General features: G+C 61.8%; 42 protein-coding genes (1 of these 42 running past the window's edge). 27 read left to right on the forward strand and 15 right to left on the reverse strand.

Going from position 1 to position 57,671, the window contains the following annotated elements:
- Window positions 1–948 precede the first annotated feature (948 nt).
- Both AACU78_RS10615 and AACU78_RS10620 read right to left on the reverse strand, forming a co-directional pair.
- A complete protein-coding gene (locus tag AACU78_RS10615; RefSeq protein WP_106580464.1) occupies window positions 949–2,226 on the reverse strand; it encodes an ATP-binding protein in 1,278 nt (425 codons plus the stop codon).
- Window positions 2,227–2,934 carry a winged helix-turn-helix domain-containing protein gene (locus tag AACU78_RS10620; protein ID WP_106580465.1) on the reverse strand — a complete coding sequence of 236 codons (708 nt, stop codon included), beginning with the start codon at window positions 2,932–2,934 and terminating at the stop codon, window positions 2,227–2,229. It abuts the gene before it with no gap.
- A 157-nt stretch (window positions 2,935–3,091) separates the two neighbouring features.
- Here AACU78_RS10620 and AACU78_RS10625 point away from each other — a divergent pair, with 157 nt between their 5' ends.
- On the forward strand, window positions 3,092–4,291 hold the full coding sequence (locus AACU78_RS10625; protein ID WP_106580466.1) for an MFS transporter: 1,200 nt from the start codon (window positions 3,092–3,094) through the stop codon (window positions 4,289–4,291).
- On the opposite strand, the gene AACU78_RS10630 is transcribed toward AACU78_RS10625, so the two are convergent.
- Complete coding sequence (locus AACU78_RS10630) at window positions 4,247–4,849, reverse strand: tRNA-(ms[2]io[6]A)-hydroxylase (protein ID WP_106580467.1); 603 nt, start codon at window positions 4,847–4,849, stop codon at window positions 4,247–4,249. The two genes, AACU78_RS10625 and AACU78_RS10630, sit on opposite strands and share 45 nt — an antisense overlap.
- Window positions 4,850–5,006: 157 nt before the next feature.
- Here AACU78_RS10630 and AACU78_RS10635 point away from each other — a divergent pair, with 157 nt between their 5' ends.
- Window positions 5,007–5,870, forward strand: a complete 864-nt coding sequence (locus tag AACU78_RS10635) for a universal stress protein (protein WP_106580468.1) — start codon at window positions 5,007–5,009, stop codon at window positions 5,868–5,870.
- A gap of 122 nt (window positions 5,871–5,992) precedes the next feature.
- On the opposite strand, the gene AACU78_RS10640 is transcribed toward AACU78_RS10635, so the two are convergent.
- On the reverse strand, window positions 5,993–6,463 hold the full coding sequence (locus AACU78_RS10640) for a DUF1289 domain-containing protein (RefSeq protein WP_106580469.1): 471 nt from the start codon (window positions 6,461–6,463) through the stop codon (window positions 5,993–5,995).
- Window positions 6,464–6,859: 396 nt separating this feature from the next.
- Here AACU78_RS10640 and acnB point away from each other — a divergent pair, with 396 nt between their 5' ends.
- Entirely contained in the window at window positions 6,860–9,469 is a 2,610-nt protein-coding gene (acnB, locus tag AACU78_RS10645; protein WP_106580470.1) for a bifunctional aconitate hydratase 2/2-methylisocitrate dehydratase, read from the forward strand.
- Between the two features lie 140 nt (window positions 9,470–9,609).
- Here the strand turns inward: acnB and AACU78_RS10650 are convergent, their stop codons facing one another.
- From AACU78_RS10650 to AACU78_RS10660, 3 genes are all read right to left on the reverse strand, one after another.
- Window positions 9,610–11,256, reverse strand: a complete 1,647-nt coding sequence (locus AACU78_RS10650) for a SulP family inorganic anion transporter (RefSeq protein WP_106580471.1) — start codon at window positions 11,254–11,256, stop codon at window positions 9,610–9,612.
- The gene (locus tag AACU78_RS10655) at window positions 11,246–11,863 is read right to left on the reverse strand and encodes a ParB-like protein (protein WP_106580472.1); all 618 of its coding nucleotides are present in this window, start codon (window positions 11,861–11,863) and stop codon (window positions 11,246–11,248) included. The genes AACU78_RS10650 and AACU78_RS10655 overlap by 11 nt, the downstream gene beginning before the upstream one ends.
- 141 nt (window positions 11,864–12,004) lie before the next feature.
- The gene (locus AACU78_RS10660; RefSeq protein WP_106580473.1) at window positions 12,005–13,282 is read right to left on the reverse strand and encodes a serine/threonine transporter; all 1,278 of its coding nucleotides are present in this window, start codon (window positions 13,280–13,282) and stop codon (window positions 12,005–12,007) included.
- Between the two features lie 283 nt (window positions 13,283–13,565).
- On the opposite strand from AACU78_RS10660, the gene AACU78_RS10665 reads away from it, so the two are divergent.
- From AACU78_RS10665 to AACU78_RS10690, 6 genes are all read left to right on the forward strand, one after another.
- Window positions 13,566–14,180, forward strand: a complete 615-nt coding sequence (locus AACU78_RS10665; RefSeq protein ID WP_106580474.1) for a TetR/AcrR family transcriptional regulator — start codon at window positions 13,566–13,568, stop codon at window positions 14,178–14,180.
- A gap of 181 nt (window positions 14,181–14,361) precedes the next feature.
- Window positions 14,362–14,886, forward strand: a complete 525-nt coding sequence (locus AACU78_RS10670; protein WP_106580475.1) for a cysteine hydrolase family protein — start codon at window positions 14,362–14,364, stop codon at window positions 14,884–14,886.
- A 94-nt stretch (window positions 14,887–14,980) separates the two neighbouring features.
- On the forward strand, window positions 14,981–15,931 hold the full coding sequence (locus tag AACU78_RS10675; RefSeq protein ID WP_106580476.1) for a 2-hydroxyacid dehydrogenase: 951 nt from the start codon (window positions 14,981–14,983) through the stop codon (window positions 15,929–15,931).
- 91 nt (window positions 15,932–16,022) lie between these two features.
- The gene (locus AACU78_RS10680) at window positions 16,023–17,915 is read left to right on the forward strand and encodes a pilus assembly protein TadG-related protein (protein ID WP_106580477.1); all 1,893 of its coding nucleotides are present in this window, start codon (window positions 16,023–16,025) and stop codon (window positions 17,913–17,915) included.
- 130 nt (window positions 17,916–18,045) lie between these two features.
- Window positions 18,046–19,113: a phosphotransferase family protein gene (locus tag AACU78_RS10685; RefSeq protein ID WP_106580478.1), complete on the forward strand. Its 1,068-nt coding sequence runs from the start codon at window positions 18,046–18,048 to the stop codon at window positions 19,111–19,113.
- A gap of 22 nt (window positions 19,114–19,135) precedes the next feature.
- Window positions 19,136–19,903 (forward strand): SDR family oxidoreductase, encoded by a 768-nt coding sequence (locus AACU78_RS10690; protein WP_056860254.1) that lies wholly within the window; start codon window positions 19,136–19,138, stop codon window positions 19,901–19,903.
- On the opposite strand, the gene AACU78_RS10695 is transcribed toward AACU78_RS10690, so the two are convergent.
- Complete coding sequence (locus AACU78_RS10695; protein ID WP_106580479.1) at window positions 19,904–20,347, reverse strand: carboxymuconolactone decarboxylase family protein; 444 nt, start codon at window positions 20,345–20,347, stop codon at window positions 19,904–19,906. It lies immediately after the preceding gene.
- 153 nt (window positions 20,348–20,500) lie between these two features.
- Between AACU78_RS10695 and pdxR the strand changes: the two genes are divergently transcribed.
- Window positions 20,501–21,934 carry a MocR-like pyridoxine biosynthesis transcription factor PdxR gene (gene pdxR / locus AACU78_RS10700; protein ID WP_106580480.1) on the forward strand — a complete coding sequence of 478 codons (1,434 nt, stop codon included), beginning with the start codon at window positions 20,501–20,503 and terminating at the stop codon, window positions 21,932–21,934.
- Between the two features lie 84 nt (window positions 21,935–22,018).
- Window positions 22,019–22,420: a cupin domain-containing protein gene (locus AACU78_RS10705; protein WP_106580481.1), complete on the forward strand. Its 402-nt coding sequence runs from the start codon at window positions 22,019–22,021 to the stop codon at window positions 22,418–22,420.
- 138 nt (window positions 22,421–22,558) lie between these two features.
- On the opposite strand, the gene AACU78_RS10710 is transcribed toward AACU78_RS10705, so the two are convergent.
- Window positions 22,559–23,188, reverse strand: a complete 630-nt coding sequence (locus AACU78_RS10710; protein WP_106580482.1) for a DNA-3-methyladenine glycosylase I — start codon at window positions 23,186–23,188, stop codon at window positions 22,559–22,561.
- A 217-nt stretch (window positions 23,189–23,405) separates the two neighbouring features.
- Here AACU78_RS10710 and AACU78_RS10715 point away from each other — a divergent pair, with 217 nt between their 5' ends.
- From AACU78_RS10715 to AACU78_RS10725, 3 genes are all read left to right on the forward strand, one after another.
- A complete protein-coding gene (locus AACU78_RS10715; protein ID WP_177410144.1) occupies window positions 23,406–24,731 on the forward strand; it encodes a C4-dicarboxylate transporter DctA in 1,326 nt (441 codons plus the stop codon).
- A gap of 171 nt (window positions 24,732–24,902) precedes the next feature.
- Window positions 24,903–25,604, forward strand: a complete 702-nt coding sequence (locus tag AACU78_RS10720; RefSeq protein ID WP_106580484.1) for a FadR/GntR family transcriptional regulator — start codon at window positions 24,903–24,905, stop codon at window positions 25,602–25,604.
- A gap of 17 nt (window positions 25,605–25,621) precedes the next feature.
- Window positions 25,622–26,308, forward strand: coding sequence for a GntR family transcriptional regulator (locus AACU78_RS10725; RefSeq protein ID WP_106580485.1), 687 nt, complete (start codon window positions 25,622–25,624; stop codon window positions 26,306–26,308).
- 30 nt (window positions 26,309–26,338) lie between these two features.
- On the opposite strand, the gene AACU78_RS10730 is transcribed toward AACU78_RS10725, so the two are convergent.
- Entirely contained in the window at window positions 26,339–26,917 is a 579-nt protein-coding gene (locus tag AACU78_RS10730; RefSeq protein ID WP_106580486.1) for an LOG family protein, read from the reverse strand.
- A 301-nt stretch (window positions 26,918–27,218) separates the two neighbouring features.
- Complete coding sequence (locus AACU78_RS10735; RefSeq protein ID WP_106580487.1) at window positions 27,219–32,087, reverse strand: NAD-glutamate dehydrogenase; 4,869 nt, start codon at window positions 32,085–32,087, stop codon at window positions 27,219–27,221.
- A gap of 480 nt (window positions 32,088–32,567) precedes the next feature.
- On the opposite strand from AACU78_RS10735, the gene AACU78_RS10740 reads away from it, so the two are divergent.
- The 12 genes from AACU78_RS10740 (at window position 32,568) to AACU78_RS10795 (ending at window position 50,096) form a co-directional block, all read left to right on the forward strand.
- Window positions 32,568–32,921, forward strand: a complete 354-nt coding sequence (locus AACU78_RS10740) for a hypothetical protein (RefSeq protein WP_106580488.1) — start codon at window positions 32,568–32,570, stop codon at window positions 32,919–32,921.
- A gap of 258 nt (window positions 32,922–33,179) precedes the next feature.
- Window positions 33,180–34,139 carry an AAA family ATPase gene (locus AACU78_RS10745; protein WP_003174327.1) on the forward strand — a complete coding sequence of 320 codons (960 nt, stop codon included), beginning with the start codon at window positions 33,180–33,182 and terminating at the stop codon, window positions 34,137–34,139.
- Between the two features lie 5 nt (window positions 34,140–34,144).
- Entirely contained in the window at window positions 34,145–35,077 is a 933-nt protein-coding gene (locus AACU78_RS10750) for a DUF58 domain-containing protein (RefSeq protein WP_106580489.1), read from the forward strand.
- Window positions 35,074–35,568 (forward strand): DUF4381 domain-containing protein, encoded by a 495-nt coding sequence (locus tag AACU78_RS10755; protein ID WP_106580490.1) that lies wholly within the window; start codon window positions 35,074–35,076, stop codon window positions 35,566–35,568. The genes AACU78_RS10750 and AACU78_RS10755 overlap by 4 nt, the downstream gene beginning before the upstream one ends.
- The gene (locus AACU78_RS10760) at window positions 35,561–36,649 is read left to right on the forward strand and encodes a vWA domain-containing protein (protein WP_106580491.1); all 1,089 of its coding nucleotides are present in this window, start codon (window positions 35,561–35,563) and stop codon (window positions 36,647–36,649) included. Before AACU78_RS10755 ends, AACU78_RS10760 begins: the two co-directional genes overlap by 8 nt.
- Window positions 36,646–38,385 (forward strand): tetratricopeptide repeat protein, encoded by a 1,740-nt coding sequence (locus AACU78_RS10765; protein WP_106580492.1) that lies wholly within the window; start codon window positions 36,646–36,648, stop codon window positions 38,383–38,385. The genes AACU78_RS10760 and AACU78_RS10765 overlap by 4 nt, the downstream gene beginning before the upstream one ends.
- A complete protein-coding gene (locus AACU78_RS10770) occupies window positions 38,382–40,022 on the forward strand; it encodes a BatD family protein (RefSeq protein WP_106580493.1) in 1,641 nt (546 codons plus the stop codon). The genes AACU78_RS10765 and AACU78_RS10770 overlap by 4 nt, the downstream gene beginning before the upstream one ends.
- Window positions 40,023–40,186: 164 nt before the next feature.
- The gene (locus AACU78_RS10775; RefSeq protein WP_106580494.1) at window positions 40,187–42,610 is read left to right on the forward strand and encodes a YncE family protein; all 2,424 of its coding nucleotides are present in this window, start codon (window positions 40,187–40,189) and stop codon (window positions 42,608–42,610) included.
- Window positions 42,611–44,171: 1,561 nt separating this feature from the next.
- Window positions 44,172–44,456 (forward strand): DUF6124 family protein, encoded by a 285-nt coding sequence (locus tag AACU78_RS10780; protein ID WP_177410143.1) that lies wholly within the window; start codon window positions 44,172–44,174, stop codon window positions 44,454–44,456.
- 173 nt (window positions 44,457–44,629) lie between these two features.
- On the forward strand, window positions 44,630–45,871 hold the full coding sequence (locus AACU78_RS10785; RefSeq protein ID WP_106580495.1) for an exonuclease SbcCD subunit D C-terminal domain-containing protein: 1,242 nt from the start codon (window positions 44,630–44,632) through the stop codon (window positions 45,869–45,871).
- Complete coding sequence (locus AACU78_RS10790) at window positions 45,868–49,506, forward strand: AAA family ATPase (protein ID WP_106580496.1); 3,639 nt, start codon at window positions 45,868–45,870, stop codon at window positions 49,504–49,506. The genes AACU78_RS10785 and AACU78_RS10790 overlap by 4 nt, the downstream gene beginning before the upstream one ends.
- Entirely contained in the window at window positions 49,503–50,096 is a 594-nt protein-coding gene (locus tag AACU78_RS10795) for a glutathione S-transferase (RefSeq protein ID WP_106580497.1), read from the forward strand. The genes AACU78_RS10790 and AACU78_RS10795 overlap by 4 nt, the downstream gene beginning before the upstream one ends.
- A gap of 126 nt (window positions 50,097–50,222) precedes the next feature.
- Here the strand turns inward: AACU78_RS10795 and AACU78_RS10800 are convergent, their stop codons facing one another.
- The 3 genes from AACU78_RS10800 to AACU78_RS10810 form a co-directional block, all read right to left on the reverse strand.
- On the reverse strand, window positions 50,223–50,402 hold the full coding sequence (locus tag AACU78_RS10800; protein ID WP_106580498.1) for a hypothetical protein: 180 nt from the start codon (window positions 50,400–50,402) through the stop codon (window positions 50,223–50,225).
- 156 nt (window positions 50,403–50,558) lie between these two features.
- Window positions 50,559–51,734, reverse strand: a complete 1,176-nt coding sequence (locus AACU78_RS10805) for a lactonase family protein (RefSeq protein WP_106580499.1) — start codon at window positions 51,732–51,734, stop codon at window positions 50,559–50,561.
- Window positions 51,721–52,008, reverse strand: coding sequence for a DUF5629 family protein (locus AACU78_RS10810; RefSeq protein ID WP_106580500.1), 288 nt, complete (start codon window positions 52,006–52,008; stop codon window positions 51,721–51,723). The genes AACU78_RS10805 and AACU78_RS10810 overlap by 14 nt, the downstream gene beginning before the upstream one ends.
- A 141-nt stretch (window positions 52,009–52,149) precedes the next feature.
- Between AACU78_RS10810 and AACU78_RS10815 the strand changes: the two genes are divergently transcribed.
- Window positions 52,150–57,060, forward strand: coding sequence for a hypothetical protein (locus AACU78_RS10815; RefSeq protein ID WP_106580501.1), 4,911 nt, complete (start codon window positions 52,150–52,152; stop codon window positions 57,058–57,060).
- A gap of 102 nt (window positions 57,061–57,162) precedes the next feature.
- On the opposite strand, the gene AACU78_RS10820 is transcribed toward AACU78_RS10815, so the two are convergent.
- On the reverse strand, window positions 57,163–57,671 hold the 3' portion of the coding sequence (locus tag AACU78_RS10820) for an efflux RND transporter permease subunit (RefSeq protein WP_106580502.1). It continues 1,867 nt past the right edge of the window; 509 of the gene's 2,376 nt are visible here — the last part of the coding sequence; its start codon lies off the right edge, out of view; its stop codon occupies window positions 57,163–57,165.

The following is a 57,671-nucleotide window of genomic DNA, read 5'->3' on the forward strand; positions in this document are numbered from 1 at the left end:
TTCAAGCCTGCGTTCGGCCAGCGTGGTTTAACGGGGCGCCTGAGATCAAAATCAAAAGCAAAGCACGGCGGCCTAGTAGCCGACCTGAGTGGTAGAAGCAAAAGCACAGCCGAGGCGGCCTGACAGCCGACCTGACCTTGAAGGCTGAACTCAATCAAAGGTGGGAGCTGGCTTGCCTGCGATGGCATCAACTGTGTGTCACTGATACACCGAGGTGCCTGCATCGCAGGCAAGCCAGCTCCCACAGAAAAGCAAGGCACTGCGGTGCTGGCAGCTGAACGCGGTCAACTTGTGGGAGCGGGCTTGCTCGCGAAGCGGTGTGTGAGTGACACATGAGCTGACTGAACCACCGCCTTCGCGAGCAAGCCCGCTCCCACAGTTGGATCGCAGTGCATCAGGTAGATGGGTGTCGTTTGTACTCGATCAAAGGTGGGAGCTGGCTTGCCTGCGATAGCATCAACCCGGTGTACCTGACACACCGAGGTGCCTGCATCACAGGCAAGCCAGCGCCCACAGAAAAGCCAAGCAGTGCGGTGCTGGCAGCTGAACGCGGTCAACTTGTGGGAGCGGGCTTGCTCGCGAAGGCGGTGTGTCAGCGACACATGAGCTGACTGAACCACCGCCTTCGCGAGCAAGCCCGCTCCCACAGTTGGATCGCAGTGCATCCGGTAGATGGGTGCTGCTCGTTTGTACTCGGTCAAAGGTGAGAGCTGGCTTGCCTGCGATAGCATCAACCTGGTGTACCTGACAGACCGAGGTGCCTGCATCACAGGCAAGCCAGCTCCCACAGAAAAGCCAAGCAGTGCGGTGCTGGCAGTTGAACGCGGTCAACTTGTGGGAGCGGGCTTGCTCGCGAAAGCGGTGTGTCAGCGACACATGAGCTGCTGAACCACCGCCTCCGCCAGCAAGCCAGCTCCCACCTGTGCATCGCTGATTCCACGCCAAGTCTTACTCGGCATACGCCCAGGTCATTCGAAACGACGCACCGCCCCACTCCGAATCCAGCACTTCCACTTGTCCGCCATGCCACTGGCTGACCCGTTTTACCAATGCCAGGCCCAGGCCGAAACCGCCGGTGCGGCGGTCGCGGCTGGCGTCGAGGCGCAGGAAGGGTTCGAAGATCTTTGCCCTCCCGTCCATCGGCACACCAGGGCCGTCGTCATTGACGCGCACTTCGTAACCGCTGCCAAAGCTGATCAACGACACTTCAACACGGCGCTCGGCGTAGCGAATGGCGTTGCGCAGCAGATTGATCACGGCACGCGCCATAAAGCGTGGTTCGATTTGGATAAAGTCGACCTCACAGGTACGCAATGACAGCTGCACACCCGCCGCCTCAGCCTCCAGGGCCACGCTGCCGATCACGCTGTCGAGCCAACTGTGGGCCTCGATGTTTTCGCGGGTGACCTGGGTGGCGCCACGTTCCAGGCTGGCGTAGGTCAACAGTTCGGAAACCATTTCCTCCAGTTCGCCCAGGTCGGCGTACATGTCGGCGATCAACTCACGGCTCTGTCGCGGGTCGGCCTGCTGCCTGAGTTGATCAAGCTCGAACGACAAGCGCGCAATCGGTGTGCGCAGTTCGTGGGAAACGGCGTTGGTCAGTTCGCGCTGGTTGGCGATCAGGCTTTCGATGCGCTCGGCCATCTGGTTGAAGTGCCCCGCCAGCTCGCGCACGGTGGAACGGCGCGGCAGCAGGATGCGCGACGCCAGGTCGTTGTCGCCAAAGCGTTGCGCGGCCAACCGGATATGCTCCAGGTCGCGCCAGTGCGGGCGTACCCAGAAATACAGGACGATGGCCAGACACAAGCCGAGAAAACCATAGGCCCACAGGTACAGCCACTTGGGCTCTTCCGGCAGTTTGATCTCCAGCAGTTGCGGCCCGCCGTCGATATTGGTCAGGAATTCCATGAAATCCCCGCGCACCACCAGCAAGCCGTCGGCCAGCAACTGCTGTTCGCGCTCGGTCAGCGCCTGGGTGTCACTCTGCACCAGCTTGAGGCGCAAACCATAATGGGGCTGCAGTTCGTCCAGGCGCGCCTGCCGGGCCTCGCCGTGCAAGGGTCGCAACTGCTCCACCAGGCCATAGGCCGGACCGCGCAGCGCCTCACGGTTATAGGTTTCGTTGGCCTCGGGCAGTAACTCGTCGAAGGTGTAGTTGACCAGCCAGATCGCGCCCGCCAACCCCAGCGCCAGGATCACGTACAGGCGCAGAAACAGCCGCAGCATCTAAACCTCCCACGCAAATGGATTGAACAGATAGCCCTTGCCCCAGATGGTCTTGATGCACACCGGCTCACGCGGGTTGTCATTGAGTTTGCTGCGCAGTTTGCTGATGTACACGTCGACGCTGCGGTTCAGGCCATCGAAGGCAATGCCGCGCATGCGGTTGAGAATGTCATCGCGCGAGAGGATCTTGCCCGCGCTGCTGGCCAGCAGCCAGAGCAGTTCAAATTCCATGGTGGTGAGGTCGATCTTGTCACCGCCCAGGCTGACCACCCGGCAACTGCGGTCAATCGCCAGCCGGCCAAACTCCAGCGAGCCGCGCACGGTGGGTTCGGGCACCTGGCGACGTTGCAGCGCACGCAATCGCGCCAGCAGCACCGGAGGTTTTATGGGTTTGATGACGTAGTCGTCGGCGCCGGACTCAAGGCCGAGGATATGGTCCAGGTCGTCTTCCTTGGCGGTCAGGATCACGATGGGCGTGTCGGACAGGTTACGAATCCCGCGACACACGTGCAGGCCGCTCTGGCCGGGCAGCATCAGGTCGAGCACGACGATTTTCGGCTTGAAGTCGAGAAATGCGGCCAGGGCTTCGTCACCGCGGTGCACCACCCGCACCTCGAAACCGTGTTGCGACAGAAAGTGCGCGATCAGCCCTGCCAGCTTTTCATCGTCCTCAACGAGCAGGACCTTGCCCAGACCCAGGTTTTCCATAAATTCTCAGTGTGGCTGCGCGGATTGAAGTGCAGGCATTATAGGTGGCAAGCTGCTCAACAGAAGCCGCTGGCCATCAGTGACCGACCAAGCTTCATGCTTTTAAGAGTTTTTAACAAATAGCCTGCAATCTTTAACGCCATTAACAGGGAGTTGTATGCGCAAGGATTACCTGGCGTTCTTTGTTTCGCTGTTTCTGTCGCGGCTGGCGGACCAGATTCTGCTGTTTATCGTGCCTCTGATCGTGTTCCAGACCACTCGGAGTGTGTCCTGGGCGGGCCTGGCGTTTTTTGTCGAGTCACTGCCGCGTTACCTGGCCTTCCCGGTGTGCGGCGCGGTGTGCGACAAACTCTCGCCGGTGCGCATCCTGCATATCAGCCAGATTTACCGGGCGCTGGCCTGCGTGGTGGCCGTGGCCTTGTACGGCGTGTTCGACGGCATTTACTGGATCGTCATGCTCTCGGCGCTGTGCGGCGTGCTGACCACCCAGGGCATCATGGCGCGCGAAGTGTTGATGCCGCATATTTTCAAGCAGTACACCTACGCCAAGACCCTTTCCTATTCACAAATCGCCGACCAGAGTGGCCTGGTGCTCGGCCCGCTGCTGGCGGCGCTGATGCTTGAAGTCTGGGCCTGGCATTGGGTGGTGCTGGGGGTTGCCGGGCTGTTTGTGCTGGCGGACCTGGCCATGCTGCTGTGGCAGCGCACCAGCGCGGTGAGCCTGCCAACCTTTGAGCAGCACCGGGACATCTGGCTGCAACCGCTGCGCATTGCCTTCGGGCATATCCGCACGCTCGCCGAATTGAAACGGATCATCACCCTGGCGGTGGGCGTGAATCTGATTATTGGTGTGACGCTGGCCACGTCGGCGGCGATGGTCACCGGCCACTATGGCGCCGGCAAGGACACCTACGCCCTGCTGCAAGCCGCGGGCGCCGTGGTGACGATCGGGATTCTGTTTTACCTGGCGCGCGCAACCTTGCCGTTGAAGGTACTGGGCGGCCTGTCGTATTCGATGATCGGCGTGGGCGCGCTGATCACGGCCATCAGCCCCGGCGTGTGGGCCTATACCCTCGGGTTCCTGCTGATCACCGGCTTCGACAAGATGTTTAACGTGTACCTGCGCAGCACCCGTCAGCGCGTGATTCCGGTACAGGATTTTGGCAAAACCGTGGGCGTGATCACGCTGCTCAACAACCTGTCGCAGCCATTGGCGGGTTTGCTGATTGGCGTGCTGGCGGCGCCGCTGGGCACACAAACGGTGATCCTGCTGCTGACCGGGATCACCGCACTGCTGGGCGTGGCCGTCGCCTCAGGCTGGCACGCCACTGTGAAAGCGGAACTCGATGTCGGGTGATTCGATCAGTTCCTGCTCGGTCGCCCTGACCCGCTCGATCACCTGGGCGATGTCTTTGGCGTCGCCGTACTGGTAGGCCAGTTTCAAGTAACCCTGGAAGTGCCGCGCCTCGCTTTTGAGCAGACCGAAATAGAACTTGCCGAGTTCTTCGTCCAAATGCGGCACCAGCGCTTCGAAACGCTCGCAACTGCGCGCTTCAATGAAGGCGCCGACCACCAGGGTGTCCACCAGTTTGACCGGCTCATGGCTGCGCACCACTTTGCGCAAACCCGAGGCATAACGGCCAGCGTGCAGTTGGCGCAGCTCGACTTTGCGCTTTTTGATCAGGCGCATGACTTGCTCGTGGTGCACCAACTCTTCGCGCGCCAGGCGCGACATCATGTTGATCAGGTCAACATGCGCGTGGTACTTGGCAATCAGGCTCAAGGCGGTGCTGGCGGCTTTGAATTCGCAGTTCTTGTGGTCGATCAGCAGGGTTGCCTGATCGGCCAAGGCAGCCTGGACCCAGGCGTCGGGGGTGCGGCAGCCGAGGAATTCGTGGATTTCGGGCAGGTTCATCGGGCTCACGGGCAAATAGATCACAAAAGGGCGCCGATTATACCGACCCCGCCGCAGACCACCAGCCACTGGCTTTGATGTGCATCAACATGACGTCTGGCGGGCAGCAACTATAGTTGTGCAAGGCCCCTTTTATTGCGTCTCTGGAGATCCGTTCATGCAAGCTATCCGCAGCATCCTGGTGGTCATCGAGCCCGAGCACTCGGAAAGCCTGGCGCTCAAGCGCGCCAAGCTGATCGCCGGGGTCACCGGCGCTCACCTGCATTTGCTGGTCTGCGACAAAAAACACGAGCATTCGGCGCTGCTGAGCCTGCTCAAGTCCGGCCTGCATGAAGACGGCTACAGCGTGACCACCGAGCAGGCGTGGAATGAGAGCCTGCATGAAACCATCATTGATGTGCAGCAAGCCGAGGGCTGTGGGTTGGTGATCAAGCAGCATTTCGCCGATAGCCCCCTGAAAAAGGCCTTGTTGACGCCGGCCGACTGGAAGCTGCTGCGTTATTGCCCAACGCCTGTGCTGCTGGTGAAAACCTCGACGCCCTGGGCCGACAAGGTGGTGCTGGCGGCAATCGATGTGGGCAACAACGACAGTGAACATCAGGCGCTGCACAACACCATCATTGATCACGGCTTCGAAATTGCGAGCCTGGCCAAGGCGCAATTGCACGTGATCAGCGCCCATCCCTCGCCCATGTTGTCGGCCAGTGACCCGACGTTTCAGCTCAAGGAAACCATCGAGGCGCGCTATCGCGAGCAGTGCAAGACGTTCCAGGCCGAGTTCGATATCGACGACACCCATTTGCACATCGAAGAAGGCCCGGCAGATGTATTGATTCCCCATGCGGCGCATAAGTGGCAGGCGGCGGTGACGATTATCGGCACCGTGGCGCGCACCGGCATTTCCGGAGCATTGATCGGGAATACGGCGGAGGTGGTGCTCGACGAGGTGCAGAGCGATGTGCTGGTGCTCAAGCCGCAGGAACTGATGGATCATCTGGAAGCGCTGGCGACCAAGGCGTGACCCACTGAAAATCCCTTGTGGGAGCGGGCTTGCTCGCGAAAGCGGCGGATCAGTCAATTAATTGATTGGCTGACACTCCCTCTTCGCGAGCAAGCCCGCTCCCACATTTTTGCTGTGCGGTGTCAGCCAGCAAATGCATCGTTGAGGAACCCCGGGGCGATGTAGCGCTGGTAGTGCGCCTCCGAGAGGATAAAAAACTCCCGATCAATCGCATCGCGCAGCTCCGGCAGCGCCCAGTCGCGAAACTCTGGCAGCAGCACCATGCCATAGGCTTCCAGGTTGGAAATCACCCGTGCGCCCCGGGCGATCAATTGGTAGGCCCAGCAATACTCGGACTGGTGCGGCACAAAGCGAATCTTGCGCTGCTCCAACTGACCGCGCAGCCTCTTGGGGTCGAACACTTCGAGTTTACCGGCCATCACCTGCACCAGCAGTTGCTCGAGCCGCAGCCATACCGCGCGCTTTTCTTCCTCGTTATAGCCATTCCACAGGATCACTTCGTGGTGGAAGCGCTTGCAGCCACGGCACACGAGATCGCCGTAAACCGTGGAGCACAGGCCGACGCAGGGGGTCTTGATGGTTTGGTTGGGCATAGGCAACGACACACAAATCCGCGAAACAATGCCGCATGTTAGCCCTTTGTCTAAGGTTGATCACCCAGCAAACTTGGTTAGGCAACTTACCTTTAGATTTTTTTTGCCGTAGAATCATCCGGCCTTGTAAGGCGCCAATAATCCGCTGGAAGCTGTTTTCAAAGCGTCACGAGCACAGTCGTTCCTTCAGAACGGTGTTGGCGATGGTTATTACCCGGTAGGTAATTGCCAGCGCCAACCCTCATCAGCTCCGTTCTGCAGGCGTAAAACTTTGAAAGCAGCTTCTGTGAGGAATGCCGGCAGCGCTGGCTTTGCGGCCCAAAAAGCCCCCGAGCGCATGCGTGCCGTTCATTTCTGGATGAGCGTCCCGTGGGACCACTGATGAGGGTAATAACTGTGCTTGAAGCCTACCGCAAACATATCGAAGAGCGTGCAGCACTGGGTATCGTTCCCCAGCCGCTTAACGCCGAACAAACCGCAGGCCTGGTCGAGCTGCTGAAAAATCCCCCGGCTGGCGAAGAAGAATTCCTCGTTGACCTGATCACCAACCGCATTCCACCAGGCGTTGACGAAGCTGCCTACGTCAAGGCCGGTTTCCTGTCTGCCCTGGCCAAGGGCGAAGCCACTTCCCCCCTGATCGACAAAAAACGCGCTGTTGAACTGCTTGGCACCATGCAAGGCGGCTACAACATCGTGACGTTGGTCGAGCTGCTGGACGACGCCGAGTTGGCGCCTGTCGCTGCCGCCCAACTCAAGCACACCCTGCTGATGTTCGATGCGTTCCACGACGTGGCTGAAAAAGCCAAGAACGGCAACGAGCACGCCAAAGCCGTGCTGCAATCCTGGGCTGATGGCGAGTGGTTCAAGAACCGCCCTACCCTGGCCGACAAGATCAGCCTGCGCGTGTTCAAGGTCACCGGCGAAACCAACACCGACGACCTGTCCCCTGCCCCGGACGCCTGGTCCCGCCCTGACATCCCGCTGCACGCCCTGGCCATGCTGAAAATGGCTCGCGAAGGCATCGTGCCGGACGAGCAAGGCAAGACCGGCCCGATGAAGCAGATCGAAGAGATGCGTGGCCAAGGCTTCCCGATCGCCTACGTCGGTGACGTGGTCGGTACCGGTTCGTCGCGTAAATCGGCGACCAACTCCGTACTGTGGTTCTTCGGCGACGACGTTCCCTACGTGCCGAACAAGCGCGCTGGCGGCTTCTGCTTCGGCAGCAAGATCGCACCCATCTTCTACAACACCATGGAAGATGCCGGCGCACTGCCAATCGAATTCGACGTCACCAACATGAACATGGGCGACGTGATCGACCTGTACCCGCATGCTGGCAAAGTCTGCAAACACGGCACCGATGAAGTCCTGACCACCTTCGAAATGAAGACCCCGGTGCTGTTGGACGAAGTTCGCGCTGGCGGCCGTATCCCGTTGATCATCGGCCGTGGCCTGACCGAGAAGGCACGTGCCGAGCTCGGCCTGCCGCCTTCGACGCTGTTCAAGCTGCCGGAAGCACCGGCTGAAAGTGACAAGGGCTTCACCCTGGCGCAAAAAATGGTGGGTCGCGCCTGCGGTCTGGCAGAAGGCAAAGGCGTTCGTCCTGGCACCTACTGCGAACCGAAGATGACCACCGTGGGCTCCCAGGACACCACCGGTCCGATGACCCGTGACGAACTCAAAGACCTGGCGTGCCTGGGCTTCTCGACCGATTTGGTGATGCAGTCGTTCTGCCACACCGCGGCTTACCCTAAGCCGATCGACGTGACCACCCACCACACCCTGCCTGACTTCATCATGACCCGTGGCGGTGTATCGCTGCGTCCAGGCGACGGCATCATCCACAGCTGGCTGAACCGCATGCTGCTGCCGGACACCGTCGGCACCGGTGGCGACTCCCACACCCGTTTCCCGATGGGCATCTCGTTCCCGGCCGGTTCCGGTCTGGTCGCGTTCGCCGCAGCCACTGGCGTCATGCCACTGGACATGCCGGAATCGATCCTGGTGCGCTTTAAAGGCAAAATGCAACCGGGCATCACCCTGCGTGACCTGGTTCACGCCATTCCTTACTACGCGATCCAGGCTGGCCTGCTGACCGTAGAGAAGAAAGGCAAGAAGAACGCCTTCTCCGGTCGCATCCTGGAGATCGAAGGCCTGAACGACCTGACGCTGGAACAGGCTTTCGAGCTGTCCGACGCCTCGGCCGAACGTTCGGCTGCCGGTTGCACCATCAAGCTGTCGAAAGACTCGGTCACCGAGTACCTGAACTCCAACATCACCCTGCTGCGCTGGATGATCGGCGAAGGCTACGGCGATGCACGTACCCTGGAACGTCGTGCTCAAGCGATGGAAGCCTGGGTTGCCAACCCTGAGTTGATGGAAGCCGATGCCGACGCGGAATACGCCGAAATCATCGAAATCGACCTGGCTGAAATCAACGAGCCGATCCTCTGCGCACCTAACGACCCGGACGATGCCCGTCTGTTGTCCAGCGTTGCCGGCGAGAAGATCGACGAAGTGTTCATCGGTTCGTGCATGACCAACATCGGTCACTTCCGCGCTGCCGGTAAGTTGCTGGAACAGGTCAAGGGTCAGCTGCCAACCCGTCTGTGGCTGTCGCCGCCGACCAAGATGGACGCTCACCAACTGACCGAAGAAGGCTACTACGGCATCTACGGCAAGGCTGGCGCGCGCATGGAAATGCCGGGCTGCTCGCTGTGCATGGGTAACCAGGCACGCGTAGAACCGAATTCGACCGTTGTGTCGACCTCGACCCGTAACTTCCCGAACCGTCTGGGTGATGGTGCCAACGTCTACCTGGCCTCGGCTGAGCTGGCGGCAGTGGCTTCCACGCTGGGTCGCCTGCCGACCGTCGAAGAGTACATGGGCTACGCGGCCAAACTGGACACCATGGCCAGTGACGTCTACCGCTACCTGAACTTCGACCAGATCGCCGAGTTCCGCAAAATCGCAGCAAGCGCCAACATCCCGGTGATTCAAGCCTAAGGTGTGTTGATGTAGCTACACCGGGTAAATCAGCGCCGCGTATCGCAAGGTACGCGGCGTTTTTTATGCCGGGCATACAGCCTTCACAAAACACCTGTGGGAGCTGGCTTGCCGGCTCCCACACTTGACGCTTTGCACACTCAGGACGGGTGCCGCAGCGCCAATTGCACAGCGCCATCAACGCTCAAGCCACTGAGCAACACCTGTGGCGCAAGCGCCTCCGGCAAGGCTTGCAGCACTTGCAACGCCTCATGCCGCACGCGCGCCAGCACCAAACGCTTGCCCTCCCCGCGCACCTGCGCGAAAAACGCCGCCAGCGCTTCGATACTGGTGCCATCCAAATCCGGAGATTCTTCCAGGCTCAGCACCACCGCCTCCACCGGCGACTGGCGCATCAGGCGCAATGCCGCACCCAGGATGCGCTCGGCATTCGCGAAAAACAGCGCCTCGCTGGGCCGTACGATCAGCAGACCTGGCACTTGCACGGCATCGGCGTGGTGCTCACGATCGACAAAGTCATGACTGTCACCCAAGCGCCCCAGCACCTGGATATCAGCCGCCGACATCTGCCGCAGCATCAGCACCACGCTGATCGCTACCGACACCAGCAAGCCATCCAGCACGCCCAACACCAGCACCGCCGCCACGGCACAGATCACCAGCAGACGATCGCGCCGCCAGAGGAAATAACGCCCCAGCGGCTGCAGGCTCAAACCACGGCCCAGCGCGTAGATGACGATGGCGGCAAGCACCGGCTCCGGGGTCAGCGCGACATAAGGCAGCACCGTCAACACAATCACCAGCACCACCAGCGCGGCGACGATTCCGGCCAGGCGTGAACCGGCACTGGCGGCCTCATTGGCCGAAGTCGCGGAATAGCCGGCACCGGCCGGCATGCCGTGAAACAACCCAGAGATCAGGTTGGCCGCACCCAGCGCGAGCAAGTCGCGGTTGGATGACACGCGATCGCCGTGTTTAAGCGCGAACGAGCTGATAGAGCCGTAGGACTCCGCATACAGGATCATCACCAAAGCAAACGCCAACTCCCCCAGGCGCAGCCAGTCGGCAAACGGCAGCACCGGCAAATGCCCCAACTCAAGACGCAGGTCGATCAGGCCGATCAGCGCCACGCCATGGGCCTGCAAATCCAGGTACTGCCCGGCGACGATTCCCAGAATCACCACCAGCAGCCCACCCGGCAGACGCGGAATACGCGCGCACAACCACAACACCATCAACGCAACCGCCGCGACCATCGCTGCCGGCCAGTTCCATCCAGGCAGTTGCTCTATCAGTTGCGGCAGGAAGCGGATCAGGTTGTTATCGGTCAGGTGCACGCCGACGACGCTGGCCAACTGCTTGAGAATGATGGTCAGCGCCAGGCCGAAGGCAAACCCGCGCAACACCGGCTTAGCGATAAACGAAGTCACGCCACCGAGCTTGAACAGCCCGGCCAACAGGAACAGCACGCCAGTGATCAACACCAGCCCGAATGCCAGGGCCAGCCTCAGCGCCGGATCACCACCCGCCAGACTGGCGGTGGCGGCCGCGAGTACGGCTGCCGAGGACGATGTGGCCGAGACAATCGCAAACCGGCTGGTGCCGAACAGGCCGTAGCACACCAGCCCGGCAAACAGCGCAATCACCCCTGCCTGGGGCGGCAGCGCGGCGATACTGGAATAGGCCACGGCCTCCGGCAGCAGCAAACCGGCAATGGATAACCCGGCGAGCAGGTCCTGGGTGCGATTGGGTGGCGTGGCAACGGGGTCAGCTGTTTCAGTTTTCAATCGGCCCGACCCATCCCGGCAAATAACGTGCTTCCTGGCTGCGCGCCAGGCCCATGGCCTTGCTCAACAGCTTGGCGTTCGGCTGGCTGACCACGTCGCTGCCGATGCGGCTGCGAAAGAAGTCGGCCCACAGAAACTCGCTGAACGGCGTCGCGTCCTTGGCGTAGCCACCCGCCATGCGCAACAGGCCCGCCAGGCTGCGGTAGGGATCGTCCTGCAGGTCGGTAATCTTGCGCGGAATGGCTTCGTAGGTTCGACGCAAGCCACGCGCGTCGTAGGGATGCACCCACTGATTGAACGCCATGACATTCCAGAAAGTGCTGCGCTCCACAAACGACAAGTCCTTGAGCATCAGCAACGAAACACTCTTGACCTCTTCCAGCAGCAGGGCGAGGCCGAAATGGTGATGATCGGTGATGTAATAACGCTCGTCCGGCCCCAGCACGCAAGGAAACCAGTGCTTGTCGAGCGCGGCGGCACGTTCCTTGCGCTTGAGCCTGGTCCAGGCTTCGCGCTTGGTAGCGACTTCAGCCATGCCGACGGTCAATTGCGTCGGATGCAGTTTTTCCAGTTTGCAGGTAATCAGTTGCGGGCGCGGCCGTGCCATGAATCTCTCCACAGGAAATGACTATGCCGACAGCTTAGCCCTCATTGCCTGCCCGGGGTCGAGACTCGACAGGTTTTCCAAGGCCAAAAAAAGACCGATTCGCGGAGTGCGCGAATCGGCCTTGGGCAGCGCAGCTCGGTGTCAGGACAGCAGCGAGTAGACCAGCGCGGTAATCGCGACCAGACCAACAGCAGTGACAAACACATTGGACGCCTGCCCGCGGTACTTGGCCATGGCGGGCACTTTGCGGATCGCATACATCGGCATCAGGAACAGGATCGACGCAATGATCGGCCCGCCCAGCGTCTCGATCATGCCGAGGATGCTCGGGTTCAGCGTGGCGACGATCCAGCACACCACCAGCATGAAGGCGGCGGTCATGCGGTCCAGGGACTTGGCCGCCGGGCGGCGACCGGTCTTGAGCACCAGGCCCTTGAGGCCTTCACTGGCGCCGATGTAGTGGCCCAGGAACGACTTGGCAATCGCCACGAACGCAATCAACGGCGCGGCGAAGGCGATGGTCGGGTTGTCGAAGTGGTTGGCCAGGTACGACAGGATCGACAGGTTCTGTGCTTTCGCTTCGGCCAGTTGCGCCGGCGTCAGGGTCAGTACACAGCTGAACACGAAGAACAGCACCATCACCACCATCAACAGGTGTGCGCGGCACAGGATCTGCGAGCTGCGCTCATCCGCGTTGGCACCGTACTGGCGCTTCTGGTCCACCGCAAAGGCCGAGATGATCGGCGAATGGTTGAACGAGAACACCATCACCGGAATCGCCAGCCACAGTGTGTTGAGTAACGCCGACGGCGCCGGTACTTCACTGGCGGTGCTGAGAATGCCGCCGGTCCAGTGCGGGATCAGGTACACGGCCAGAAACAGCAACGCGACGATAAACGGATACACCATCAGGCTCATGGCCTTGACGATCACTTGCTCGCCGCACCGCACCACGGCCAACAGGCCAAGGATCAGCACAAACGCCAGGATCGCGCGCGGCGGCGGCATGATGTGCAGCTGGTGTTCCATGAAGCTGCTGACAGTGTTGGTCAGGGCCACGCTGTAGATCAGCAGGATCGGGAAGATCGCGAAGAAGTACAGCAAGGTGATCAGTGCGCCGGCCTTGAGACCGAAATGCTCTTCGACCACGTCGGTAATGTCCGAACCTTCACGGCCGGACAGGACGAAACGGGTCAGGCCACGGTGGGCAAAGAACGTCATCGGGAATGCCAGCAATGCCAGGATCACCAGCGGCCAGAAGCCCCCGAGGCCCGCGTTGATAGGCAAAAACAAAGTACCGGCGCCGATGGCGGTGCCGAACAGGCCAAGCATCCAGGTGGTGTCCTGGCGGCTCCAGCGCGTGAGGGTTGCAGGTGTCGTTGCATAGCGTTCGTCGACGCTATTGGCCTGATCATTCATCCGGTCGGATCTCCGCATTTCCACAGCCGGGACGAGTCAGAAAAACCTGACAGGCAGCGCACCGACCATAACAAGCGCGCGATTGTCCGGGATTCTCCTGAATAAGCAAAGACTTAGCTGAGGAACGGTGGCCTTTGGCAGATCAGTCGGGGTCGCTGCAAGCAGCGGTTCCAGAGGGCTGCAGCGCCGTCGAGATAATACATGCCCAAACAAATCTATTTTAGAATCGCGGGCTTTGCTGTACTTTTCAGGCAACGCCCGCCTTTATTCTGAGAGCCCTGTCATGCCTCGCGTGTCCCGCAAACAAGCCGAACTCAACCGTGAAATCATCGTGGAGGCCGCCACGCACCTGTTTCGCGAGCGCGGCCTGCACGGCATCAGCCTGGCGGACGTGATGGCCGCCGCCGGGCTGACCCACGGTGGTTTCTACGGGCATTTCGCGTCCAAGGAAGCCTTGGCCAACGAAGCCTGCCAGAAGGCCTTTGAGCATTCGAACCAGGGCTGGCAGGACAAGGTCGAGCGCAGTGAAGACCCGCAATCGGCATGCGAGGCCATCTTGCGCCACTATTTTTCGGCCACCCACCGCGACAATCCCGGTGATGGCTGCCCGATATCGGCCTTTACCCCGGACATGTGCCATGAGCCCGCCAACACGCAACTACAGCGCACCTTCATTGCCGGTGTTGAACGGTCGCTGGAGATCTTTGCGCAGTTTCAGGCCCAAGACCGCCAGGCCATGCTGGCCAACTACGCGATGATGATCGGCGCCGTCACGCTCGCTCGTGCGACACGCGGCAGTAGCTTGTCAGACGAATTCCTGGAGGCAGCACGAAATACGCTGCTACCCGAGGCGAAATCGACCGCGTCCGTTGACAGCCCTGCGCCCGTCCCAGCATGATCGGGCCATGAAGCCTATTGAGCTGCACCTCACCTGCACCACCACCACGACCGCTTATGGCGGGTCGTGCGGTTGCTGTGGGTGCTTGAACTAAAACACCCGGATTCAACCCAAGGCCCCGCCAGCAATGGACGGGGCCTTTTTATTGCCCCGCCCTCTGGCCACTGCAAGGAGCAAGACCATGGCAAACGCCCTGCTGATCATCGATATGCAAACCGGCTTATACGATGGCCCGGACAAACCGTTCCAGCGCGAACGGGTACTGGAGAACATCAACCAGCTGATTCAGCGCGCCCGCGCAGTCAACGCGCCGATCTTCGTCGCCCGCCACACCGGCCCGGCGGGCTCGCCGATTGAAGCCGGCAGCCCGCCCTGGCAGCTGTGGCCCGGCCTGGCTGTCGACGAAGCCCGCGACCATCTGTTCAATAAAACCCGCCCCAGCTGCTTTTTGGGCACTGACCTCGCCCGGCAACTGGCGGCGGCGCAGGTAAATGAACTGGTGATCGTGGGGATGAAAACCCAGTTCTGCATCGACACCACCTGCCGAGTCGCCGTGGAACTCGGGTTTTCGGTGATCTTGCCGGAAGACAGCCACACCTGCATGGACACCCCGGCGTTGTCGGCCGAGGCGATCATCGCGCATCACAATGCGACCCTGGCCGGGGCGTTTGTGAAACGGGTGGAAGCGCACAGCATCGCGTTCTAACGGCGTCTATGTGGGATTTTTCTGGCCGAACAAAACGTTCTGTCTTACAAATCCCGCATACTCACCTCTCAAACCCTTCAGGAAGAGCCTTCCGATGTCCACCACTGTTCTGGTCCTGGTTGAAACCATCAACGAATACCTGCAAATCATCGAGAGCAACGACTTTCACGTGATTCTGGCGCCGACGCCGGCCGAACGCGCCCAGGCGATCAAGGCGCATGGCGGGCAGATCAAGGCCGTTCTGACCCGTGGCCCGCTGGGGCTGTATGCCGAGGAAATCGCCGCATTGCCCTTGCTCGAGGTCATCTGCGTGATCGGTGCCGGTTACGAGCATGTGGACCTGCAGGCGGCCAGCAACCGCGGGATCGTCGTCACTAACGGCGCCGGGGTGAATGCGCCGTCGGTGGCCGACCACGCCATGGCATTGCTGCTGTCGCTGGTGCGCGGCGTCCCCCAGACCGACGCGGCAGTGCGTCGCGGCGAATGGCCGAAGGTGATGCGCCCGTCCCTGGGCGGCAAGCAATTGGGCATCCTCGGGCTCGGCGCAGTGGGCATGGAAATCGCCAAGCGCGCGGCACTCGGCTTCGGCATGGAGGTGAGCTATCACAACCGCCAGCCCCGTGATGACGTGGACTACACCTATTGCGCCACCGCCGTGGAACTGGCGCGCACCTCGGACTTCCTGATCCTGGCCACCCCCGGCGGTGCAAGCACCCGTCACCTGATTGATCGCCACGCCCTGGATGCGCTGGGGCCGAACGGCTACCTGGTGAACATCGGGCGCGGCAGCGTGGTAGTCACGGCGGACCTGGTGGCGGCCCTCGAGCAACGGCGAATCGGCGGCGCAGCACTGGATGTGTTCGACGACGAACCCAAAGTGCCGGACGCCCTCAAGCGCCTGAGCAATACCGTACTCACCTCCCACGTGGCCGGCCTGTCTCCCGAAGCCGCCCACGATACGGTGCAGCGCGTGGCCGATAACCTGGTGGAGTACTTTGCCGGCCGCCCGGTGCTTACCCCGGTGACGCTGCCGCCGCGCAACTAGTAGCGAATAGCCAGCGCCGATGTGAAACCTGACTACACTGCTTTGCGGGGATGCTCAGGACGTCGGTGCATGACCGGCGAAGGATCGCAGAATGTTTGGCCACGGACTCGGCCCGGCCCGCCAGCGCGGCGCCATCGGTTTGATCGGCGCGGTGACCCTTGGGGTTGCGCTGTTGTTTCTATTGCTGGTGGTCAACAGCGGTCGCTTGTACCTGGAGAAGCGCAAGTTACAGCGTGTAGTCGACACAGCAGCGCTCGAAGCGGTCAGCCGCAGCGGCACGTGCGCGGCGCCCAGTAACAATGCGGCCCTGTTTGCGACTCAAAGCGCCGCGCGCAACCACTTCAACATTGACGACAATCGCACCCTGGCAGTTGCCTGCGGCACCCTGGCCACGGGCGCTGACTTCATGCGCACCTTCAGCGCCGACCCGGCCAAAACCGATGCTATCCGGGTCATCGCCACCCACCGTGTGCACACCAGCCTCGCCCATGGCTTACTCACGCTGTTCTCGGCTCAACCCCTCACCATGATGACGCTCTTGAGCGCCACGGCGGTCGCTGCCGCGCCAGCTCCGACAGTGGCGTCACTCACCGTGCGCAGCACCTTGTTGACCGTCGACAGCACCAAATCCGTGGCCCTCAACGCCTTGATCGGCGGCTTGCTGGGCGGCAAATTGCAGCTCGACGCGGTGGGCTGGAACGGTTTGATCAACACCAATATCAGTCTGCTCAAGTACCTGGATGCCTTGGCCATCCGCCTGAACGTCAGCGCCGGCAATTACGATCAGTTGCTCAAGACCGACGCCACCGTCGGCCAACTGATCCAGGCCGCCATCGACGTGCTCAAGCTCGGTGGAGATGCGGTCACCCTCGTCATCAACAGCCTCGAAGCCATCAAGCTGATTGCGCCGGGTACGCAAATCCTGCACTTGGGCGACCTGATCAATATCCAGAACGGCACGGACAAAAGTGCGCTGGATGTGAACCTGCAACTGTTCAACCTGATCCAGGGCTTTGTGCAGTTGTCGAACAAGGCCAGCGCCGTTGCCGTTGAGCTGCCGGTGGATGTGCTGGGGCTGCTGGGCGTCACTGTCTCGACCAAAGTGATCGAGCCTGGGCAACTCTCAAGCATCGGCGACCCGAAGAACATCGCCACACAGCCTATTTATGTGCGAACCGCGCAAGTGCGCACATTGATTTCGGTCAGGCTGCCGATCGTCACGCTGGTCAATAACGCGCTGGGGGGCGTGGTGCAGGCGTTGAATGAGGTACTGAGCGGCTTGTTGGGGCTGCTTGACCCCAATTGTTGCCTGGTCACCAGCCTTGAGATCGGCGACACACTCGACATTGCCCTGGAGGCCGCCGGTGGCAGCGCCAAGGTCACGGATTACAGGTGCGACAGTGGCAAAAAATCATTGTCGGTGCTCGGCGAAACCTCGGCCCTGCACGTGATGATTGGCCAGGTTGATCCGAAAAACCTGTTTTCATCCACCCAAACGCTGCACGTCGACGAGTACCCGCTGGTGGATATCGGTACCAAGACCTGCAAGCGCGGCACCGGCGTCTGTGGCGACCGGCAAGCCTTCGCGGCAGGCGGGCTGGGCGTGCGCGTCGACAGCGATGTGGCCCGGACCGAACGCGCGCACACCTACACCAACCCGCCGGCGGTCAATCTGCCCCCGACGTATTATCAATTCGCTGCCTCGAACGTCGTCAGCAGCCTCAAAGAAACGCTCACCGGCATCCAACTGATCAACCATCCACCGAAAATCGCCAGCCTGTTGGGCGCCGTGCTGGGCCTGGTCACGGGCCTGCTCAATGGCTTGCTGTCAATGCTTGGGGGCGTGATTGGCGGGGTACTCGGCCCGCTTCTCGACCCCATCGTCAATAACCTGCTCGCCGGCCTGGGCATTGACCTGGCAAAAGTCGAAATCGGTGCCAACCTGTCCTGCAACCCCGCTGGCCGGGCGATGCTGGTGATTTGAGCGCATCAGGCCCGCTGATCATCATCCAACACGCTAACCTATTAAGCCGCCCCGACCTTGTCGCTGGACGGCGGTGCGCATTAGATTAGCCAATAGTCCAAGGCCTTTAGAATAAGCAGAAGGGATAAGCATGGCGCTTAACGACCAATCGACCCAGATTCGCCCAGGCGAAGAACTTGATGCCAGCCTCATCGATCCCTACCTCAAGGCGCATATTGCGGGCCTGCACGGCGCGGTCAAGATCAGCCAGTTCCCCGGTGGCGCGTCCAACCTGACTTACTTGCTGGAGTACCCGGACCGGGAATTCGTGCTACGCCGCCCGCCCTTTGGCCACAAGGCCAAGTCCGCCCACGACATGGGCCGCGAATACCGCATTCTCAACCAGTTGAAAGATGGCTTCCCGTATTGCCCCAAGGCCTACGTGCATTGCACCGATGAGTCGGTGATCGGCGCGGAGTTCTACGTGATGGAGCGCGTCAACGGCATCATCCTGCGCTCCGACTTGCCCGCCGAACTGGGCCTGGACGCTACCAAGACCGAGGCGCTGTGCAAAAGCTTTATCGACAAGTTCGTCGAACTGCACAAGGTGGATTACGCCGCCTGCGGCCTGGCCGACCTGGGCAAGCCCGAAGGGTATGTAGCGCGTCAGATTCGCGGCTGGAGTGATCGCTACGAGAAAGCCCTGACCCCAGATGCCCCAAGCTGGGAGAAAGTGCGCGCCTGGCTCAACGACAAGATGCCGGCCGACCATCCAACCTCCAGCATCGTGCACAACGACTACCGCTTCGACAACGTGATCCTCGACCCGCAAAACCCGATGCAGATCATTGGTGTGCTGGACTGGGAACTCACTACGTTGGGCGACCCGCTGATGGACTTGGGCAACACCCTCGCCTACTGGATCGAAGCCGCCGACCCGGCACCGGTGCAACTGATGCGTCGCCAGCCAAGCAACGCCCCCGGCATGCTGACCCGCCGCCAGTTCGTCGATTATTACGCCGAGCGCTCGGGCATTCAGATCGACAATTTCGACTTCTACTACACCTATGGCCTGTTCCGCCTGGCCGGCATCGTGCAACAGATCTACTACCGCTTCTTCCACGGCCAGACCCAGGACAAACGCTTTGCGCAGTTCATCCACATGAACAAGCTGCTGGAGCAAATGAGCCTGAACGTCATCGCCAAATCAGCCCTCTGACTGCAAGAACAAGGAACCCTTCATGTCCAAGACCCACCTGTTCGACCTCGACGGCAAGATTGCTTTTGTGTCCGGCGCCAGCCGCGGTATCGGTGAAGCCATCGCCAAGCTGCTGGCCCAGCAAGGCGCCCATGTGATCGTCTCCAGCCGCAAGCTGGAAGGCTGCCAGCACGTGGCGGATGCAATCATCGCCGCCGGCGGCAAGGCCACGGCCGTGGCCTGCCACATCGGTGAAATGGAGCAGATCACCCAAGTGTTTGCCGGTATCCGTGAACAGTTCGGCCGCCTGGATATCCTCGTCAACAACGCCGCCACCAACCCGCAGTTCTGCAACGTGCTGGACACCGACCTCGGCGCCTTCCAGAAGACTGTGGACGTGAACATTCGCGGCTACTTCTTCATGTCGGTGGAAGCCGGCAAGCTGATGCGCGACAACGGTGGCGGCAGCATCATCAACGTGGCGTCGATCAACGGCATTTCCCCTGGCGTGTTCCAGGGCATCTACTCGGTGACCAAGGCCGCCGTGATCAACATGACCAAGGTATTCGCCAAGGAATGCGCAGCGTTCGGCATTCGTTGCAACGCCCTGCTGCCGGGCCTGACCGACACCAAGTTCGCCTCGGCGCTGGTGAAGAACGACTCGATCCTGAAAATGGCGCTGGCGCAGATCCCGCTCAAGCGCGTGGCCGACCCGAGCGAAATGGCCGGCGCGGTGCTGTTTCTGGCCAGCGACGCCTCCAGCTACACCACCGGCGTGTCGCTGAATGTGGACGGCGGCTTCCTGTCCTGATCATGCATTCGGCGGTTGCTGGCGAAAGCTCACCGCCAGGCGGTTCCAGCCACTGATGCTGGACACCGCCATGGTCAGGTCCACCAATTCCTGTTCGCTGAACTCCACGCGCACTGCCGTGTAGAGTTCATCCGAGACACTTGATGTCGGCAGTGTCGCCACCGACTCGCTCCAGGCCAACGCGGCCTTCTCCCGCGCGCTGAAAAACGGCGAATCACGCCATACGCACAGTGCAAACAGGCGTCGCTCGCTCTCGCCACGCTGGCGCGCTGCCATCGAATGCATGTCGGTGCAAAACCCGCAGTGGTTGAGCTGCGAGACGCGGACCTTGATCAACTCCAGCAGCGGCTTTTCGATGGACAGCTCAAAGGTCGCCGCCTCCAGCATCAACATGCCTTTAAGCGCTTGCGGTGAGGCGGTGTAGTAATCCAGACGGCGTTCCATGGGCGGCTCTCGGGCGGGCAAGTCAGTGTGCGCTAGCCTAGAGCCCGCGCCCCATAAGCCCTATAGCCAATCGAGCGGTTTATGCGCAGACCATTTTGAGCGCGCTGCGCGAGCGAGTAGTCTTGGCCCAGAGTGACTGCCTTGGGATGAAACATGGAACTGCACGTGGTGATCAACGGCCGCAAAGACCTGGCCGAACAGCTGTACCGGCAGTTGCGTGAAGCCATTGCGTCCGGACGCCTGGCTGTCGGCGCGCAACTGCCGCCCAGCCGCTTGTTGGCCGAGCAAATCGGCGTGTCGCGCAAGACCGTGTCTGACACCTATGCCACCCTGACGTACGAAGGCCTGCTGGTGGGCAAGACCGGCCGCGGTACTTTCGTCAATGCCCATCCAGTGCAGACTGAGCGCGTGCAAACCGCCGCCGACCTGGCCTGTGCCGCCAACCTGGGCAAATGGGCGGCGCTGCCCTCGCCCATGCGCCATCCCACGCGCGACAGCACGCTGCGCTATGAATTTATCGGAGGCGCCACCACCCGCAATCAGTTCCCCCAGGATGAATGGCGGCGCTGTACCCAGGATGCGTTGCGGCGTATCGCCCGGGACAGCGGCTTTTACAGTCAACCCGAAGGTTTGCCCGCGCTGCGCGAGGCCATCGCCGGGCACGTCGCATTTTCACGCGGGGTGAAATGCCGCGCCGACGACATCGTGGTGACCAATGGCGCGCAGCAGGCACTGGACCTGATCGCCCGCGTGGTGCTCGAACCGGGCACCACGGTCGCCATGGAAGACCCCGGCTACAGCCCTGCGCGCCAGCTGTTCATGGCCATGGGCGCCCAGGTTGCCGGCGTGCCGGTCGACGCGCAAGGCATTCAGGTCGACCTGATCCCGGACGGCACACGGCTGATCTACGTGACCCCGTCCCACCAGTTTCCCCTGGGCATGCCCATGAGCCTGGCGCGCCGCGAAGCTTTGCTGACGCGCGCGTTCGAGCTGGGCGCGATCATCATTGAGGATGACTACGACAGCGAATTTCGCTACGAAGGCCGCCCCACCGATTCCCTGCAAAGCATGGACAGCCGTGGCGTGGTCACGTACGTCGGGACCTTCTCGAAAACCCTGCTGCCGGAGTTACGCCTGGGCTATGCGGTGCTGCCGCCGGCCATTTACGGCGCGGTGCTCAAGGCCAAGCAACTGACCGATCAGCACAGTTCCACCCTGCCGCAATGGGCACTGGCCAAGTTCATCAGCGAAGGCTACTTGCTCAAGCACATTCGCCGCTGCCACACGGTGTACGCCGGGCGCCGCGAACGCATCCTGCAGCGCCTGGCAGGTGACTTGGCCCCCTGGTTTGAAGCGGTGCCCAGCGTGGCGGGGTTTCACATGGCGGCGCTGTGCAAGGTGCCGGTGAATATCCCGTTGCTGATGGAACTGGCGCGGCGCGTGGAAGTGGGCGTGTACCCGGTGGATGTGTTCTTCCATGACACCCCCGTGCGCCAAGGTTTGATCATCGGCTTCGGCGCCATCGAGCTGCTCGACATCGACCCGGCGCTGGACCGGCTGCGCGATATTCTGCAGCAGATTGGCTAGCGGGTTTTCCCGCGCATTGGTCATTGGTCCGGTGCGCTCGGCGGCGTAGGGTGAAGATGTCTCGAACTTCTCGGAAACCTCATCATGAAACGACTGCTCGCTGCCACCCTGATGCTCGCCTCGCTCAGCGCCCTCGCCCACGAGCCGGTTTACAACCAGGAATCCATCAAGGTGCTGCAGGAACACGCCTTGACCAATGTGCCCGGCAAGAAAACCATCATGCTCACCGTCGATTACGCCCCCGGCCAGGCCACCGTGCCGCACAGCCACACCGGCACTGCCGTGGCGTATGTGCTGGAGGGTGAGATCACCTCGCGGGTCAACGATGAAAAGGCGATTACCTACAAGGTCGGTGAGTCGTTCTATGAAGCGGCCGGCTCGCGGCACTTTGAATCAAGCAATGCCAGCCAGACCCAGCCGGCCAAGCTGCTGGTGGTGATGGTGCTGGATGACAAGGCCGAGGTGCTGACGCCGCTGCCACAGTAACCAGCCACACCACAAAACTGAATTGTGGGAGCTGGCTTGCCTGCGATAGCGGTACATCAGAAACAGATGTGTTGGCTGACTCACCGCCATCGCAGGCAAGCCAGCTCCCACAGTTTGAAAGGTGTTTGATCCGAGGATTCAGGGGCGTTTGAATTGTCGGCGAAGGTCTTCGATCTGCGCTCGGCAGGCACAGCCTTCCAAGTGATCATTGACCATGCCCATCGCCTGCATCAACGCATACATCGTGGTCGGGCCGACAAAGGTCCAGCCGCGTTTTTTCAAGGCTTTGGATAAGCGCACCGAAGCCGGTGACGTTGGGTTGCCGGTCCAGTAAGCCATGTCCACCACGGCCGGGCGCTCCGCCTCGGCTGGCTCGAACGCCCATATCCAATGGGCCAGCGAGCCGGTTTCCTCCACCAGTTCGCACGCCCTGCGCGCGTTGTTGATGGTGGAGACGATCTTGGCCCGATTGCGCACGATGCCGGGGTCATTCATCAGGCGGGCGATATCCGCCTCGCCATACTGAGCGACGCGGCTAAAATCAAAGCCCTCGAAGGCAGCCCGAAACTGCTCGCGCTTGCGCAGGATGGTGATCCACGCCATGCCGGCCTGAAAGCCTTCCAGGCAAATCTTCTCGTACAGTTGAATATCATCCGCCACCGGCACGCCCCACTCGTGGTCGTGATAGCGCGGGTACTCCGGCGCCGCCGTGCGCCAGGTGCAGTGGGTCTGCCCTGTGGCGTCCGTGGTCAGTCCTGATGCATCCATCAATCACCTCGCGATTCAAGCCGCGGATGATAAGCGAATTTTTTTCCAGCCCGCCAACCGCTCAAGCGCCACGCTTGCCGACCAACTGGTCAGACCGGGACCTGTCAACCGCCGATTATTTACTTGTGATTTCAAAAAAGCCCGGCGTAGACTGGCCACGCACTGGACTTACCGGTAAGACCACAACAATTAAGCCCTGGAACCACCAGGGCACCGAATAGAGATCCCTCCCATGCTCAGATGGTGCTCGCGTTCGATTTTCCTGCAAGTCGTGATAGGCCTGATGCTGGGCATTATCTGCGGCCTGGCCCTTCCCGAATTCTCCTCGCAACTCAAACCCCTGGGTGACGGCTTTATCAAGCTGATCAAAATGCTGATTGGCCTGATCGTATTCTGCGTGGTGGTCAGCGGTATTTCCGGCGCCGGCGACTTGAAGAAAGTCGGGCGCATCGGCCTCAAGTCAGTGATCTACTTTGAAGTGCTGACCACCGTCGCACTGGTGATCGGCCTGATCATGGCGTTCAGCACCGGTATCGGCCAAGGCGCGAATATTCATCTGGAACAGCTTTCGTCCGCCGGGTTGAATGAACTGGCCGACAAAGGCCAACACATCCGCGGCACCAGCCAGTTCCTGATGGACCTGATCCCCAACTCGGTGATCGGCGCCTTCGCCGACAACAACGTGCTGCAAGTGTTGCTGTTCTCGGTGCTGTTCGGCAGCGCGCTGAACCTGGTGGGCGAAGCCGCCTCGGGCATTTCGCGGTTGATCAACGAGCTGAGCCACGTGATATTCCGCATCATGGGCATGATCGTGCGCCTGGCGCCGATCGGCGTGTTCGGCGCCATTGCGTTTACCACCAGCACCTATGGCCTGGATTCGCTGCAACACCTGGGCAGCCTGGTGGGTTTGTTCTACCTGACCTGCTTTGTCTTTGTCGCGGTGGTGCTTGGCCTGGTGATGCGCGTGTCCGGCCTGCGCATGCTGCCGCTGCTCAAGTACCTGCGCGAAGAACTGCTGATCGTGATGGGCACCGCCTCCTCCGATGCGGTACTGCCACAGATCATGCGCAAACTCGAGCACCTGGGCATTGGCAGCTCGACCGTAGGCCTGGTGATTCCGACGGGCTACTCGTTCAACCTCGACGGCTTTTCGATTTACCTGACCCTGGCCATCGTGTTTATTGCCAATGCCACCGGCACGCCGCTGTCGATGACCGACTTGCTGACCATCCTGCTGGTGTCGTTGATTACCTCCAAGGGCGCCCATGGGATTCCCGGCTCGGCACTGGTGATTCTGGCGGCGACACTCACCGCTATCCCGGCGATTCCCGTCGTAGGGCTGGTGCTGGTGTTGGCGGTCGACTGGTTCATGGGTATTGGGCGCGCATTGACTAACCTGATCGGCAACTGCGTCGCCACGGTGGCCATTGCTCGCTGGGAAAAAGACATCGATATCCAACGCGCCAACAAGGTGCTCAACGGCCAGCAAGGCTATGCCTTCCAGGCCAAGAAGCCGGTGCTGCCGGCGCATCAGGAGTTCTGACCCATTCTATGAGCGACACAGGTCAGCTGTGGGAGCGGGCTGGCTCGCGAAGGTGCAGGTTCAGCTTGCACATGGGGTGACTGACATCGCGCATTCGCGAGCAAGCCCGCTCCCACCTTTTGACCGTCGCCAGTTTGGCCATTGTATTCGCACCATCAAGGAGACGTAGACGTGATCAGCACCTCAACCGTCGTCAATTCAGTCGTAGAAAAACTGCGCGCAGCACTCAAGCGTGGCCAGTGGCGGCGTGGCGAAATGCTGCCCGGCCAGCGTGAACTGGCCGAGCAGATGGGCATCAGCCGCCCGAGCCTGCGCGAAGCGGTAATCGTGCTGGAAACCCTTGGCCTGGTGCGCTCGATGCCCGGCAAGGGCGTGGTGGTATTGGAAACCAGCGTCAGCGAGCCGCACGCCAGCGACGCCGTGGCCGACGCCAGCCTCGAAGACATCCTGCAACTGCGCTACACCCTCGAGCCCTTCATCGTCGGCCTGGTCGCCCAGTCCATCAGCAGCAAAGAAGTCGGGCAACTGCGGCTCACCTTGATGGACATGCGTGAAGCCCTGGATGCCGGCGATGCCGAAGCGGGCATGAATGCCTACATCGGCTTTCACGAAGAACTGTTCGCCCTCACCTCCAACCCGATCTTTCAAAACGTGGTGCAACAGACCAGCAACGCCCTCAAGCAAAGTGCCCAGGTGCTGCGCAACTCGCCTGAACATTTGGCCGAACGCCTGCAGGAAAACGAAGCCGTGGTGCGCGCCATCCGCAACAAGAACAGTGCACTGGCCAGTGCCGAGATGCGTCGGCACATCCTCCAGGAAGGCCTGCGCATGGGCATTCGCTTGAACATCCCGGACGACCATCTGGGCAGCTGATTTTTTGGAGACCGGCCATGACCGCCCACGCGCTGCAACGCGATCCCATTCTCCCGGCCCTGCGCCTTGTGGCCGGTAAAAAGCCCTCGGTGGACGACATCTACCCGCGCTTGTTTGATGCCATCCTCGAACAGCGCATCGCCCCCGCCAGCCGGTTTACCGAAGAAGGCCTGGGCGAAACCTTTGGTGTGAGCCGCAGCGTGATTCGGCGCGTACTGGCCAAGCTGTCCCATCAGCAAGTGATCATCCTGCGACCCAACCAGCGCGCCCAAGTGGCCGCGCCGGACGCCCAGCAGACGCGGCAGATTCTGGAAGCGCGGCGAATGACGGAAGTGACCGTGGTGCAGCTGGCCTGCGCCCAGGCCACGCCCGCGCATATTCGGCAGTTACGTGAGTTGATCGCCCGTGAACGTGATTGCATCGACCGCGACCAGCGCGCAACGGCGATTCGACTGTCCGGGGAATTCCACCTGCAATTGGCCGCGATGGCGCACAACGCGCCCCTGGCGCAGTTCCTCAATAGCTTGGTGCCGTTGACCTCATTGATCATTGCCCAATACGAGGCACACGCCTGCACGTACTGCGCGTGGCAGGAGCATGTGGCGATTGTGGATGCGCTGGAACAACGCGATGTGAACCGCGCAATCGGCCTGATGACCCAGCACCTGGATCATCTGGAGGCAAAATTGCTCACACTCGACTGACGCTCGCCACCGCGTCGGTTGCCTGCGGCATCAGGTGTCTTCTCGCGTGATCCACTTGGGCACCTTGGGCGCCTGGTAACTCAACACGGCGGCCAGCAAACGCTCCACGTTCGGTTCCACGATCAGCATGTTGCGGTGCACGGGTTTTAGAAACGCCTCACTGACAACCGAGTCGAGAAACGTGGCCAGGCCGTCGTAAAAGCCGTTGATGTTCAGCAGAGCGCACGGTTTTGCGTGCTGGCCAAGTTGCGCCCAGGTCCAGACCTCAAACAACTCTTCAAACGTACCGATGCCGCCGGGCAACGCGATAAAGCCGTCGGAAAGCTCGGCCATCAGCGCTTTGCGCTCGTGCATGGAGCTGACGATCCGCAAGTCTTTGAGGCCGGTGTGCGCCAGTTCCTTCTCGGCCAGAAACGCTGGCATGACCCCGATCACTTCACCGCCATTGGCCAGCGCGGCGTCAGCCACCGCCCCCATCAAGCCGACCGAGGCGCCACCGTAGACCACCCCGATACCCGCCTTGGCCAGCGCCTCACCCAACTGAGCCGCCATTTGCGCATACACCGGCAATCGGCCCGGGCTTGAACCCGAGAAAATACAAAGTCGCATACACCCTCACTTGATCTGATTGTGTTGAGCACAGCCCGCATTTAACCACGCCAGGTCCAACGAGCAGAATTAGCCTACCGGCCACCTTTAAGCATTACTACGTTAGATCGATCGTACAAAGATCCAATTGTGGGAGCTGGCTTGCCTGCGATAGCGGTGGGTCAGTTCGCACAGCTTTCACTCAAAGACCGCCATCGCAGGCAAGCCAGCTCCCACACGTGACCCAGGGTGTCTGGTAAGGCGTGGCGAAACAAAAAGCCCCCGTCTCTTGCGAGACGGGGGCTTTTGTTTTACCGCAGGATCAAGCCGGTTGCAGCACCGACTGACCGCTCAACGCCAGGTCCAGCAGTTCACGGTTGGCGACTGCATACATGGCGTAGTCCGTGCCGACCGCAGCACGAATTTCCACCATCATGGCGCGCCAGCGATCAGCCATGTCCTGATGCTGCTCAAGCCACAGGGCCACACGGGCTTCCATGTCGTGTGGCGCGTCGGCCATTTGCAGAACAGCGATGGTGATCGCGCGTTGCTGCCAGTCCACGTCATCGCGGAAGGCTTCGCGGGCCGCGGCCTGCCAGTTGTTGGCCACCGGCAGATCGCTGATCTGCTGCAGGTACCATGGCAAGTCCAGGGCGCTGCCGACGGCGAAGTAGGCCTTGGCCACTTCGGCGGCGTCATGCCCGGTCACGTCGGCGGCTTCGATGATTGGCAGCAGGGTGTACAGGTGAGTCGTGCCTGCAACCATGCGCGCCAACAACTCTGGCACACCCGCTTCGGTGTAGGCCTGGTAGCGGTTCTGCCAGCCTTCACGGGTCGGGCCTTCCAGCAGTTCGTCGAGCTTGAGGCCCAGCGCTGCCAGGTGCGGACCGAAGTGCGCGGTGTCACGGCCAGCATCCTGCTCGTTGCGACGGCTGCGCAGGAACCAGCGCGTGGCACGGCGGCCCAGACGCATCAGCTCGTCCATCAACTCCAGTTGCACGTCAGCGGAAACCTGGTGGTCCAGGGCTTCGATCTGACGGAACCAGTGCGGGAGATGGAAGATGTCACGCACGATCACGTAGGCACCGGCCACGTTCGCCGGGCTCATGCCGGTCGACTCTTTGAGCCGCTGCACGAAGGTGATGCCCATGTGGTTGACCAGGTCATTGGCGATCTGGGTGCTGACGATCTCGCGCTTGAGGCGGTGGCGACGCATGGCTTCGCCGAACTTGGCGACCAGGCTCGGCGGGAACGCGGTCTCCATGTCTCGGGTCAGGTAGTCGTCATCCGGCACCAGCGACTTGAGCAGGGCTTCCTTGAGGTCGATCTTGCTGTAGGAGATCAACACCGACAGCTCCGGACGGGTCAGGCCCTTGCCGTTGGAGGCGCGCTCGGTGAGCTGCTCCTCGGTCGGCAGGTACTCGATGGCGCGGTCCAGCTTGCCACGGCCTTCCAGGTCGCTCATCAGACGCTTGTACTCGGCAGCACGCTCGTAGGCACGCCGCGCAGCCAGGGACAGGGCCTGGGTCTGCTTGTAGTTGTTGCCCAACACCAGGTTGCCGACTTCGTCGGTCATGCTCGCCAGCAGCTGGTTGCGCTGCTTGTCGGTCATGTCACCGGCCTGCACCACTTCGTTGAGCAGGATCTTGATGTTCACTTCGTGGTCGGAGCAGTCCACGCCACCGGCGTTGTCGATGAAGTCGGTGTTGGAACCGCCGCCATTGAGACCGAATTCCACACGGCCCAGTTGGGTCATGCCGAGGTTACCGCCCTCGCCCACTACTTTGCAGCGCAGCTCGTTGCCGTTGACACGCAAAGCGTCGTTGGCCTTGTCGCCCACGTCGGCATGGCTTTCGGTGCTGGCCTTGACGTAAGTGCCGATGCCGCCGTTCCACAACAGGTCTACCGGCGCCTTGAGCAAGGCGTTCAGCAGCTCGGTCGGGGTCAGCTTGTCGGCCTGGATGTCGAAGCGTTCTTTCATCTGTGGCGAGATGGCAATGCTTTTCGCGCTGCGTGAGAAGATACCGCCGCCTTCGGACATGATGCTGGTGTCGTAGTCGGTCCAGGCCGAACGCGGCAGCTCGAACAAACGCTTGCGCTCGACGAAGCTGGTCGCCGGGTTCGGGTTTGGATCGATGAAGATGTGCAGGTGGTTGAAGGCCGCGACCAGTTGCAGCTTGTCGGACATGAGCAAGCCGTTACCGAACACGTCACCGGCCATGTCGCCGACGCCGACCACCGTGATGCTGTCTTCCTGCACGTTGATGCCGCGCTCACGGAAGTGACGCTGCACACCCACCCACGCGCCCTTGGCGGTGATGCCCATTTTCTTGTGGTCGTAACCGGCCGAACCACCGGAAGCGAACGCGTCGCCCAGCCAGAAGCCGTAGTCGATGGCGATGCCGTTGGCGATGTCGGAGAAGGTCGCAGTGCCCTTGTCCGCTGCCACGACCAGGTACGGGTCATCGTCGTCATGACGCACGACGTTGGCCGGCGGCACCAGGGCGCCGTCTTTCAGGTTGTCGGTGATGTCCAACAGGCCCGAGATGAAGATGCGGTAGCAGGCGATGCCCTCGGCCGCGATTTCGTCGCGGGTGCCGCCCAATGGCAGGCGACGCGGCAGGAAGCCGCCCTTCGCGCCCACGGGCACGATCACCGAGTTTTTCACTTGCTGGGCTTTTACCAGGCCGAGCACTTCGGTACGGAAGTCTTCTTCACGGTCGGACCAGCGCAGGCCGCCACGTGCCACGTTGCCAAAGCGCAGGTGCACGCCTTCAACACGCGGCGAGTACACGAAGATTTCAAACTTCGGCACCGGCTTGGGCAGCTCAGGAATCGCGCGCGGGTCGAACTTGAAGCTGAAGTACGACTTGTTCTGGCCGTTGGCGTCGGTCTGGTAGAAGTTGGTCCGCAGGGTGGCCTTGATCAGGTCCAGGTAGCGACGCAGGATGCGGTCTTCGTTGAGCACCTGAACGTCGTCCAGGGCAGTCAGAATCGCTTGTTCCAGGCGTTGCTGCTTGTCTTCCAGGTCATCGGCGGTGAGCTTGCGCGCCAGGTAGAAGCGCGTCTTGAACAACCGGGTCAACTCGCGGGCGATGTCGGTGTGGTTATTCAGGGTACTGGCGATGTAACCCAGGTCGAAGCCCAGGCGGATCTGCTTCAAGTAACGCGCATAGGCACGCAGCAGCGCCACGTCGCGCCATGGCAGGCCGGCAGTCAGTACCAGGCGGTTGAACGCATCGTTTTCGGCATCGCCGTGCACGATGTGCACAAACGCGTCCTGCAGGGTGTCGTTGAGCTGCTGAATATCGAGGTTCACGCCTTCGGCGGCGATAAAGGCGAAATCGTGAATCCAGAACTCGCGGCCATTGGCATGGCGCAGGCGGTACGGGAATTCACCCAGCACGCGCAGGCCAAGGTTTTCCAGGATCGGCAGCACGTCGGACAGTGCCAGCGGCGTGTCAGCGTGGTAGAGCTTGCAATGCAGCTCGCGCTGGCCGGAGACCTGGCCCAGCGGCTGGTAGAAGCTCATCACCAGCGGGTTGGCTTCGGTCAGGCTGTTCAGGTGCTGCATGTCGACCACGGCCGAATGCGCGGCAAAACGCTCGCGGTAGCCGGCCGGGAAGCCTTTCGGGAAGTCCGCCAGCACATTGGTGCCCTGGGCTTCGCCGAAGCTTTCGACCACAAGGCTGGAGTAGTCGTCCTGCCAGCTGCGGCAGGCTTGCACCACTTCTTTTTCCAGTTGCAGCGGGTCCATGTCCAGGCGGTTCTTGGGGTCAACCCGCAGAATCAGCTGCACGCGTGCCAGCACGGACTCGGAGAAGAAGGTCCAGAATTCGCAGTCCGAGGCTTTCAAGCGATCCATCAGCACTTGCTGGATCTTTTGGCGCACTTCGGTGGAATAGATGTCGCGCGGCACGTAGGCCAGGCAGTAGCAGAAACGACCGTACGGGTCTTTGCGCAGGAACACGCGGATCTTGTTGCGTTCCTGGATCTGCACGATCGACATCACGGTGCTGAACAGTTCGTCGACCGGGGTCTGGAACAGGTCGTCACGCGGCAGCACTTCAACCACTTGAGCAAGCTCTTTGCCCAGGTGAGCCTTGGGTTGGAAACCCGAACGGCGTTCGATTTCCGCGACCTTGCGACGGATGTACGGAATCACTCGCACGCTTTCGCCGTACACCGAGGAGGTGTAGAGGCCCATGAAGCGGTGTTCCTTGATGACCTTGCCGTCAGCGTCGATCTCGCGGATCGACACGTAGTCCGGGTACGCCGGGCGATGCACGCGGCTTGGGTGCGCAGCCTTGGCGAACGACAGCACGGTCGGCTCACGCAGGTAGGCCACGGCGTAGTCTTCGATGCGCAGGTCTTCGGCGGTGAGGCCGGCACGCAGCAGCTTGGTCAGTCCGAGGAAGGAATTGGCGTCATATTCGATATGACCGCCGTCCGCCTCGTCACGTACCACGAACTCTTCATAGCCCAGGAAGGTGAAGTGGTTGCCCACCAGCCATTCGAGGAAGTTCTTGATCTCGGCTTTTTCTTCGCCGTCGATGCTGAACTGGCTGGCGTCGATACCGGCCAGCAGGTCCTGGACCTTGGCTTTCATCGGTTCGAAATCAGCCACGGCCACGCGCACTTCGCCCAGCACCTGCTCAAGCTCTTTGCTCAGCACGTTGAGTTCGGCGGCATTGGCGCAGCGGTCGATTTCCAGGTACATCAGCGATTCTTGCTGAATGCCTTCGCCCTGGGTGCCTTTAGGCAGGATTTCCAGCAACTCGCCCTTGTTGCCACGGCGCACGCTGAGCACGGTGGTTTGCAGGGTGTGAATGCTGTAGCCACGACGGTTCAGCTCGGTACGCACCGAGTCGACCAGGAAGGGCAAGTCATGGTGCAGCACTTCGACCGCGGTGTGCGTCGATTGCCAGCCATGACGTTCGTAATCGGGGTTGTAGACCCGCACCTGTGGTTGGGTGTGATCAAAGCGCTCAAGCAGGCGCCAGGCAGACAAGGTGCAACCGGCCAGGTCGGAAAGGCGACGTTGGGTCAGTTCGTCCAGGGAAATGATGCCGAAAAATTGTTCAGCAAACAGCGCCACTTGTGGCAGTGCCTGTTCACTGATGTGCTGCGCCAGTGCCGCTTGCAGTTGATGCTGGAAGTCGGCCTTGCTGGCTGCGGTGAAGAACGCCATCTGTGGTACTCCGCTTGGGCTTGTTATTGATGGAAGCGTCGCGTGTTATCCCCTTGCGGGGAGACCGTCAGCTCTGTTCGCGGTCTACAGTAACGAATTCAGAGTGACAGGTGGGTGAAGCTGGACAAGACAATGAGGTCACATACAACTTCCATAAGATGTACATCGTGCAGGGCGACGGTACGACGGGCAGGTCAGACTCCCGGCACAGGGCACATCCGTTGCGCAGCTTAACGAGTGTAGGAAGACAGCTGCTTGCGACGCTGCGACATATTCGGTCATCGGTACGCAGGCTTGGGGTTGCGACTTGAGCAACCCGGATTTTTCCGAAGAAAAACCGCCTGTTTTCAAGCCTTCGAGCACCGAAAATGACTGGTATTGCCCGTCAGGTCATGCACTGGGTCTGACACACGATGCAGCACAAAATTCGCGGCGATGGCACAATTGGCGCGCTGCGCCCTTCCCCAGACAGGATTTCCCATGCTGCAACTGAACACTGACGCACTGATGGCCACCCCGTGCGACGAAGAAGAAGACAACATGGCCATGCTCTGCTGTCACGGCAAAAACGGCGAGATGTTCATGCTCACCCGTTACCCGGATGAAGAGGAAGTAGAACTGACCTGGGATTACGAGCCTTCGACCCTCGATGGCCTGAAAGTCACGCTGAGCAACACGACGTTGCGGGTGGAGTTGGCTGCAGGCGATGCCGATGCGCTGGGGGGCAAGGATCATCTGGAAATTCTCCACAGCACCGCCGCGTCGGATTTGGCTGAAGTTGAGGAAACCTTGCAGAACATTCTTAAGGGCACTGGTACGTTCACGCGAATCTAAGCTGCACCAACGATCAAATATGGGAGGGGGCTTGCCCCCGATAGCAGTCGATCAGTTATAGATGTATAAACTGATGCACCGCTATCGGGGGCAAGCCCCCTCCTACATTGCCGCCGTTCCCATACAAATTTCCTACAAGATTTGCCAAAAATACCCGTCACGCCGTTAGTCGCCACCCCCCTCGATGCATTAAAGTAAGCGCCCCAGGCCCGGCGTTTTTATCAACGCCCGGCCTCATCTCTCCAGGAACCGTCATCGATGGAACATCGTGAAGCGCTGCTCGCGCTGCGAACTTTTCTTTCTACGCAGATTCTCGGCCAGGAAAAACTCATTGATCGCCTGCTGATCGCCCTGCTGGCCGACGGCCACATGCTCGTCGAAGGCGCACCGGGCCTGGCCAAGACCAAGGCCATCAAAGAGTTGGCTGAAGGCATCGAAGCGCAGTTCCATCGTATCCAGTTCACCCCCGACCTGCTGCCCGCCGACATCACGGGCACCGAGATCTATCGCCCGGAAACCGGCAGTTTCGTGTTCCAGCAGGGGCCGATCTTTCACAACCTGGTGCTGGCGGACGAAATCAACCGCGCACCGGCCAAGGTGCAGTCGGCATTGCTCGAGGCCATGGCCGAGCGCCAGGTCAGCGTGGGCCGCAGCACGTACGACCTGTCGCCGCTGTTTCTGGTGATGGCCACGCAAAACCCCATCGAGCAGGAAGGCACCTACCCACTGCCCGAAGCCCAGCTCGACCGTTTCCTGATGCACGTCAAGATCGGCTTCCCGGACGCCGCCGTCGAACGGCGCATCCTGCAACAAGCCCGCGGCGAAGCCCTCAACGGTGAAACCAAACCCGAGCGCCGCGTCAGCCAGCAGGCGATCTTCGCGGCGCGCAAGGAAATCCTTGGCCTGTACATGGCCGACGCGGTGGAGGAATACCTGGTGCAGCTGGTCATGGCCACCCGCACCCCGGCCAAGTTCGACCCGGAGATGGCCGAGTGGATCGCCTACGGCGCCAGCCCGCGTGGCTCCATCGCCCTCGACCGTTGCGCGCGTGCTCACGCCTGGCTGGCCGGGCGCGACTTTGTGAGCCCGGAAGACATCCAGGCGGTGCTGTTCGACGTGCTGCGCCATCGCATCATCCTGTCGTTCGAAGCGGAAGCGGCCGGCATCGACCAGGACCGTGTGGTGCAACGCATTCTCGACGTCGTTGCCGTCGCTTGAACCCCATGAACGCAGGCGATGGCATCCGCGTCACACTCAGCGAATTGATTGAGATGCGCCACCGCGTGCGCGAAGTGCAGCTGTTTTCCACGCCGAGCCAGCGCAGCCCGCTGATCGGCCTGCACCATTCCAAGCTGCGTGGGCGTGGCGTCGACTTCGACCAGGTGCGCGTGTACCAGGCCGGCGACGACGTGCGCACCATCGACTGGCGCGTCACGGCGCGCACCCAGGAGCCGCACACCAAACTGTTCCACGAAGAGCGCGAACGCCCGATTTTCATCATGGTTGAGCAAAGTTGCCGGCTGTTTTTCGGCTCTGGCCAAATGTTCAAGTCAGTGCTCGCCGCGCAAGCCGCCAGCCTGATTGGCTGGGCAGCGCTGGGCCATAACGACCGCGTCGGCGGGCTGGTGTTTGGCGACAACGAACACTACGAAATCAAACCCCGGCGCAGCAAACAAAGCTTGTTGCAACTGCTCAACCGCCTGGTGCGCGTCAACCAGAGCCTCAACACCGAGAGCCGCCCCGAAGCCGACGCGTTGGGCATGGCGCTGCGCCGTGGCCGCGAAGTGCTGCGCCCAGGCAGCCTGGTGATTGTGATCTGCGACGAGCGCGCGCTGACCGAAGGCGCAGAGCAACAACTCAGCCTGCTGTCTCGGCACTGCGACCTGCTGCTGTTGCCGATTTCAGACCCGCTGGACCACGCCCTGCCCGCCGCCGGCCTGTTACGTTTTGCCGAGCGGGGCGCACAACTGGAACTCGACACGCTGAACTTCGACTTGCGCCAGGCCTACAAAGCCCAGGCCGAAGCCCGCATCGCGCGTTGGGAGCTGCTGGCGCAAAAGCTGCGAATCCTGCTGATGCCGTTGAGCACGCAAAGCGAAATGGTCGAGCAACTGCGCGAATACCTCAACCCGCAACGCCCGGTTAAAAAGCAATGAGCAGCCTCGACCAACTGCAACCTTTGATCGCCCCGCCGGCAATCGGTTTCTGGCCGCCTGCGCCAGGGTGGTGGCTGTTGCTGCTGGTGATTCCGCTGTTTGGCTGGGGGCTGTGGTCGCTGCGCCGTTTCCTGCCCAAGCGCCGCCCGGTGGCCCGCGCCGAACAACCGCTGGACCCACTGCGCATCGCCGCCCTCGCCGAGCTGGCGTTGATGCCCAAACCCTACGACGGCGCGCCCGCCGGTGCCTGGCTGCAGCAACTCAACGGCCTGCTCAAGCGCCTGTGCCGCAACGACTACCCCTACAGCCAGAGCCACACCCTCAATGGCCGCAAATGGCTGGCGTTCCTCGACAACCGCTGCCCGGCTGCCGGCCTCACGCGCTGGATGGTCCTGGTAGAAGGCGCTTACAAACCCGAATGCAAACTCGACGACAAGGCCATCGCCGGCCTGACCCAAGCCGTCGACACCTGGATTCGCAAACATGTTTGAGTTCGCCTGGCCGTGGATCTTCGCCCTGTTGCCATTGCCCTGGTTGATGCGGCTTGTCTTGCCGGTGGCCGACAGCGGTGAGCCGGCGTTAAAAGTCAGCTACCTCGCCGACCTCGAAGGCCTGGCCCGCCGTCGCGCACGCGTCAACCTGCCCGGCTGGCGCCAGCAGGCGCCGTTTGTGGTGATGTGGTTGCTGCTGTTGACCGCCGCCGCGCGCCCGGAATGGCTCGGCGAGCCGCTGCCGATTGCCGCCAGCGGCCGCGACCTGCTGGTGGCGGTGGACGTGTCCGGTTCGATGGACTTCCCCGACATGCACTGGCAGGACGAGGACGTCAGCCGCTTGAGCCTGGTGCAACACTTGCTCGGCGACTTCCTTGAAAGCCGTGAAGGCGACCGCGTCGGCCTGATCCTGTTTGGCAGCCAGGCCTACCTGCAGGCACCGCTAACCTTTGACCGGCGCACCGTGCGCACCTGGCTCGACGAAGCGCGCATCGGTATCGCCGGCAAAAACACCGCCATCGGCGACGCAATCGGCCTGGCCCTGAAACGCCTGCGCCAGCGCCCGGCGCAAAGCCGCGTGCTGATTCTGGTCACCGACGGCGCCAATAACGCCGGCCAGATCGACCCGCTGACCGCCGCGCGCCTGGCCGCTGAAGAAGGCGTGAAGATTTACCCGATCGGCATTGGCGCCGATCCGGCGCAAACCGGTTCCCTGGGCATTCTGGGCGTCAACCCGAGCCTGGACCTCGACGAGCCCGCGTTGAAGGCCATCGCCGACGCCACCGGTGGCCGCTATTTCCGCGCCCGCGACGGCGACGAGTTGCTCAAGATCAAGCAAACCCTCGACCAGCTTGAGCCCGTTGCCCAGCAACCGACCCAGGCGCGTCCGGCCCAGGCGCTGTACAGCGCGCCATTGGCCCTTGCGCTGGTTCTGAGCATGTTGCTGGTGATCCAGGAACGCTGGCCCAACAACGCGCTGCAACGCGCCTTGCATAAACTCTCGACCAAGGGCAATTTCCTGCAACAGCACCCTGAATGGCGCCAGCGCCTCAAACGCCTGCGTTTGCGGAGGCGTCGATGATCGACCTGTGGCCGCACTGGTTCCGCCCTTGGTGGGTGTTGCTGTTGCCGTTGCTCGGCTGGCTGCTGTGGCAGCTGTGGCATCGGCAAAAGCGCGCCGGGCGCTGGCAGATAATTTTGCCGCCGGCATTTCATGCGGTACTGCTCAGTGGCGGCAATGGCCGCGAGAGCAAATCGCCGTGGGTGGTGCTGGGCATCGCCTGGCTGCTGGCCGTGTTGGCGTTGCTTGGCCCCGGCTGGCAACGGGTTGAACAGTCCAGCCAGAAACCCGCCGACCCGCTGGTGGTGTTGCTGGAATTGACCCCGGAAATGCTCGCCACCGACAGCCCGCCCAATCGCCTCGAACAAGCCCGGCGCAAGCTCTATGACTTGCTGCAAGCACGCGCCGATGCACCGACCGCCATCGTCGTGTATGCCGGCAGCGCCCACACGCTGGTGCCGCTGTCGGATGACTTGGGCACCAGCCGCAACCTGCTCGAAGCCCTGCGCCCCTCGATCATGCCCGAGCCCGGCCATCGCGCCGACCTCGCCGTGGAGAAAGCCCTGGGTTTGCTCAAGCAGGGCGGCCTCGGCCAAGGGCGCCTGTTGTTGGTGGGCTCATCGCTGTCCAAGCAGGAACGCCAGGGCATTCGGCTGCAGCTGCAAGGGGCGCAGGCGCCGACGTTGTCGATCCTCGGCATCGGCAGCCGCGAAGGCACGCCGGTGACCCAGGAGAGCGGCGAGTTCCTCAAGGACGACCAGGGCGCGATTCTGGTGCCGCGCCTCGACAGCCCAACCCTCAAGGCGTTTGCCAGCGAAATGGGCGGTCGCTACCGCGCCGCGCGCCTGGACGACAAGGACCTGCGCCAACTCAACTTGCTCGACGGCCCGCAGACCCTGCGCAACGACGGCCAGTTATTGCACCTCGACACGTGGGCCGATCAGGGTTACTGGCTGCTGCTGCCACTGTTGTTGCTCGCGGCCTGCGCCGGGCGCCGCGGCTGGCTGTTCTGCCTGCCGTTGCTGTTAATGGGCGCGCCGCAGCCCAGCTATGCCTTCGATTTTCAGGACCTGTGGCTGCGTCCCGACCAACAGGGCCAATACCTGCTGAAGAAAAAACGCCCGGCCGAAGCCGCCGAACACTTCGAAAACCCGCAATGGCAGGGCGTTGCCCTGTACGAGGCGGGTAATTACGCCGAGGCGATCAAGCGTTTTGCGCTGAGCAATGACGCCTATTCCCACTACAACCGCGGCAATGCCCTGGCCAAGTCCGGCGAACTGGAAGCCGCGATTGATGCCTACGAACAGGCGCTGGAAGCCCAACCTGACCTGCAACCGGCGTTGAAAAACAAAGCGCTGGTCGAAACTCTGATTCAGGAAAAGGCCCAGCCGGAGCCCGCCAAGCCGGCAAAAAAGGAAGATGACGAAACCACCCAACCCGGCCAAACTGCGCAACCGGGCACGAGCGGGCAAAGTGCCACGGGTGGAGAACAGTCGCCCCAAGGTCAGGGCGAGGCCGGCACCGGCGATACCCAGACCGGTGGCACGCCCAAAGCTGGCGGCAACGACGTACCGGGCAGCGAACTGGGCGACGAACACACCACCACCCCGCCGCTGCGCCCCGCCGATGCCAGCATCGACGGCGAGCATCGTCAGGCCCTGGAGCAATGGCTGCGGGAAATTCCGGACAACCCCGGCGAACTGCTGCGGCGCAAATTCTGGTACGAACAGCAACAACATCAGGACAAGACTCGATGAGCCGCCGCACCACCCTTCTGCTCCTGCTCGCGTTAACGGCAGGCCACGCCCAGGCGGCGAACCTGGTCGCCAGCGTCGACCGCAGCCGCCTCAATTCCGGGGAAACGGTGGAGCTGACAGTCGAGTCCAGCGACGTCACCCAATTCGGCAAGCCGGACCTGGCGCCGCTGGATGCGCAGTTTGAAGTCAGCGGCACTCGCCAGATCAACCAACTGACCACCCTGGGCGGCGACAATCACGCCACCACGCGCTGGATCATCACCCTGCTGCCCAAGGAAAACGGCACCGTGGTGATTCCGCCGCTGCAAGTGGGCGAACTCAAGACCCAGCCGATCAGCCTGCAAGTGGTCGAAACCGCAAGCCAGAACACCAGCGCCGAGCTGGCCCCGGTATTCATCGAAGCCAACCTCGACCAGAGCAGCGTGTATGTCCAGGCCCAGGCGCTGCTGACCGTGCGCGTGTACCACTCGGTGTCGCTGTACGACGACAGCAGCCTCACGCCGTTGCAGATTCCCGATGCGCGCATCGAGCAATTGGGCGAGTCGCGCACCTATGAAAAAGTCATCAACAGCATTCGCCATGGCGTGATCGAAACCCGCTATGCGATCTACCCGCAGCACAGCGGCGCCTTGGTGATCCCGGCGCAGACTTTCAGCGCCACGCTGGTGGAATCGCGCCCGCCGCAGGAAAACACGCTGCAGGGCACCAAGCCGGGCAAGCTGATTCACGTCAGCTCAGCCGAAATTGCGCTGACGGTCAAACCCAAGCCGGCGCTGTACCCGGCCGACGCGCCGTGGATACCGGCCCGCAGCCTCAGCCTGACGCAAGCCTGGAACCCAGAGCCTGAGCACGTGCAAGTCGGCGACTCGCTGACCCGCAGCCTCACGGTCAAGGCCGAAGGGTTGTCCAGCGCACAGCTGCCGGCCCTGCCCAGCACCGACATCAATGGCCTGCGCCGCTACCCCGACCAGCCGGTGCTGGGCAACCAGAACAACGACCACGGCCTGACCGCCAGCCGCGAAGACCGCGAAGCCCTGGTGCCGACCCGCGCCGGCGCCATCGAATTGCCTGCCATCGAAGTGGTGTGGTGGAACACCCACGAAGACCACCTTGAGCGCAGCAGCCTGCCTGCCCGCACGCTGCAGGTGGCGACCAACCCGAGCCTGGTGGTCGACACCCCCGCCACGCCGACCGTGATCACCGCGCCAGACGATGACCGCCTGTGGCTGTGGCAGCTCAGCACGTTGATCTTCGCCTGCACCACGCTGCTGGGCTTCGGCCTGTGGTGGCGTGCGCGTCGGCAACCGGCCGTGCAACGGGCCGCTCAGACGGGCCCGAGCCCGCGCTCACTGCTCGACGACCTCAAGCGCGCAACCCAGGCCAACGACCCGCAGGCCACGCGCCAGGCGCTGGATGCCTGGGCACGGCAACAACCGGAGACGTTGGCCGACATGGCGGCGCGGTTTGTGCCGTTGTCCGATGCGCTGGACGGGTTGAATGGTGCGCTCTACAGCGAAAGTGGCCATTTCTGGTTGGGTGAAGACCTTTGGCGTGCGGTCAAGGCCATCCCGGTTGCCGAGCGAGAGCAAGACCCGGCGACGGATACCACCAGCTTGCCGCCGTTGTATCCGAAATAAGTCCGTGCGGGGTCGGCCGATCCAGCACCCGCAAGGCAACGGCCCCCGCAACCGTTAGTCGTCACTGTCAATTCTGACAGTAGATTCGCTCAGTGCTAGAAGCGTTTTATTCACCTTGCTTGTCGCGCGGTAACCGCGCGCCTCAACCCTGCGAGGTGTTAGCTATGTCTACCGTGCCTGGTACCTATGATTTGCTCACTGATTTACCTTATTCAGCCTTCCAGCACGTCCCGTTACGTGATCCCGATGACCCTGCACTGCCCAACACGCTGTATCCCGAAACAGCCGTCGTAGGCTGGGGGCAACGCCAAGTACTGCCGACCACTCGCATTACCACGAACGCCTGGCACACGCTGTCCATAAACGACAACCACTCGATTTACATAAACAACGCGCAAGTGGCCGCAGACTTCGTCAGGGCGATCCGCCCCAGTTACGATCTGAATATCACCGGTACAACCCTGCGCGATGGCGAAGTTTCCCTGTTTGCCAGGGTACAGCGGGCCGGCAGCGGGCAGGAAAGTCGCTCAGAGCCCCAGACGGTTTTGATCAAGACCACCTTGCCCGGCGGCATCGACCGCGTGCTCGGGGATACGTGGCTCAGTGGCTTGAACATGCGCATTGAAAACCTTCCCGAAGGTTCGGTGATTGACCCAGACGTCGCCGCGGCCGGGATGTGGTGCCTGATTGACAAATACGAAAACGCCCGCAAGAACGACACCATTGATATTTCCGTGGGAGGGGTGTTCGTCACGCACACCTTGAGCCCCGCCGAGGCCGCCGGGCCTGGGCCGTTTCGCGTGTATGTTCCGTCGGATATCTTCGCTCGCATCAGCCAGTCCGGCCCCGTTGAAGTCTCCTTCCAGGTCACCGATGTGGTGAAAAACGTATCCGGTGGGCTCGGGGCGAAATACATCTATTCAAGGCCCGTCACGCTGGAGAGTGAGCTGGACACCCGGCTGCTCCCCTACCCGCTGTTTAACGTCAACGGGATAGAGTCCGCCCTGGTGGATCTCGACACTCAAAGCAACGCGATCTTCACCGTAGTGGTCACCGGGCTGCCGCGCGCTGCCATCGCGCCTGCTCCCCCTAACCGGGTCGTGGTGAGGTTGACGATCACCCGGCCGGACGGGTCAATCAATATTGTGACCTTGCCACCGGTGAACGACAGGAACGTTCGCACAGAGACGATCACTGTCGACCCCAACGTGATCCGGCAACTGGCGGGTAGCACGTTTCGTGTGGCGTTTGAAACACAAACCGCCGCCGGGAGCCCGCTGGTGCGGTCGGGCAGCTACCAAGTCCGAGTGGTGGGCACGCCAGTGGTAGCGCCGCTGGTGCGGCCATTGATTAACGGAACGCCCAATAACGGCACCCTGGACCTCAATAAATTCGCCGGCAACGGCCTATTGTCTATGGAAAAATGGCCTTCGAGCGCGGCGGGGCAACGGGTCTGGATCACGGCCAGCAGTGAAGGCGTAGCGGACCTGGTGGTGCTGAACGGAGCAGTCCCGATTACCGCAAATGAAGCGCTCAACGGGCTGGCAAACATCCCCGTACTTCGCACGTGGCTGCAACAGGTCAAGTCCGGCAGAATCACCCTCACAGGCGGGATCACCCTCAATGGCAGCACAGACCCCGCGATGGCGGTTGCTTTTCTGCCGACCAGCTATCAAATTCGGCAGGAACTGGGGATTATCGAAAGCATTGCGGTGGGCTCACAGCCACACTACATGGTGATCACCCGCGATGGCCAAACCGCCTACCTCACCAACTTCGGTAGCCATACCGTCTCGGTGATTGATATTCCCCGGCGCAAAGTGACGCGCACCATCAGCGGTTTCAACCAGCCGTTTCGCATCCTCTTGAGTCCTGATGAAACCAAACTGTATGTCGGCGACCTGGCGCAATACAGCGGCCCCGCTGAAAGAGCGGTGTGCGTCGTCGATATCAACAGCGCAAGCATCATCCAGAGATTCTCGGGGTTCAATTACATATGGGGATTGGCCATCAACCCTAGCGCTACGCGCCTGTACGTCAGTGACAGCGTTGGCTCCACTGTCACTGTCCTCGACGCGATAACCGGGGCTCGCTTGAGCTCAACGCCAGTCAAAAACCCGTATGGGATCGAATACAACCCACTGCGAACGCTCCTTTACGTCGCGGCGCCTGGAGAAGTGGATGTATTCAACCCGGCGGACAGCGCAGGCGTGCTCTCGCGCATTACAGGCCTGGGCTGGGACACGACCGGCTCAAATATAGCGTTCATTCCAAACGACCGGCCGTTCCAGCGTGCTTATGTGACCGGCACACGAGGGATCACGATTTTTAACAGCCAGACCAACGCCATTCAAGGCGTGCTGGGCGGTTTTTATAATTCGTACGGCGTGGCCATGAACACCCGTGTTCCGGAATGCTATGTCACCTCTGCAGATAACACGTTTACCGTGATCAACACAGAGACGCAAACCGTGGTTCGCACGTACATGGGCTTCTTCAACCCCGCAGGCGTCGCTGTAACACCTGACGGGTTTGTTGCTCTAGTGGCCAACCAGGCGAACGGAACGTTGTCCTTCGTCGCTCTATAGCTGCAGAAGACTTAAAGCGGGACTCAACAGGCGTGAGTCCCGTTTTTTTTCATCTGGTTTAAGGCCAGCAATCCTTATCCCTTTAATTTTCAGGAGTTTCCACATCAAGACCTCAACTTCGAAGACGCCCTGAATCAGATCTGCGATCTCCTTCGCTGCGCAGCCGCTACCCCCTGGCCGACCCGCATGCTGGAGTGCGTGCACGCCGCATAACCCCTGGGGGTGCCATCGCCGCTGGGTACATATCCGTTATTTGGGTGATGGCTGATATCGGTTCCGCTCTTACAGCGGGTCACTTTTGAAAAGAGCCCAAAAGTAACCAAAAGGCTCTTGCCCCACCACTCGGCACCTCGCCTAGGCTCGGTGTGCCCGAACGAAGGCTTGAATCCGTGGGCCGCCGCGATGGGCCATCCATGGCCCAACGCGGCTAACCCGGCGTCCTGCCGGGTTACCCACGGATTCAAGCCTGCGTTCGGCCAGCGTGGTTTAACGGGGCGCCTAAGGTCAAAGTCAAAAGCAGATCAAGATCAAAAGCAGAGCACGGCGGCCTAGTAGCCGACCTGAGTGGTTAGATCAAAAGCGCAAACGAGGCGGCCTGATCTTGGATGCGTGGGAGCTGGCTTGCCTGCGATGGCATCAACCCGGTGGGCCTGATGGACCGAGTTGTCTGCATCGCAGGCAAGCCAGCTCCCACAGAAAAGCAAAAGCAGTGCGGTGGTGGAGGCTGCACTTGATCAACTTGTGGGAGCGGGCTTGCTCGCGAAGGCGGTGTGTCAGCTACACATGGGCTAACTGACACACCGCCTTCGCGAGCAAGCCCGCTCCCACATTTGGAGCTCAGTACATCAGACAAAGATGTGTTGCTGTGCTGTTGCCCTGCTTTTGCTTCTACCACTCAGGTCGGCTTTCAGGCCGCCGTGCTCTGCTTTTGACTTTGATCTGACAGGCCCCGTCAACCACGCTGGCCGAACGCAGGCTTGAATCCGTGGGTAACCCGGCAGGACGCCGGGTTAGCCGCGTTGGGCCATGGATGGCCCGTCGCGGCGGCCCACGGATTTAAGCCGGAGTGAGGGCATGCCGAGCCTAAGCGAGGCACCGAGTGGTGGGGCAAAGACCTTTTGGTTACTTTTGGGGCGTTTGCCAAAAGTGACCCGCTGTAAGAGCGGAACCCTAAGTGGCCGTAACCGCAGCACCGGATATGTACTCAACCCCCCGCCCCCACGGTAGATCACTGCCACCTGATCGACACGCATTGTTAAAGGCCAGCAATCCACATCCCTTTAATTCGCGGGAAGTTTCCTAGACAATCCTTCGGCCTTGCGCCTGCCCACCTCACTGGCTAGCCTTCGCTCCGTCGCTGCATATCAGCGATCAGGGGTGAGATCCTGTGTAGGCGCCAAGTGTCACAACCGCGAGCAATATGCTCTATGGCGGCTGTGTGCGGGCAGACTTCGGTCTGGCCGGGTGCTCCTACCGGTTATCTCACCCCGCACATAGCTGCCACCTTTTGTCGAGTGAGATCTGCAAAAGAATGGCTCCCAATCTTCCAGGAGTTTCATTCATGAACAAAATCGTCCCCGACCCACCCCGCGAAATTTTTGAGCGTGCCCTGCGCCACTACTTGCAACCCGATTCACTGCCGTCCTTCGTCGCGCATCACGACCTCAGCTTCGAAGACGCCCTGGCCCAAATCTGCGACCTGCTGCGCTGCGCCGCCGCCACCGCGGCCGGCACCACGCAAACGCTGCTCGGCCATGAACGCGACATGGCGAGCGCCACCGAACGCCTGATCAACAACGCCAAAACCTTGGCCGACCGCGCGCTGAACTGTCTGCACGCCGCATAACCCCTATGGGCGCTGGCGTGCCTGCGATACAGGCAACTCGGTCTTTCAGTCAAACCGAGACGATACCATCGCAGGCAAGCCAGCTCCCACAGTTGATCTGGGCCAGCCGCGGGCACCGAACCTGCTTTTACAGGTAAACTCCCCTCCTTTTCATCTTCTCCCCGGAGTTCGCCTTGCGTCTGTTCCACACCTCCGACTGGCACCTCGGCCAAAACCTGCATGGCCAGGAACGCGACTTCGAACACGCCTGCTTCCTCGAGTGGCTGCTGGGCCAATTAAAAGCCGAGCAGCCCGATGTGCTGCTGATCGCCGGCGATATCTTCGACACGGTCAACCCGCCGCTCAAGGCCCAGGAGCGGCTGTACGACTTCATCATCAGCGCCCACGAACACAACCCGAAACTCACGATTGTGATGATCGCCGGCAACCACGACTCCGGCTCGCGCATCGAATTGCCCGCGCCGTTGATGCGCCGCCTGCGCACGCATGCCCTGGGCCGCGTGCTGTGGCTGGATGACGGCCAACTGGATGCCGAGCGCCTGCTGATCCCGCTGCCTGACGCCAAAGGCAAGATCGCCGCCTGGTGCCTGGCGCTGCCGTTTTTGCGCCCGGCGGAAGTCACCGGTGCGCACTTGGGCGACGACTACCTGCGCGGCATCGGCCAGGTGCATGAATGGCTGATCGCCGCCGCCAATGCCAAACGCAAAAAAGGCCAGGCGCTGATTGCCATCAGCCATGCGCATATGGCCGGTGGTTCGGTGTCGGAAGACTCCGAGCGCAGCCTGATCATCGGCAATGCCGAGGCACTGCCCGCCAGCCTGTTCGATGCCAGCGTGAGCTATGTGGCCCTGGGCCATTTGCACAAGCCGCAAAAGGTGAACGGCGAAGAACGCATTCGCTACAGCGGCTCGCCGATTCCCCTGTCGTTTTCCGAAATCGGCTACAAGCACCAGATTCTCGACGTGACCTTCCAGGGCCAACGCCTGGTGGGCGTCGAGCCGCGCCTGATCCCGCGTTCGGTCAACCTGCAACGCCTGGACGCTGCGCCGCTGGCGGATATCCTCAAGCAACTGGCGGATCTGCCCGACATCGACCTGCTCGCCGAGACCCAACGCCACCCGTGGCTGGAAGTGCGGGTGCGCCTGGACGAGCCGCAACCGGACCTGCGCCAGCAAATCGAAACCGCCCTGCAAGGCAAGGCCGTGCGCCTGGTGCGCATCGCCGCCGAATATGCCGGCAAGCGCGGCAGCGACGCCACCGACGACGAGCGCCTGGTCGAACTCGACCAGCTCACGCCCCAGGAGCTGTTCAGCCGCGCCTGGCAGGACAACTACGGCAGTGAAGTGGATGAACAGACCTTGAAGGATTTCGCCGTGCTGCTCCAGGAAGTGCAACAGGCGGGTGAACAGCCATGAAGATTCTTGCCATCCGCCTGAAAAACCTTGCCTCACTGGCCGGCCCGTTTGAAATCGACTTTACCGCCGAGCCCCTGGCCAGCGCCGGGTTGTTTGCCATCACCGGGCCGACCGGCGCGGGCAAAAGTACCTTGCTCGACGCCTTGTGCCTGGCGCTGTTTGGCGCGGTGCCACGCCTGGGTGATACCGGCCAGGCCAAGATGCCGGATGCCGACAGCGACATTTCCATCGGCGACCCACGCACCCTGCTGCGCCGCGGCACCGGCGGTGGTTATGCCGAGGTGGACTTTGTCGGCGTCAACGGCCGTCGCTACCGTGCGCGCTGGGAGGCCAACCGCGCCCGCGACAAGGCCAGCGGCAAGTTGCAGAACAGCCGGCAAAGCCTGATCGACCTGGACAGCGACCAACTGCTGGCCAGCCAGAAGACCGAATACAAGACCCAGCTGGAACTGGCCCTGGGCCTGAATTTCGAGCAGTTCACCCGCGCGGTGTTGCTGGCGCAAAGTGAATTCAGCGCGTTCCTCAAGGCCAACGACAATGAGCGCAGCGAACTGCTGGAAAAGCTCACCGACACCGCGCTCTACACCCAGCTTGGCCGCCGCGCCTTCGACAAGGCCAAGGATGCCAAGGACGCGCACAAACAACTGCAGGACCAGGCCACCGGCGTGGTGCCATTGGCCGCCGAGGCCCGTGCCGAACTGGATCAACAGTTAGCCACGGCGCAGCAGCAGCTCAAGACCCAGCAGGCCCAGCTCAAGCAGTTGGAGTTGCAGCACACCTGGCTCAAGGAGCTGCGCGAATGGCAGGAGCGCCAACAAAGCGCGACTGAGCAACTGCAACGCGCCCAGGCCGATTGGGATGGCCAGGGCCAGCAGCGCCAGGATTTGAGCCGCCTGGAGCACTTGGCGCCACAACGCCATCAGTTTGCTCGACAGGTTGAACTCGGCACGTTGCTGACGCCGCTCGCCGCGCAGATTCAGCAGCACCGCGAGCAGCAAACCGCGCTGCACACGCGTCAGGAGCAGGCGCAAGCCCAGCAAGCGGCGGCCCAGGCGGCACTGGCTGAAGCGCTGAAGCACCAGGCCGACGCCGTGCCCTTGTTGCGCCAGGCCGTTGAAGCACAAAGCACCCTCGCCCACCTGACCAAGGACCTGGCCAAACGCACCGAAGACCAGCAGCAACACGAGGTCGCCTGCACCCAAGGCCAGACCTTGTTGAAGGGGTTGCAGGACAAACACACCCACGTTGCCGAACGCCTGCAACGCCTGGCTGCCGAGCTGGAGCGCAGCGCCACCCTGGCGCCGCTGAGCGATGCCTGGGGCGCTTACCGCGACCGTCTGCAACAGTTGATGCTGATCGGCAATCGCTTGAACAAAGGCCAGAGCGAACTGCCGCAGCTGGAACAACGCGCCACCACCGCCGCCGAAAAATTCGCTCAGCAACGTGACGCGCTGGACCTGTTGTATCAGGAAGCCGGCGCCGAGCCGCACGCGGTCGCCGAGCAGATCCAGCTACTGGCGAGCCTGCTGCAGGACAACCGCAAGCAGCAACGCGCCTTTGAAGACCTGACACGCCTGTGGGACAACCAGCAGCAGCTGGATCAACACGCCGCCAGCCTGACGCAGAAGCTCGCGGACGCCCAGCAACAGCGCGAACAGCTGAACCAGAGCGGTCTGCAAACCAAGGCCGAGCTGGCCGTCGCCGAGCAAACCTTGACGGTGACCAAACAACTGCTCGAACGCCAACGCCTGGCCCGCAGCGCCAGCGTCGAGGAATTGCGCGAGCAGTTGCAGGACGACCAGCCCTGCCCGGTGTGCGGCAGCCATGAGCATCCCTATCACCAGCCCGAAGCCTTGCTGCAAAGCCTCGGCCGTCATGATGAGAACGAAGAAGCCACGGCGCAGAAAGCCGTCGACGTGCTCAAGGAAAAACTCACCGAGCTGCGCGGCGAAGTGGGCGGTTTGATCGCGCAACAAAAGGAGTTCCTGCAACAGCAGGAGCAACTGGCGACGCAACAGCACGCGCTCAAACCCAGCCTGGATGCACACCCGCTGTCGGCCTCATTGTTCAATCAGGACGCCGCCAAGCGCAGCACTTGGCTGGCCCAGCAATTGGCGCAACTGACGCAAAGCATCACCCAGGACGAACAGCGCCAGGGCGCCCTGCTCAACCTGCAACAAAATGCCGGGCGTTTGCAGCAGCAGTTGCAAGCCGCCCAGGATGCGAGCCAGCAAGCCCGACAGTTGCTGGTGGACCAGCAACGCGAGCTGTCCAACGACCGCGAACGCCTCGACGAAGAGCTGCATGCCTTCGCCAGCCTGCTGCCCGCCGAAACCCTCGAAGGCTTGCGCCGCGAACCGGCCGCGACCTTTATGCAGCTCGACCAGCAGGTCAGCCAGCGTCTGGAGCAGCTGGGCCATCAACGCGATGAATTGGCCGAGCAGCAGGAACGTCAACAGGCCATCGAGAAAGAACAGACCCATCAGCAGCATCGCCAGCAGCAATTGGACGTCTTGCATCAGCACGTCACCGAGTTGTCTACGCAGCGACAGGCCGCGCAGGAACAACTTACGGCGCTGCTGGGCGATCACGCCAGCGCTGAACAGTGGCAGCAGCAACTGGACCAGGCGGTGGCGCAGGCACGTCAGCGCGAAACCGACGCCAATCAACAGCTGCAAGACCTGCGTAATGCGCTTATTCAACTGGCTGCCGACCTCAAGGCGCAGCAGGAACGCCAACAGGCACTGACTGCTGAGCAGCACAGCCTCGACGAGCGCCTGGGCGAATGGCGGGCGCTGCACCCCGAGTTGGATGACGTCGGGCTTGCGCGCTTGCTGGCCTTTGATGACAGCCAGATCAGCGCGCTGCGCCAGCAGGTGCAACACAGCGAAAAAGCCGTCGAACAAGCCAAGGTGCTGCTGCACGAACGCGAGCAACGCCTCGCCGAGCATCAGGCCTTGCACAACGGCAACCTGGACGCCGATCAACTCGATGACAGCCTGGCCACGCTCAACCAACAATTGGCCGAGGGCGAAAAACACTGCGCCGAGTTGCGCGCGCGCCAGGCCGAAGACCAGCGTCGACAGGACGCCAACCACGCGCTGGCCGAACAGATCACCCAGGCCTATGAAGAATGGCAACGCTGGGCGCGCCTGAATGCGCTGATCGGTTCGGCCACCGGCGACACGTTCCGCAAGATCGCCCAGGCCTACAACCTGGACTTGCTCGTGCACCACGCCAACGTGCAATTGCGCCAACTGGTGCGCCGCTACCGCCTCAAACGCGGCGGCAGCATGCTCGGGCTGTTGGTGATGGACACGGAAATGGGCGATGAACTGCGCTCGGTGCACTCGTTGTCCGGGGGCGAAACCTTCCTGGTGTCGCTGGCGCTGGCGTTGGGACTGGCGTCGATGGCGTCCAGCACGTTGAAGATCGAGTCGCTGTTTATCGACGAAGGTTTTGGCAGCCTTGATCCGGAGTCGCTGCAATTGGCGATGGACGCCCTGGACGGTCTGCAGGCCCAGGGCCGCAAGGTGGCGGTGATTTCCCACGTACAGGAAATGCACGAGCGCATTCCGGTGCAGATCCAGGTCAAGCGTCAGGGCAATGGCTTGAGCACGCTGGAGGTCAAGTGAGCGAGGCGCTGCTGTATTCGTTCCGACGCTGCCCGTATGCGATGCGGGCGCGCATGGCGTTGCGCTACGCGGGCGTGCCCGTGCAGATCGTCGAGGTGAGCCTGAAAGCCAAGCCGGCCGACATGCTTGCGCTGTCGCCCAAGGGCACGGTGCCGGTATTGAGTGTGGACGGTCGGGTTATTGAGGAAAGCCTGGAGATCATGCTCTGGGCCCTGGCGCAGCACGACCCTGATGACTGGTTGCTCAAGGGCGACCCACGGGTGCTGCAACTGATCGCCGAGAACGATCAGGCCTTCAAACATCACTTGAATCGATACAAGTATGCCGAGCGCTACCCCGAGCTACCGATGGAACATTATCGGGCCGAGGGCGAGGTGTTTTTGCGTGCACTGGAGGCTTTGTTGGCGGATCGGGCGTTTTTGCTGGCCGAGCATTTGAGCCTGGCCGATGTGGCACTGGCACCGTTTGTGCGTCAGTTTGCGCACGTGGACCGCGAGTGGTTCGCCAGCGCGCCGTATCCTCGTTTGCAGGCCTGGCTGCAGCGTTTTCTGGAATCACCGCTGTTTGTCGCGGTAATGGCAAAACCCTGAGCCCAACACAATCAAATGTGGGAGCAGGCTTGCCTGCGATGCCGACAACTCGTTCCAACGGATACACCGAGTTGCTTTCATCGCAGGCAAGCCAGCTCCCACATGTGACCGTCGCTCAGCTCATGCTCAGTGCTGGGTCTTGTGATCCAGTGCGGCGTAGAAGTTGGCGCTCTGTTGCAGGTATTTCTGGGTGTAGGCCGTGGTGTTGGATTTTTTGCCGGACACTTCCACGCTGGCGGCGGCAGGCAATGCCACGGTGGCGGAAACAGCGGAAGCGGCGATGATGGAGAAGAGGTTCAAGTTCATGTCGGTAACCCTTGTGTTCGTTGGTTTAGGTGGCCGGGGAAGGCCTTGGAACCCAACTTACGCCCGAGGGCTGAACCTTGGTAATGCTTTGAAACAGTAGCCGCTATTAATAGAATTAATACACCGAGTCAGGCCCCGCATGGCGGGGCCTGTGGCTTATTGACGCACCAGAAACTTCAGGTCACTGGGGGCATCGATCGGCAGTTTCTGCACGGTTTTACCCAGCAGGCCGGTCTTGGGGTCGCGTTCGACTACCACGATTTCGTTGCTTTTCTGGTTGGCGATCAGCAAAAACTTGCCGCTCGGGTCCAGGCTGAACTCGCGCGGGTGATCACCTTCCACGGAGCGGCGCTGCAGTTCCTTGAGGTGCGCGGTGGCCGGGTCGATGCTGAACACCAGCATCTGGTTGGCGGTGCCGCGGTTGCTCACGTACAGGAATTTGCCGTCGCTGGAGGCGTGCAGCGCCGCACCGGCCTTGTCGGCCACCGGCTGCCCGGCAGCAAAATCGACCAGTTGGGTCTGGCTGAGCTTGCCGTCGTTGTAATCGAACACGGCGACCTGAGCGCTCATCTCGGTGGTCAGCCAGGCGTGCTTGCCATCCGCGCTGAACAGCAAGTGACGCGGGCCGCTGCCCGGCGGCATTGGCACGGCGGCAGGAGTGGCCGGGGTCAGCGGCAGTTCAGGGTTGGCCTTGGGGTCGTAGTGGTAGGCAAACACCTTGTCGGCGCCCAGGTCCTGAACAAACACGTAGTTGCCGTCCGGCGATGACACCACCGAATGCACATGGTTGGAGGCCTGGCGCTCCGGGTTTACCCGGCTGGACGGATGCCCGCTCAGTTGCACCGGCGCCGACAGCTTGCCAGCGGCGTCAACCGGCAGCACCGCGAGGCTGCCACCCGGATCTTCGAGTACCGAATAGTTGGCAACGAACAGGTAACGCCCATCAGCGGCAAGGCTGGAATGGGTGGGTTCATTGCCCAGGCTCTGCACCTGGTTGATCAGGGTCAATTGATGGTTCTGCGGGTCAATGCTGTAGCTGCTGACGCGGCCGACCGGGTCTTTCTGGCCCGGGCCGTTCTCGTTGACCACGAACAAATGCTTCTGGTCTTTGGAGATCGTCAGCCACGACGGGTTGGCCGCCTTCGCCGCCAGTACCGGCTTGCCGCTGAATTGACCGGTACGGCTGTCAAACTGCAGGCGGTAGATACCCTCGCTGGTACCGGCGGTGTAGCTGCCCACCAGCAGTTCGTAGGTGTCTGCCGGGGCGGCTTGCACCGACATGGCACCGACACTGCCCGCCATCAGCAGGGGCCAGAATTTACGCATCATCATCCGCTTCATCCTCGTCGTTATTGTTGCCGGTGAAAGCGCTCATGCAGATCAGGCGGTGCTCGCCCGAATCACCGGTAAGGGTCCAGCTTTGCAAGGTGTCATCGAAGGTGGCGGCCTGCACCTGCTCCAGGCTGAAACGCCAGCGTTTTTCAGCACGACAGTCCATGGCAGTGATCAGCAAGGCCTGTTCATCAAAGGTGAAATCAAAGGCATGCAGGCCATCGATTTCAAGCATGTCGGAAGTCTTCAGGACGGCAGGCAAATTATCGGTCATCACAGTCTTTCATCAGGTTCAAAGCGCTAATGATAGGCCAGTTTGCTGCCTGCACCTAAGGCCATAACGGGCTACCGCCTCCGGGCGACGCAGCGCATTACTTTGCTGGGGCGCGTTTTGCTCCCCTGTAAAGGAATACCCATGACAGACCCGAACACCGTCCCTGCTGCACACCCGGCCCGACAAGCGGTTGAAGCCCGGTTTCTCACTCGCCCGACGCTGCGCTCAGTCACTGCGCAGTTGCTGGCCAACCACTTGAAGGAAAAATACCCGCCGCTGCGCTCTGCGCTCGCTGACCTGCGCCTGGCCATACCCCGTGACGGCGGCGGACGCAGCTTGCTCCCGCTGCTGGAGGTGGCGCTCAGTCACTTGGCCGATGGCAGCTTTCCCGATGTATCCATGCGCTACGGCCTGGACTGCTACCTGGGCGACGCCACGGGAACCCGGCTGACCTTTGAGGCCAATGGCCGGCACGACTACGATCTGGCAGTGATCGAAGCCGTTATCAGAGAATTGCCGCCGATTCTGCGCATCGCTTTTCAAGACGCCCTGGCAGCCTACTGGAACCAGGACACGGAGGCCGGCGTCAGCCGCTGGCAGTGGCTGGCCCGCGTGCTGCACGGCGCGCTGCTCGACTCAGCCATTCGCCAGCCCGGGAGCCTGGCACGACAGCTCGATACGCTCGTCACACTGGCCCGTTACCCCGACCGCCGTACGCGCGCCCAGCGCCCCTGGCCGCAGAAGGCCGTGCGCGCCTATACCCTGGAAACCGTTCTGGAGCAGGCAGGCAGCCGACTCACCCTGCAAGCCAGCGATGTGCTGGTGGTCGCCCCGACGCAGGTGTTGCTGTGCCGCGTATCGGGGCAGATCGAGGCGTACGCCGACCTCGAGGCCTTCGGCCAGGCCTGGGGAATGCACCTGCAGCAGCGTTTTCGCGCGCAGCGCATCACCTGGAAGCAGTACGAGCCCGACGGCAATATTTTCGAGGTGCAAGCCGCGCTCATACTTGAGGGGCAACTGGAGGCTCTCGCGGCCATTGAGCTCCCGGCCGGGTCCAGCGTGCAGGACCTGGAGCTGCGGTTTGCTGGCGCTACAAACCCGGCGCAGGTCTTCAGCCACTCGACCACCACACCGCTGGCGGCCCTGAATTCGATCCGCGCAGCCCTGCCTGCCTGGCTGCAGCACGCCGGCGCGGCCGAGCGCCTTGCTTACCGTGAGTGCCTGCTTGAACAGGCCGGCATCCGCCGCTTGACCCTTGGCGATTCGGATTTCGAAAGCCTGGAAACCCTGCGCAGCTATGCAACCGAACATTTGAATCAGCAACTGTGCCTGGATCGCAGCGTCGCCCTGGGTGGCCAACGCGCCTGCGACGATGCCGCTCGATCGAGCGGATACCACGCCGACGATTTGCAACTGACCTTTCACGTGGCGGTGGGCACCCTGGCCGGCGGTTATGTCGAGCCGGTGACCCTGAGCCTGGTGGATCTGGCCCTGAAAAACCTCTCGGGCGCGCCCAAAGGCCGCATGACACTCAGCCACCGCACCGGCCGGGTAATTGAACCCTGGCTGACAGCCGACGGCCTTCGCCAACTGGTCCAGCGTGTCGACATCGGCAAAAATTACCCTCATTACCTGCGCCAGGCGCTGCTCAGCGATACCGAGGCCGCTCGAAAACGTCAGCGCCTGTTCGAACAGCAACGGCCGGTGCAGCTGAAAACCCAAGCGCTGGAGCACAGGCTCAAAGGCGAAGCTGGCCTGACACCGCGCGGCATCCTGTGGGTGCATGCCGTGCTGAACCCGGCCTCCACGGGGCGCCAGGTCGACGGCGAGAGCATCGTTATGCGGGCGCTGGCCTTGGTGCGCAAGCCCGGCGCCACGGCAGACGTGGTGCAAAACATGTTCATCATCGAGCCCCTCGATACGCAACGAGGCCCGCACCTGCTGTATCGGCCGGCCTATCGCGACTCGCTGCTGGAGTTTGCCAGTCGCGACAGCCTGCTGGCCGCCCTCGTACGGCCCGGCGCGTTGCAGGACAGCGTTTTGACCTGGTTGCCGGACTCGGCCAGGGCCATCTACAGCAACGGTGGGTTTACCCAGCCTCACTACGTGCGGGTCGGCCTGGGCTCGGAATTCGACCCGCTGCCGCGCGTGCCTGAACCTGCGCAGTTGGCCGCCGCTGGCGACCAGAGCAGCGACGAAATCCTTCAGGCCCTGAACAATGGCAGCCTCATGGAGTACCTGTTCGGCTGCGAGACTCGGCAACTACTGGCGCAGGCTGAGCGCGAGTCCACGTCCAATAGCGAGAGCCGCTGGGCGTTGATCCTGGAAGGTATGCAGCTGGGCTTCAATACCCTGCTGATGGCCGTGCGCGGGCCGCTGGCGGCAATCGGCTGGCTGATGCAACTGGTGCAGGGCCTGACGCACGATGTGCCGGCGCTGGAAAGTGACGATCCTCAGACGCGGGCGCTGGCGTGGGTTGATTTGCTGCAAAACATCGCCCTGCTGCTGGTGCATCAGGGCTCGCCCACGGCAGCGCCGGTGCACGCTGCACGTGAGGAAGCCTTGCCCACGCAGCCGGCGTTGCGGCGAGCAGTTTTCGGCCCGGTAAGCAGCCCGCCGGCGATCATTGAACGTGGCACGGTCGGCCTGCCTTCCGAACCGCCCGGCGGTGGCCGCACGCTGGTGGATTTCGATCATTCGCTGGCCAGCGACGCAGCATCGGCAGCGCTGCTGGAAAAACTGCGGGCATTCAGCCTGCCCTGGCCACAGCCCCTACCTGCGCAGGTCAGCGCCGGGCGTCACCTGGGTTTGTACAACCTCAATGGGGTCTGGCATGCCTCGGTCGGTGGTTTGCTGTTCAGGGCCAGCATCGTTCCGGGTTTTGGCGACGTGTATATCGTGCACCCCGAAAAAACCGACCACCCCGGCATCAAGCTTCGCACCGATGGAAAAGGCCATTGGACACTGGACCGCGGCCTCAAGCTGGTGGGCGGTGGCCCCAAGCGGATGGCGGCCTTGCGCGAGGAAAACCAGCGTAGAAAAAACGCGCTGCTGGCACGCGGGCAGGCACTCAATACGCAAATAACCCATTTGATGGCGCCCTTCCTGGCATCGATGGAGCGCATGTGGTCCGCCGCCACCGCCTTGAAAAAACAACGCAAAACCGTGCAACTGATCTGGAATCTTCTGCAAAAAGCGACGCCCGAGCAGCGGCCCGCCCTGGCGGCGCGGCACCAGCAGGAGACCCTGAACCACCAGCAGCGACGCACCGAGTTTCAGATTCTGCTGCAGAACCTCGAAGACCAATTTGCCCAGTCCCTGCCCCCACGCCTGGAAATGGTCAAGGTGGGCCAGGAGCTGGAAAGGGTCGGCGGCGCCGGCGTGCACGTGCATGACCGGGCAAAAATCCTGGGGACCATATGGAACCAGCAGTCGGCCATCCAGACGTTGTTGTTGGACCGGTTGAACGCCATGCGTTTTTCCAGCGCGGGCGAGCCCATGGCGCAGATGGCACGCAGGATGTTTGTCGATAACCTGCTGGGAGACACCACCGTCTACGACGAATACATCCGCAACACGGTTGAATCGGCCAATATCCGCGAGCACATGGCCGAGGTCGCGGCGGTCATGGAGCATACGCTCGAACAACTGGAACAGGACTCGGTGGCGGGCCGTGTGATCCGCCAGGAATGCCTGACGCAGATCCAATACCCGCAGAATTTTTTCGCCAACAACCTGAGGCTCAATGCGCTCAATTACCTCGCCGCCGCCAGCGTGGCGACGGCCGACCGACGATTGCCACCCCAGGAGGACTTTTACCTCAACCGACTCGAACAAAGCGACCTGGCCCAAGCCCTGCAGTCTCACGTCGAAGTGCGCAGCGGTGCCGAGTACCCGCTGGCCGAGCAACGTAATGTGTATGAGACGGTCCTTGACCGGTACCGCCGTCATGAGGATGCGATTCGCGCCCTCAAGGCCCTCAACCCCGGGCGCCTGCGCCCGGAGGCCGAACGCCTGCTGACAGGCCTTGAATTTGCCCAGGCGCTTGCGCAAAGCGAACTTGAAGCGGTGGTACGCAAACAGGAAGAGCTGGACGTCGTGCTGCCCTTGTCGAAAACCCTGCGTCCCAAAAACCCGGCCAAACGGGTATTTAAAACCCGCAAAAAAGCCTACCTCATCGGTGAGCTCAAGCCTGCCGATGCACAGAACAGCCAGGAGCAACTGACCCTCACCGACGCCTTGACCGGTGAAACCATTGCCTCGTTCAGCCAACACGCAGACGGTTGGGCCACGACCGCGAAGGACCCGGCAGCGGCCCCGGCCGGCACAGCCCAGGTTCGCTCACTGGCCACCCTCAAAGGCCTGGCCCAGGCGCTGATCGAACAACGCAAAGGCATTGAACAACTGATCACGGCCGAGCAGCAAAAACTCGACTCGCCGTTGACCCGTCAACACGTCGACCCGGGTGACTGGAATGAAATGCTCATGGGCCACGCCGGAAAACTCACGGCCTTGGCCGATGAGTTGGCACGCGACCATCTGACGCAAAAAACCGCGGTGCAACGCCTGATCGATGAATACCGGGCACACGCCAGGGACATCAGCCGGCTGGCGCAGCGCGTGTGCAGTGCGGCGTACAAACGGCAATGGCCGACCCAGGAGAGCCTCAATTACCTGTGGGAACAAAAACAGATCGACATCAACCTGACCAGCCTGGCCGACCCGCAACGCCCGACCCTCAGCGGCGACTTCTTCACCGAGTACGCGGTGTACGACAAGGCCAAGAAACCGCCGGTGGTGTTGTGGTATGCGCACTTTCATTACGCCCATGCCGACGCCCTGCCCGCCCACTACACGCGGGCCCACCTGAAGCTGCCGGAACAGCGCAAGTACACGCAGAAGGACTTGCTCAAGCAGCGTGTCCAGGCCGACCTTCATACCCGCACGGAACCCGGCGGCGAACCGTTGACCCACATTCTGTATGTGCTGATTACGCCGCCCGTGGATCAGTTGTTCCTGGCCATCGCGCCAGTGCCACGGGCACCGCGCTGACGCCGGGCCCTGTGCATTGCGCTGGGCCACTTCATAACCTGACAGGCCGTGTGGCAAGGGCATTGCGCCCTTGCCACGCGGCACTGCGCGACGGTGTCGGGCTTAGTGTGCAAACAGCGAGTTGCCCTTCTGCCCCGCGAGTTTTTCAGGCTTGATCAGGAACCGTGCCAGCGCCGGCAGCAGCCACAGCGCGCCGAACATGTTCCACAGCAGCATGAAGGTCAGCATCAGGCCCATGTCGGCCTGGAACTTGATGGCCGAGAAGATCCAGGTGCACACGCCAATGGCCAGGCACAAGCCGGTGAACAGCACGGCTTTGCCGGTCGACTTGAGCGTCTGGTAGTAGGCCTCTTGCAGTGGCAGGCCGGCGCGCAGGAAGCTTTCCAGACGGCTGTAGATGTAAATGCCGTAGTCCACGCCAATCCCCACGCCCAGCGCCACCACCGGCAGGGTCGCGACCTTGACGCCGATGCCCATGAATGCCATCAACGCGTTGCCCAGCACCGAGGTCAGCACCAGCGGCAGCACGATGCACAGGGTGGCGGCCCACGAGCGGAAGGTGATCATGCACATGGTCGCCACGCACAGGTACACCAGGATGAGGATGGTCA

The organism is Pseudomonas sp. R9.37, from assembly GCF_963878885.1.
In the GTDB taxonomy this organism is placed as follows: Bacteria; Pseudomonadota; Gammaproteobacteria; order Pseudomonadales; family Pseudomonadaceae; genus Aquipseudomonas.

Bases quoted from the DNA above. Each gene is read 5' to 3' on its own strand.
- AACU78_RS10615 (WP_106580464.1), bottom strand. From the start codon at position 2,226: ATGCTGCGGCTGTTTCTGCGCCTGTACGTGATCCTGGCGCTGGGGTTG.
- AACU78_RS10620 (WP_106580465.1), bottom strand. From the start codon at position 2,934: ATGGAAAACCTGGGTCTGGGCAAGGTCCTGCTCGTTGAGGACGATGAA.
- AACU78_RS10625 (WP_106580466.1), top strand. From the start codon at position 3,092: ATGCGCAAGGATTACCTGGCGTTCTTTGTTTCGCTGTTTCTGTCGCGG.
- AACU78_RS10630 (WP_106580467.1), bottom strand. From the start codon at position 4,849: ATGAACCTGCCCGAAATCCACGAATTCCTCGGCTGCCGCACCCCCGAC.
- AACU78_RS10635 (WP_106580468.1), top strand. From the start codon at position 5,007: ATGCAAGCTATCCGCAGCATCCTGGTGGTCATCGAGCCCGAGCACTCG.
- AACU78_RS10640 (WP_106580469.1), bottom strand. From the start codon at position 6,463: ATGCCCAACCAAACCATCAAGACCCCCTGCGTCGGCCTGTGCTCCACG.
- AACU78_RS10655 (WP_106580472.1), bottom strand. From the start codon at position 11,863: ATGGCACGGCCGCGCCCGCAACTGATTACCTGCAAACTGGAAAAACTG.
- AACU78_RS10660 (WP_106580473.1), bottom strand. From the start codon at position 13,282: ATGAATGATCAGGCCAATAGCGTCGACGAACGCTATGCAACGACACCT.
- AACU78_RS10665 (WP_106580474.1), top strand. From the start codon at position 13,566: ATGCCTCGCGTGTCCCGCAAACAAGCCGAACTCAACCGTGAAATCATC.
- AACU78_RS10670 (WP_106580475.1), top strand. From the start codon at position 14,362: ATGGCAAACGCCCTGCTGATCATCGATATGCAAACCGGCTTATACGAT.
- AACU78_RS10675 (WP_106580476.1), top strand. From the start codon at position 14,981: ATGTCCACCACTGTTCTGGTCCTGGTTGAAACCATCAACGAATACCTG.
- AACU78_RS10680 (WP_106580477.1), top strand. From the start codon at position 16,023: ATGTTTGGCCACGGACTCGGCCCGGCCCGCCAGCGCGGCGCCATCGGT.
- AACU78_RS10685 (WP_106580478.1), top strand. From the start codon at position 18,046: ATGGCGCTTAACGACCAATCGACCCAGATTCGCCCAGGCGAAGAACTT.
- AACU78_RS10690 (WP_056860254.1), top strand. From the start codon at position 19,136: ATGTCCAAGACCCACCTGTTCGACCTCGACGGCAAGATTGCTTTTGTG.
- AACU78_RS10695 (WP_106580479.1), bottom strand. From the start codon at position 20,347: ATGGAACGCCGTCTGGATTACTACACCGCCTCACCGCAAGCGCTTAAA.
- pdxR (WP_106580480.1), top strand. From the start codon at position 20,501: ATGGAACTGCACGTGGTGATCAACGGCCGCAAAGACCTGGCCGAACAG.
- AACU78_RS10705 (WP_106580481.1), top strand. From the start codon at position 22,019: ATGAAACGACTGCTCGCTGCCACCCTGATGCTCGCCTCGCTCAGCGCC.
- AACU78_RS10710 (WP_106580482.1), bottom strand. From the start codon at position 23,188: ATGGATGCATCAGGACTGACCACGGACGCCACAGGGCAGACCCACTGC.
- AACU78_RS10725 (WP_106580485.1), top strand. From the start codon at position 25,622: ATGACCGCCCACGCGCTGCAACGCGATCCCATTCTCCCGGCCCTGCGC.
- AACU78_RS10730 (WP_106580486.1), bottom strand. From the start codon at position 26,917: ATGCGACTTTGTATTTTCTCGGGTTCAAGCCCGGGCCGATTGCCGGTG.
- AACU78_RS10735 (WP_106580487.1), bottom strand. From the start codon at position 32,087: ATGGCGTTCTTCACCGCAGCCAGCAAGGCCGACTTCCAGCATCAACTG.
- AACU78_RS10740 (WP_106580488.1), top strand. From the start codon at position 32,568: ATGCTGCAACTGAACACTGACGCACTGATGGCCACCCCGTGCGACGAA.
- AACU78_RS10745 (WP_003174327.1), top strand. From the start codon at position 33,180: ATGGAACATCGTGAAGCGCTGCTCGCGCTGCGAACTTTTCTTTCTACG.
- AACU78_RS10750 (WP_106580489.1), top strand. From the start codon at position 34,145: ATGAACGCAGGCGATGGCATCCGCGTCACACTCAGCGAATTGATTGAG.
- AACU78_RS10755 (WP_106580490.1), top strand. From the start codon at position 35,074: ATGAGCAGCCTCGACCAACTGCAACCTTTGATCGCCCCGCCGGCAATC.
- AACU78_RS10760 (WP_106580491.1), top strand. From the start codon at position 35,561: ATGTTTGAGTTCGCCTGGCCGTGGATCTTCGCCCTGTTGCCATTGCCC.
- AACU78_RS10765 (WP_106580492.1), top strand. From the start codon at position 36,646: ATGATCGACCTGTGGCCGCACTGGTTCCGCCCTTGGTGGGTGTTGCTG.
- AACU78_RS10770 (WP_106580493.1), top strand. From the start codon at position 38,382: ATGAGCCGCCGCACCACCCTTCTGCTCCTGCTCGCGTTAACGGCAGGC.
- AACU78_RS10775 (WP_106580494.1), top strand. From the start codon at position 40,187: ATGTCTACCGTGCCTGGTACCTATGATTTGCTCACTGATTTACCTTAT.
- AACU78_RS10780 (WP_177410143.1), top strand. From the start codon at position 44,172: ATGAACAAAATCGTCCCCGACCCACCCCGCGAAATTTTTGAGCGTGCC.
- AACU78_RS10790 (WP_106580496.1), top strand. From the start codon at position 45,868: ATGAAGATTCTTGCCATCCGCCTGAAAAACCTTGCCTCACTGGCCGGC.
- AACU78_RS10800 (WP_106580498.1), bottom strand. From the start codon at position 50,402: ATGAACTTGAACCTCTTCTCCATCATCGCCGCTTCCGCTGTTTCCGCC.
- AACU78_RS10805 (WP_106580499.1), bottom strand. From the start codon at position 51,734: ATGATGATGCGTAAATTCTGGCCCCTGCTGATGGCGGGCAGTGTCGGT.
- AACU78_RS10810 (WP_106580500.1), bottom strand. From the start codon at position 52,008: ATGACCGATAATTTGCCTGCCGTCCTGAAGACTTCCGACATGCTTGAA.
- AACU78_RS10815 (WP_106580501.1), top strand. From the start codon at position 52,150: ATGACAGACCCGAACACCGTCCCTGCTGCACACCCGGCCCGACAAGCG.